Origin of the sequence: Massilia sp. Root351, from assembly GCF_001425045.1 — a bacterium.
Taxonomy (GTDB): domain Bacteria; phylum Pseudomonadota; class Gammaproteobacteria; order Burkholderiales; family Burkholderiaceae_D; genus Rugamonas.
The window spans coordinates 284,594-338,428 of record NZ_LMDJ01000035.1; the positions used below are offsets into that span (position 1 = coordinate 284,594).

Sequence of the window (53,835 nt, forward strand, 5' to 3'; positions counted from 1 at the left end):
CGGCGGGCAGGAAACCCATGGCGCCACCTGGATGCGGCGCGCCGTCACCATCTTCCAGATGACCTGCGCCATGGGCCTGGTGGCCACCACGCTGGCGGTGGCATGGCAGACGCGCTTTGCCAGCAACGCCAATCCGGGCTTCGACCCGCGTCCGCTGCTGGTGCTGGAGCTGCCCTCGCTGATGTGGGAAGGGGACGCGCCGCGCCAGCTGCACGAGGCCCTGCTCAGGGTGCCCGGCGTGCAAGGCGTCACCTACTCGCCGGTACCTGCGGGGCGCTACTACCTGGGCCTGAACAACCCGGTGCGCACCGCCGCCGGCGTCTCCGCCACCCTGCAGCAGCGCGCCGTGTCGCCCACTTTCTTCCAGGTGTACGGCGTGGCGCCGCTGGCCGGGCGCGGTTTTGATCCGCAGCGCGAGCAGGAAGGCAACGACAAGGCCGTGGTGCTGAACGCGGCCGCCGCAAAGGCGCTGGGCTTCGCCTCGCCGCAGGCGGCCGTGGGCCAAACCGTCACGCTGGAAGGCCGCAAGGGCGATATCCAGCCGGTGGTGATCGGCGTGGTACCGGACCTGCGCTACCAGTCGCTGCGCGAAGCGCCGGCCCCGGTGCTGTACATGAACAACCGCAACGCCTCCGTGCTGACGGTGCGCTACAGCGGCAGCATGGCGGAGCTGGAACGCGCGGCCGACGCGCTGTGGCGGCAGTACTTCCCGGACGCCATTCCCGACATGCACCGCGCCGCAAGCTACTTCGCCGACAACTACGACGACGACGCGCGCCTGGCGGCCATGCTGGCGGCGGGCAGCGCGATGGCCCTGCTGCTGTCGGCCTTCGGCATCTACGTGCTGGCGGCCTACAACGTGCAGCGGCGCGCCAGAGAGATCGTGCTGCGCAAGCTGTACGGCGCGCCGCGCGGCGCCGTGGCGCGCCTGCTGGGCAGGGAGTTTGCCTGGATGGCGGGCTGCTCCGCCTTGCTCGGCCTGCCGCTGGCCGCCCTGGCGATCCAGCGCTACCTGTCCGAGTTCGCCGAGCAGGCGCCCATCGGCGCCTGGACGCTGCTGGCGGCGCTCGGCGCGGTGCTGGCCGTCGCGCTGGGCGCCACCATCCGCCACACGCTGGCCGCGCTGCGCATGTCGCCGGCGCTGGCCCTGCGTACTTGAAGCCCAAGGAGCAAGCATGCAACTACAAGACTTCCGTATCGGCTGGCGCCTGCTGCTGCAGGAACGCGCCTATTCCGCCGTCTCCATCCTCGGCCTGGCGGTCGGCTTCGCGGCCTGCTTCCTGCTGCTCGGCTTCGTGCACTACTGCCTGAGCTACAACAGCCAGGTGCCGGACGCGCAGCGCGTGTACTCGGTAAAGCAGCGCATCAACGTGTTCCCGCGCCCGGACTGGGCCGAATACGCCGGCCTGCCGCTGCAGGCCGCTGCCACCGCCAGCGGCATGGTGGAAGCGTCCAGCATCGCCAAGCAGCTGGAACTGCCGCTGTGGCTCGGCGCCCAGCGCCACGAGACCGAGCTGCGCGTGGTCAACCCCGCCTTCGAGGCGCTGTTCGGCCTGCGCGCATTAGAGGGCGACCTGCAGGCGGCGTTGACGCAGCCGGACGGCATCGCGCTGACCGCCAGCAAGGCGCGCGCCATCTTCGGTTCGGAACAGGCGCTGGGCCAGCATCTGCGCCTGCGGCGCGAGACGCTGCAGGTGCGGGCGGTGCTGCCCGATCCGCCGGCCAATTCCACCTTGCGCTACGAGGCGCTGGTCGGCAGCGCCAGCACCGGCTGGTCCGAGAAAGAGCGCGGCGACCACACCACCAATTTCCAGCGGCGCGGCGGCATTTACCTGAAGCTCAAGCCGGGCGCCGCCCCGGCGCAGCTGCAGCGCCAGTTGCAAAACGCCGTCAACGCCAGCCCGCTCGACACCACCTGGCGCACCGGCCCGATGGGCAAGAAGCTGGACGGGCGCAACGTGACCGACGTGGCCATCGTGGCCATGCCCGAGGTGTACTTCGACGAAGGGCTGGCCTCGGGCCGCAGCGGCGGCGACTACGGCCAGCGCGGCAGCGTGTTCGCGCTGGCCGGCATCGCGCTGCTGATCCTGCTGCTGGCGGCCAGCAACTACGTCAACCTGGCAACGGTGCGCACCCTGCGCCGCCAGCGCGAAATCGGCATGCGCAAGCTGCTCGGCGCCAGCCACGCGCGCCTGGCGCTGCAGTTCCTCTCCGAGTCCTCGGTGGTGGCGCTGCTGGCCACCGTGCTGGGCCTGGGCATGGCCTGGCTGTGCCTGCCCATGTTCAGCGGCCTGGTGGCGCGCCAGCTGGACAGCCTGTTTTCGCCTGCCAGCTGCGCGCTGGCCTTGCTGGGCGGCTTGCTGACCGGCCTGTGCGCCGGCGTCTACCCGGCCATGCTGGCCATGCGCGTGCGCCCGGCTGCGGCGCTGGCCGGACGCGGCGACCAGGAAACGGCCGGCGGCCTGTGGCTGCGCCGCGTGCTGACCGTGCTGCAGTTCGCCACCGCCATGGCGCTCAGCGGCGCCACGCTGGCCATCGCCTGGCAGGCCGACTACGCCAGCAAGGCGGACCGCGGCTTCGATCCGGCCGGCATGCTGATCCTGGACTTGCCGCAGGAGACCGGCAAGCCGGCCACGGACGGCTTCGTGCAGGCACTGGCGCGCATGCCGCACGTGCAAGGCGTGGCCGCCATGTCGGAGGCGCCGGGCCGCGACCGCTCGAAGAGCATTTCCGCCATCCCCAGCCGCAACGGCGACACGGTCAGCCTGGAGTACCGCACCATCAGCCCGGAATTCTTCCAGGTCTATGGCCTGAAGGCGCTGCACGGCCGCCTGTTCGACCCGGCGCGCGACGACGACAAGACGCCGGCGCGCGTGATCAATGCGGCGGCCGCCCTGGCGCTGGGCTTTGCCACGCCGGAAGCGGCGGTGGGCCAGTTCCTCACCAGCGGCGAACGCTCGATCCAGATCATCGGCATCGCGCCGGAGGTGCGTTACCAGAGCCTCAAGCAGATGACGCAGCCGATGGTGTACCGCCTGGCCCCGGCACAGGTGCTGGCGGTGCGCACCAGCGACAGCCTGGCAGCCGCGCATGCCGCCATCGCGCCGCTGTTCAAGCAGTACTTTCCGGACAGCGTGCTGGAGCTGCAGACCGCCAGCAGCCTGTTCGGCCTGGCCTATGCGGACGACGTGCGGCTGGCGCGCATGCTGGCCTCCTCCAGCCTGATCGCGGTGGCGCTGGCGGCATGCGGCATCTATGTGCTGTCGGCCTACAGCGTGCAGCGCAGCCGCAAGGAAATCGTGCTGCGCAAGCTGCACGGGGCCGGACGCGGCGCCATCGCGCGACTGGTGGGCAGGGAGTTCGCGGTGCTGATCGCGGCCGGCGCCGCGCTGGGCCTGCCGCTGGCGGCGCTATCCATCCAGCGCTACCTGGCCGGCTACGTGGAGCGGGCCCCGATGGGGGCCTGGCCGCTGCTGGCGGCGCTGGGCCTGGCTGCGCTGGTGGCGCTGCTGGCCACCGCCCGCCACACGCTGGCGGCGCTGCGCATGTCGCCGGCCCTGGCGCTGCGCAGCTAGCGGCGCTGCCGTGTAAATGATATAACTTGCAATCCGCTATGTGCGACAACGCACGTAGCGGCCTCTGCTGCAGGCTGATAATGGCCAGATAGCGAGCTCCTCGCTATCGAAGCCGAAGACCGCCACCGACAGAGAGGTCCACCATGAAGACACTTGCATATTCCCCCCTACTGCGCACCGGCGCACTGGCTGCGGCCAGCGCCCTGGGCCTCACCCTGGCCGCCTGCGGCGGCGGCGGCGGTGGCGGCACCACGCCGCCGCCGGTCACCCTGGGCACGCTGGGCGTGTCGCTGACCGACGCCCCGGCCTGCGGCTTCGACGCCGTCAACGTCACCGTCAGCAAGGTGCGCGTGCACCAGAGCGCCACCGCCGGCGACACCGACAGCGGCTGGAGCGAAATCGTGCTGTCCCCGGCCCGCAAGATCAATCTGTTGAACCTGGCCAACGGCACGCTCGACGCGCTGGGCCAGACTTCGCTGGCGGCCGGCCGCTACACCCAGCTGCGCCTGGTGCTGGACGCCAACACCGGCAGCGGCCTGGCCAACTCCGTGGTGCCGTCCGGCGGCACCGCCGTAGTCTCGCTGGAAACCCCCAGCGCGGTGCAGAGCGGCATCAAGCTGACCAGTGAATTCGACGTGGCCGCCGGCCAGCGCGTGGACCTGGTGCTGGACTTCGACGCCTGCAAATCAGTGGTCACCCGGGGCAACGGCAAGTACGCGCTGAAACCGGTGGTCAAGGTGGTCCCGACCGCGCTGAACGGCATCAGCGGCTACGTCGCCACCAGCCTGCTGGGCAGCCGGGTGATGGTGAGCGCGCAGCAGAACGGCGCCATCGTCAGCGCCACCGTGCCCAACCCCGCCACCGGCGAGTTCGCGCTGACGCGCCTGCCGCTCGGCAATTACGACGTGGTGGTGACGGCCGACAGCCGCGCCGCCGCCGTGATCGGCGCGGTGCCGGTGACCAGCACCAGCGCCATGGTGCCGGTCAGCCAGGCCGCCACGCCAATCGGGCTGCCGGCCTCGCTGACCGGCAGCATCGCCGGCACCGTGACGCTGGCGCCGGCCAGCGCCACCGAGGCCGCCTACGTGGCCGCCAAGCAGACCTTTGCCGCCGGTCCGGTGGTAACCATCAAGTACCAGGGCGCGGACTTGGCGAGCGGCGCCTACACGCTGGCCGGCCTGCCGCTGGCCGCGCCGCTGTACGCGCCGTACAGCGCCACGCTGCCGCTGACCTTCGCCAGCGCCGCCACGGTGCTGCCGGGCGTGGGTAAATACCAGGTGGACGCCACCGCCGCCGGCTACGCGCGCCAGAGCGCCGCCTCGGTCGACATCACGGCGGCCAACCAGGCCGGCGTCAACTTCACGCTGGCGCCGTAAGCCGGCGCCATGCAAAAAGGGCGGCTTGTCGGCCGCCCTTTTTCATGGGTCGCGTTGCAGACCCGGGATTACTTGACCGCCAGCAGTTCGATATCGAAGATCAGCGTGGAACCGGCCGGGATCGAGGTCTGCGCGGTGAAGCCGTAGCCCAGTTCAGGCGGGATGATCAGGGTGCGCTTGCCGCCCACTTTCATGCCCACCACGCCGCGCTTCCAGCCTTCGATGACACTGCTGCTCAGCGTGAATTCGAACGGCGTGCCCTTGTCGACCGAGCTGTCGAACTTGGCGCCGTGCTGGTCGGCGGCGGTCTTGTCGTAGATCCAGCCGGTGTAGTGCACGCTCAGGGTCTTGGTGGCAGCGACTTCGGCGCCGGTGCCGATCACCTTGTCGATGATGGTGACCTGGGCCGACGGCGACGGCTTGGAAATGCCCAGTACCGTGATTTCCATGACCACCGGGGTGTTGGCAGCGACCTTGTTCGGCGTGTAGGTCTTGTTTTCGAAGGTGTACACGCCGTAGGCCAGGTTGGTCGGCAGCACCAGCTGCACGGTGCCGCCCTTGCGCATGCCGATCACGCCCTGGTCGGCACCCGGCAACCAGCGGCCGGTGCCGATCGCGTACACCGCCGAAGGCGAACCGTCCACCTGGGCGCCGCGCGAATTGGGCTTGGTCGAGTCGTACAGGAAGGTCGAATAGCTCACTTGCACCAGGTCGTTGGCCACTACCGGATCGCCGCTGCCGGCTGCCAGTTCGGTTTTGGCGTAGGCCGGCTGGGGCGGCAGCTCCTCGGTCTTGGTGGTGCTGGCAGGCGAGCCGCACGCGGTCAGTGCCGCTACGCAGGCGAGCGACGCGATCAGTTGGAACATCGATTTCATGATTACCTTTGTATTGTTGAACATGTAACTTGCACTGCGCTGGCACTCCATCCGTGCGCCGTCGGAGCAGAAGTGTATCAGACTGCAACGGCGCCTTTTCAGGCAGAACATTCAGTTACAAATTGCCTGTCTCAAATTTCCACCTGCGTACCCAGTTCGATCACCCGGTTGGGTGGAATCTGGTAATAATCCGCCGCCGCGCGCGCGTTGCGCGACATGGCCACGAACAGGCTCTCGCGCCACGACGCCATGCCGGCGCCCGGAGTGGAAATGACGGTCTGGCGCGCGATGAAGAAGGAGGTTTCCATCATCTCGAACTCCAGGCCGTGCTTGCCGCACAGCGCCAGCACATTCGGAATGTCCGGTTCGTCCTTGAACCCGTACTGCACGTTGACCTGGTAGCACTGGTGGCCCAGGTCGATGATCTTGACCTGCTCCTCCGGCGCCACCCACGGCTCCTCGACGATGTGCACGGTGATGAACACCACGCGCTCGTGCAGCACCTTGTTGTGCGACAGGTTGTGCAGCAGCGCGTGCGGCACGCCGTCGCTTTCGCCGCGCAGGAAGATCGCGGTGCCGAACACGCGCACCGGCGGCGCCATGAACAGCGAGGACAGGAAGGCTTCCAGCGGAATGGCGTGCTTTTCCAGGTTCTTGAACACCAGGTCGCGGCCTTCGCGCCAGGTCAGCATGATGGTCAGCAGCACGCCGCCCAACAGCAGCGGGAAGAAGCCGCCGTGCAGCAGCTTCAGCGTGGAGGCCGAGAACAGCATGATGTCGATGGCGATGAAAAAGCCGGTGGCGGCGAAGCTCAGCACCAGCGGCAAGTGCCAGCGGTAGCGGATCACGAAGAAGGTGAGGATGGTGGTGCACAGCATGGTGGCGGTAACGGCAATGCCGTAGGCGCCGGCCAGCTTGTCGGACGAACCGAAGCCCACCACGGCGATCAGCACCACCACCAGTTGCAGCCAGTTCACGGCCGGGATGTAGATCTGGCCGATCTGGCTTTCCGAGGTGTGCATGACGCGCATGCGCGGCAGCAGGCCCAGGGCGATGGCCTGCTTGGTCATGGAGAAGGTGCCGGAAATGGTGGCTTGCGAGGCGATCACCGCCGCCATGGTCGACAGCACCACCAGCGGGTACACGCTCCAGCTGCCCAGTTGCTGGAAGAAGGGATTGGAGATGGCTTCGGGGCGGGTGATCAGCAGCGCGCCCTGGCCCAGGTAGTTCAGCGCCAGCGCCGGCATGGCGACCAGAAACCAGGCCATGCGGATCGGCTGCTTGCCGAAGTGGCCCATGTCGGCGTACAGCGCCTCGGCGCCGGTGAAGGCCAGCACCACGGCGCCCAGCGCCACAAAGCCGCTGTATTTATTCTCCAGCATGAAGCGGAAGGCGTGCAGCGGATTGAGCGCGGCCAGGATTTCCGGCGCCGCCACGATATTGACCACGCCCATCGCCGCCAGCGCGGCAAACCACACCACCATGATGGGGCCGAAGAAGCGGCCGATGCCGGCAGTGCCGTGCCGCTGCACCGCGTACAGCGACACCAGCACGATGATGGTCAGCGGCACCACGTACTGCTCCAGCGCCGGCGCAGCCACTTCCAGGCCTTCAATCGCGCCCAGCACCGAAATGGCGGGGGTGACCACGCTGTCGCCGTAGAACATGGTGGCGCCGAACACGCCCAGCAGCAGCAGCGGGCCGTGCCAGCCGGAGCGCTTGCTGACCGAATTCAGGGCCAGCGCCATTAGCGCCATGATGCCGCCCTCGCCGCGGTTGTCCGCGCGCAGCACCAGGCTGACGTATTTGAGCGAAACGATCATGGTCAGCCCCCAGAAGATCAGGGAGATGATGCCCAGCAGGTTGGGGGTACTCAGCGCGAGCCCGTGTTCGGGGTCGAAGATGGTTTTGAGGGTGTACAGGGGACTGGTGCCGATATCGCCATAGACGATGCCGACGGCAGCTAGCGTCAGTGCGACGAGGCTGCTTTTCTTATGTTCCGACGTCAAGATTGCACCTGAGTTTGTTCTGGTGCGTTGCACAATAGGCCAACTATGGTCAATTTGCAAGTGCATTCTGGCATGGCCGGACTCCGCTGTTTTTGGCGTCCATTCTACCGCCGCCAGCGCCGGATGGCGTTTTCCCGGATAATGGCAGACCCGCCGCCCCATATCCAGTCAACCCATGAACACCGGCATCCTGTACGCCACACTCGCGTTTTTCTGCTGGGGCCTGTTCCCCCTGTATTTCCATGCCCTCGGCGAGGTGCCGCCGATCGAAATCCTGGCCCACCGCATGTTGTGGTCGCTGCTGTTCCTGGCACTGGTGCTGACCGCGCGCGGCCAGTGGCGCTGGCTGCCGGACGTGCTGCGCAAGCCGCGCGTGGTGGCCAGTTTTGTTGCAAGTGCGGTATTGCTCACGGCGAACTGGTTCGTCTATATCTGGGCCGTCAACAATGGCCACGTGATCGACGCCAGCCTGGGCTATTTCATCAATCCGCTCGTCAACGTACTGCTGGGCCTGCTGGTCTTGAAGGAAAAGATGCGGCGCGGGCAGTGGATCGCCGTCGGCATCGCGGCCTGCGGCGTGGCCTGGCTGACCTGGCAGGCCGGCCAGCCGCCGTACATCGCGCTGATCCTGGGCATCACCTTCGGCGGCTACGGCTTGCTGCGCAAGACGGCGGCGCTGGCGGCGCTGGAAGGCCTGTCCTTCGAGACCATCATCCTGTTCCCGCTGGCGCTGGCCTATGTCATCTGGCTGTCGCTGCACGGCCAGAACACCTTCATCAACGCGCCGCACGACAGCACCCGCTGGCTGCTGGCGGCGGCCGGCCCGATCACCGCCATTCCGCTGCTGATGTTCGCCGCCGGCGCGCGCCGCATTCCGATGGGCGTGCTGGGCATGCTGCAATACCTGTCGCCCACCATGCAGATGCTGCTGGGCGTGTGGATCTTCCACGAAGCGTTCTCCGCTGAGCGGCTGGCCGGCTTCATCGTGATCTGGAGCGCGCTGGGCATCTATATGGCCGAGGGGCTGTGGGCCTCGCGGCGGGCCACCGCGGCGGCCGGCGCCAAGGCCGCCGGCTAGCGCAACCGGCGGCAGAATGCCGCCGTCCGCGCGTCGGCCGGAAAGCAGGACTCGATGTGCAACTCGGCCAGCGTGACGTCGCGCGGGGTACCGAAGGTGGTGATGGTGGAGAAAAAGCCCAGCTGCTCGCCATGGCGGTCGAACGAAGTGGTCAGCACCGGCGCCGGCGCGCTGTCCGGTGTGCGGTGGCGCCAGTGGCGGGGCACACCGGGATAGGCCAGCATTTCATCCAGCAGCGCCTGCGCCTTGCCGTCCGCCGGCGCGGCCGCTGCCTCGTTTTGCAGATGGCGCAGCAGGTTGCCGGCCAGTTCCTCCCAGTTGGCGAAGGCGGGGCGCAGGTCGTCCGGATCGAAGATCTGCCGCAGCATATTGCCGTGCTTGCTGTCCCGTCCGCCCAGCATGAAGCGGTTGAGCTTTTTCGCCGCCTCGTTGGCCATGAGCACGTCCCAATGCTTGTTGAGCAGAAAGGCAGGATAAGGCTCCTGTTGCGCCAGCATGGCTTCCACGGCGTAGCGCATTTGCGCCAGCTTGGGCGCGTCCAGCCCGGTTTCGGGATAGACCGGGGCGAAGCCGCCGGCCACCAGCAGCGCATTCCGTTGCCGCAAAGGCACTTCCAGGGTATCGGACAGGCGCGCGATCATGTCGCGGCTGGGCTGGGCCTTGCCGGTTTCCACATAGCTCAGGTGGCGCGCAGAGATATCGGCCTGCAGTGCCAGGTCGAGCTGGCTCAGGCGCCGCACGATGCGCCACTCGCGCAACATGGCGCCGACTGCTGCTGGGGTTTTGTTTTCCATGCAAGCATTGTAATGAAGCGCGTGGCCAGCTTCCATAACCTCCGAAGTCATGTTTTCATGACGCCGCGCGGCATTGCGGCCCGCCGGCGCGCGCGCGAAGATGCAGCCCTGACCATACGAGGAGCTGACCATGCAACGCAGAGACTTCATCGGACTTACCCTGGCTGCCATGTCGATCACGGCGCCGCACCAGGCAGCGGCGACGGCCACCGCGTCAAGCACCGCCGCAGCGCTCAGCCTGCCGCAGGCGGCGCAGCCAGCCGGACCGCACGCTCCGCTATCGGCCGCCGGGTTTCATGCGGCACGCCGCTTCGCAGAGACGCGTTTCGGCCGCATCGCCTACGTGGAGCGCGGCAGCGGCGAGGCGGCGTTGTTCCTGCACGGCTTTCCCCTCAACAGCTTCCAGTGGCGCGGCGTGCTTGCCCCGCTGTCCACGGCCCGCCGTTGCATCGCCCCCGATTTCCTCGGCCTGGGCTACACCGAACCCGCCCCCGGCCAGGAGGTGGGGCCGGACGCGCAGGTGGCGATGCTGATCGCCCTGCTCGACCAGTTGGCGGTCGGCAAGGTGGACCTGGTGGCCAACGACAGCGGCGGCGCCGTCGCACAGCTGTTCATGACGCGCCACCCGGACCGGGTGCGCACCCTGCTGCTGACCAATTGCGACAGCGAAATCGATTGCCCTCCCGAAGCCCTGAAGCCGGTTATCCAGATGGCGCACGCGGGCACTTTCGCCGACGCCTGGCTGGCCGCCTGGGTGGCCGACAAGGAACTGGCCCGTTCCCCGCAGGGCCTGGGCGGCCAGTGCTACCAGGATCCGCGCCAGCCCAGCGACGAAGCCATCGACACCTATCTGCGTCCGCTGGTCGCGTCGCCGCAGCGCAAACAGCTGGTGCACGCTTACGCCATCGCACTGGAACGCAACGTGCTGGCCGGCGTCGAGGCGGGGCTGAAAGCGTCCGCCATCCCCACCCGCATCCTGTGGGGCAGCAGCGACACCATCTTCTCCCCGGCCGGCGCCAACTACCTGGACCGCACGCTGGGCAGGTCGCAAGGCGTGCTGCGCCTGGCGGGCAGCAAGCTGTTCTGGCCAGAGGAACGGCCGGAGGTGATCGTCGCCGAGGCACGCGCACTGTGGAGCGGCGCCCGGCCGCCATATAATACATAGCCCGACAGTCCCCATGCAGAAAGCCCATGACCAGCACTCCGCCGTTTGACCCGCCATACAAGACCAGCATCGTCCTCGCAGACGGCAGCGTGAAATGGATGGACGTCCGCGCCGACGGCTCCATGGTGGAGACCAGCGCGCCGGCGGCGATGCCGCCCGCCGGCATGGCCGGCGCCGATGCGCCGGCCCAGCGCGCCGGCCAGCCCGGCCAGTCCGCGCGCGCGGTCACGGTGCTGAACGTGCCGTTTGCCGAAAAGGACGAGGCCAAGCAGCTCGGCGCCCGCTGGGACCCCAAGCGCCGCAAATGGTACGTCCCGCCGGGCGTGGACGCGGCCCTGTTCGCCCGCTGGACCGCCTGATCGCAGCCGGAACGCCAGCCAAACGCGCTGAAACCAGCTGAAACTAGCTGGATGGCGGCGTTTGGCGTATCCTTGTTGACCTTCGTAACATATCGAGAATTTCCTAATGGCAAACTACGTCTATACCATGAACCGCGTGGGCAAAATCGTCCCGCCCAAGCGCCAGATCCTCAAAGATATTTCGCTGTCCTTCTTCCCGGGCGCAAAGATCGGCGTGCTGGGCCTGAACGGCTCCGGTAAATCGACCTTGCTGAAAATTATGGCCGGCATCGACACTGACATCCAGGGCGAAGCGCGCCCGATGCCGGGTCTGAACATTGGCTACCTGCCGCAGGAACCGCAGCTGGACCCGAACAAGACCGTGCGCCAGGAAGTGGAATCCGGCCTGGGCGAAGCGTTCGAAGCGCAAGCCAAGCTGGACGCCGTGTACGCCGCCTACGCCGAGGAAGACGCGGACTTCGACGCGCTGGCCGCCGAGCAGGCGCGCCTGGAAGCGATCATTTCATCGTCCGACGGCGGCAACCTGAACCTGCAGCTGGAAATGGCCGCCGACGCGCTGCGCCTGCCGCCTTGGGACCAGCAGATCAGCGTGCTGTCCGGCGGCGAAAAGCGCCGCGTGGCGCTGTGCAAGCTGCTGCTGTCCAAGCCGGACATGCTGCTGCTCGACGAGCCGACCAACCACCTGGACGCGGAATCGGTCGAATGGCTGGAGCAGTTCCTGGTGCGCTTCCCCGGCACCGTGGTCGGCATCACCCACGATCGCTACTTCCTGGACAATGCGGCCGAGTGGATCCTGGAACTGGACCGCGGCAGCGGCATTCCATGGAAAGGCAACTACAGCTCCTGGCTGGACCAGAAGCAGGCCCGCCTGAAGCAGGAAGAAGCCACCGAATCGGCCCGCCAGAAGGCGCTGCAGAAGGAACTGGAGTGGTCGCGCCAGAATCCGAAAGCGCGCCAGGCCAAGTCCAAGGCCCGCATGGCCCGCTTCAACGAGCTGAGCGAGCACGAATACCAGAAGCGCAACGAGACCCAGGAGATCTTCATCCCTGTGGCCGAGCGCCTGGGCAATGAAGTGATCGAGTTCAAGAACGTGTCGAAGTCCTTCGGCGACCGCATGCTGATCGACAACCTGAGCTTTACGATTCCTGCCGGCGCGATTGTCGGCATTATCGGTCCGAACGGCGCCGGTAAATCCACGCTCTTCAAGATGATCACCGGCAAAGAAGTGCCGGACAGCGGCGAAGTGATCATCGGCAAAACGGCCAAGGTTTCCATCGTCGACCAGCACCGCGACGCCCTGTCCGATGCCAAGACCGTGTTCGAAGACGTGACCGGCGGCGCCGACATGCTGAGCGTGGGCCGCTTTGAAATGCCGTCGCGCGCCTACCTGGGCCGCTTCAACTTCAAGGGCGGCGACCAGCAGAAGATTGTCGGCAACCTGTCCGGCGGTGAGCGCGGCCGTCTGCACCTGGCCAAGACCCTGCTGATGGGCGGCAACGTCCTGCTGCTGGATGAACCGTCGAACGACCTGGACGTGGAAACCCTGCGTGCGCTGGAAGATGCGCTGCTGGAATTCGCCGGCTCCGTGATGGTGATTTCGCACGATCGCTGGTTCCTGGACCGTATCGCGACCCATATCCTGGCCTTTGAAGGCAACTCGCAAGTGACCTTCTTCGACGGTAACTACCAGGAATACGAAGCCGACAAGAAGAAGCGCCTGGGTGAAGAAGGCGCCAAGCCGAAGCGTATCCGCTACAAGCCCCTGACGACTTAATCAGGTGTAACATCGAAAGGCACGGTTACTACCGTGCCTTTTTTTATTCCCGGGAGAAAAAAATGAAGACAGCCCTCGCCGCCGCTGCGGCAGCAGTCCTGGCCGCCGGCGGCGCCGCCGCCGCGCCGCTCAACGCCGACGCCATCGGCCAGCTCGGCTGGCTCGCCGGCTGCTGGGCCGCGCCCGGCGCCGAAGCCGGCTCCGGCGAGCAGTGGATGGCGCCGGCCGGCGGCACCTTGCTCGGCATGAGCCGCACGGTGAAGAACGGCAAGACCACCGCCTGGGAATTCCTGCAGATCCGCGAAGTCGACGGCCAGCTGGCCTATGTGGCCAAACCGCACAGCCAGCCGGAGGCCTCATTCAAACTGGTCAGCGTGGAAGGCAGCAGCGCGGTATTCGAGAACCCCCAGCATGACTTCCCGCAGCGCATCATCTACAAGCGCGAAGGCGACAAGCTGCAGGCCCGTATCGAGGGCACCATGAACGGCAAGGCAAGGGGAAAAGATTTCCCCTTGCAGCGCGTCAGCTGCGAGGGGAAGTAAAAGGGGAGGAGAAAACAGTTGAAGCAGTTGAAACAGGTTTGAAGCAGTGTGAAGCTGGTTTAAAACTGGGAGGCGGGCACAAGGACATAAGCATCGCAAGGATGCCGCTGTCGCGCCCGGCCTCGATCGGCAACCGCGCTAAGCGTTCGGCTTAGAAGTTGTAGCGCGCGCCCAGGGTGACTGCGCCTTTCTTGCGGCCCTGGTCGATATCGTTCTTGCCGTAGTGCTCATACTCGAGCGACAGCGACACTTTCTGGTTGATCGCATACTCGGCGCCCACCGACGCGTACAGGTTGGTGCGGTTGCTGTCGCCCAGCGCGTACGGCGCGGCCAGGCCGGTGCCGTGCACCTCATTCTTGTTGTAGGCCACGCCCAGCTTGCCGAACGCGGACAACTGCTCGTTGATCGGGTAGCTGCCCTTGCCTGCTACGTAGAAGGAGTGCGACTTGCTGTCGATGGCGCCGTTGTTGTTGCCGACGGAGTACTTGTAGTTGGAGCTGCCGAAATCGGTGTAGCCGCCTTCAACCGCCCAGGTCTTGTCGATCTGGTAGCCGCCATAAATCTTGCCGGACCATTCATCGCTCTTGCGGTCGCCGGTGCTGGTGTCGTTGGACAGGTTGTACTTGTGCTGGCTTGCCACGACGCCGGCGCCAACGTAAGCCGTGCCTGGTTCGGCAGCCTGGGCTGCGGAAATACCGCCCAGGGCGGTAGCGGAGGTAATCAGTGCGAACAGAATCTTTTTCATGTTAGTGATCTTTCAGCAAAAAGTAAGGGACTTGCTTGGGATCGCAGTTCGTTTGGAAGCGCGATGTAAGGACGATAGCATTGGCAAAGCCACTCCGTCCCACCGGATTCCGTAATAATTGTTAGAAGTTGTAATCGCTATTGAAACGGCGAAGATCGCCACAAAATGGCAGAACTTAGCTTAAGAAGGACTTAAGGAAGGGTTTAAGCGAGGATATTGCGGAAGGTGAGGTTGACGCGCGGCCCGGCAGCGGACTTTTCCTTGTTGATGCCGTGCCGCCAATGATGCTGCAGCGCGCCAGCCATCACCAGCAGGCTGCCGTTGCCCAGCGCCAGCTTGACCGTCCGGGGCTGCCGCTTGTGCTTGAGGATGAAGGTGCGCGGCGCGCCGAAGCTGACCGAGGCGATGACGGGATTGCGGCCCAGTTCCTTTTCGTCGTCGCTGTGGAAGCCCATGCTGTCCCGGCCGTCTCGGTAATAGTTAAGCAGCACGCTGTTGAAGCGCTGGCCGCTGGCCTGCTCGACGGCCTGCTTGATCTCCAGCTGCAGCGGCGTGAACGGCTGCGGCTGCAGCGTCATGCCGGAATAGCTATAGCGCGCCTCGCCGTGCCAGGCGGTCAGGCGCGGCTGCAGCAGCTGCTTGCCCCACAGCGTGATCGACTCGGCGCGCCAGTCCGTCTCTGCCAGCAGCCGCGCCAGCACGGCGGCGCTGTCCCGAGACAGCGGCAGGCAGGGCATGAAGTACAGCTCGCCGTCGTCTATGGGGATGGCGTCCAGCACGCCGGAATGCTCGGAAAAAAGGTCCATAACCGCTATCATACCTGCATGAAAAAACGACTCTTCCTCGGCACGCTGGCCACGGCGGCCACCCTGCCCGCCCTGCAATCTGCCCACGCAGCCGTCCCGGCGCGCGGCCCCGCCCTGCTCACCGTCACCGGCGCCATCGCCAGGCCCAACCGCGGCCCCTTCGAGCCGGTGCGCGACCAGATGATGCACAAGCAAAAGCTGAGCTTCGACAAGGCGCACGCCTTCGACTTCGCCGCACTGTCGGCGCTGCCGGCCATCGCCATCCAGCCGACGCTGGAATACGACGGCAAGGTGCACGCGCTGCGCGGCCCGCTGCTGCTGGACGTGTTGAAGGCGGCCGGCGCCACGCTGGCGGACAGCAGCAAGATCGTGCTGCGCGCAGTAGATGGCTACGCGGCCGGCATCACGGTGGCGCAGGCGCGCGCGCACCGCTACATTGTCGCCACGCAAATGGACGGAGCCCCGATGGCGCTGGGCGGCCTGGGCCCGCTATGGGCGGTGTACGAGGCGGACAAGGTGCCGGAAATGGCAAGCAAGCCCGTGCAGGACCGCTTCGGTTCCTGCCCATGGGCCTTGTACCACATTGAAGTGCAGGCCTGACCGGCCTGCCGGGATCAGCGCAGGGAGTTAGGCGTAGGCTTCGGCCAGCGACATGACGCGCGGCGCGATGGCAATGCCGACATCGCTGAAGATCTTGGTGATCTGGGCCATGTTGGCTTCGTTCTCTTCAGGCTTCCAGCCTTTGAACAGGTCGGTGCCATCTTTCTGGAAATGCAGGTCCAGCACCTTGCCGCGGTCTTTATGGGTGTAGCCGGAGCTGTGGGTGTTCTGGAAACCGGCCGCTGCCAGCGCCGCCAGCACGTCGGCGGGCGGATTGTCCGGGTCCGTGGCCAGGTAGACGCCGTAAGTCTTGCCTGGCGGTTTGGCGGCGATATCTACTTCGTAGATGCCTGGCGCCTTGGTCACGGACGTACTTTTCAGAAATAACATGGTCTTGCCCCTATCGCTTTGGCCGCCGCGCCATTGGGGCCGGCATGCTCTTGTTTTCCAGTAATTAAGCTTATTGCTTCTGCCGAGGTTTTACAAGGAAATCGGAAGTGTAGAGGAGCAACTCTCTCTATTTGTTGTGCTTTCGGCGCGCCAAGTTCACAGTTGGCGCCACCAGGGCCTGGTAAAGCTCGCCCGTGGCCGCGTCCCAGTGCGATACGGCTTGCTGCTGGCGGGCCACGGTGGCCATGTCGCCCCGCGCGATGGGACCGCTCAACGCGGGCGCGGCGCCGAGGCGGAACACGTTGGCCACGGTCTCCGTCACCAACGGCTGGGCCAGCTCGCGCGCAATGGCTTCGGGAATGCCGGCGGCCTGGTAGGCGCGCAAGGCGGCGTCCAGCACGGTGGTCAGGTAGTTGCTCGCGAACACGGCGGCGGCGTGGTAGACCGTCTTGGCGGCGGCGTCGATGGCGACCGGGCGCGCGCCGATGGCCAGCAGCGCGGGCGCCAGCACCGCCAGCGCCGGCGGATCGCCCTCGATGCCGCAGAAGGTGTCGGCAAACGAAGCGGCCACGGCTTCGGGATCGGCAAAGCTGCGGATGGGATGGACGCTGGCTACAACAGCGCCCGCGTCGCGCGCCACCTGCAGGCGGTCGGAGGCCAGCGCGCCGCTGCAATGGAACACGATGGCGCCTTTCAGCGGCAGCGCGGCCGCCAGCGCGGCGCAAGCCGCAACGATCTGGTCGTCGCCCACCGACAGCATGTAGACGTCGGCCGGGCGCAGCGCAGCATAACCGTCAACCGCCGTGCCGGCGCCGATGAAGTCCGCCGCGCGCTGCGCCGTTGCGGGCGAGCGCGCCAGCACGTCCTGCAGCGCGAACGGCGCAGCAGCGCCGCCCGGCCCGCCGGCTTGCGCGAACAGGCGCCCCAGCGCGCGGCCCACGTGGCCGCCGCCGATCACGCTCAGGCTGCGCATCAGAATCCCGATCCCGGCTGCTTGAGAAACTCGGTCTCTTCCGCCGTCGATGCGCGGCCCAGGATGGCGTTGCGGTGAGGGAAACGGCCGAAGCGGCGAATAATTTCGTGATGCCGTTTGGCGTAGTCGTAGGTGCTCTCAAAGCCGGTGGCCGAGGCGCGCAGCATGTCGAACAGATCCAGCGAACGCAGCTGCATGGACAGGCTTTCCGCATGCTCGAACGGCAAGTAGGCGAACATGCGCTGCACCGGCGGCAAGGTCTGGTTGGCGCCGGAATTGTCCAGCGCCAGCGCCGCTTCGAGCGCCAGGCTATCTCCCGCAAAGGCCAGCGGCGTGTCGCGGTGGATGTTGCGCGTGAACTGGTCCAGCACCACGATGCGCGCCAGCGTGCCTTGCGTGCCCTCGTCGTCCCAGTGGCGCAGGCCGCCCTGCAGGGCCTGTTCGACCAGCTCGCCGAACCGGGCGCGGATCTGCGCGTCGAAGGCCGCGTCCTTGCGGAACCATTCCGGGCGCTGCGTGTTGTGGCCCTTGACGCCGATCGGCAGGAACCAGAAATCCAGTACGTCTTGTGCTGTCGCTGACACCATAAAGTCCCCTCAATTGCGCGCGTGGGAAACCTGGAAACCCTCCAGGCCGTCGAACTGCGCCATCTCCGCCGCCAGTTCCGACATCGAAGCGCCGGACCGCTTGCTCAGCGCAATGGCGACAAAGCGCCACTCCTGCATGCCCTTGTCGCTGGCGATCATCATCGATCCCCCGGCAATTTCATAGCCGCGCTTGAGCGCTATGTCGCGCAGCGCTGCTTCGTTGGGCACGTAACCCGCCTTGAAGCGCATGGTCATCGCCACCGCGTGCCGCGATGGCAGCCAGGCTTCCAGCTTGGACAGGTAAATCATCGACATGGAACACAGGAAGGCCAGTCCCATGGCGCCCATATAGAAGCCGACGCCTATCATCACGCCGATGGCCGACGAGGCCCAGATCGACGCCGCCGTGGTCAGGCCGCTGATGTTGAAGCCTTCGCGCATGATGACGCCCGCGCCGAGGAAGCCGATGCCGGTGACGATGCCCTGGATGACACGGGTGGGGTCGGTGCCGATCAGGCCGCCGACCTGCGCCATATGGCCGCCGTACCAGAACGAAGGATAGCCGGAGATCACGGTCAGCGCGCACGACGCCATGCACACCAGGCCGTACGTGCGCATGCCGGCCGCGCGCCCGTGGTAGGAGCGCTCATAGCCGACCAGCAGCCCCAGCAACAAAGCGCCGAAGATGTTCAGCAGCACGATGCCGTTGGTGGCGAGTTCGCTGGCGGACCAGTAGGCTTCCAGTAATGCGTTGGTAGGCATGGCCGTCCCCAGGTTATTTTTCGGGTGTTTTTTTGGTCAGCTGCTTTTCAAACGCCACGTCCAGCTTGCTCACGCGGCGCACCTGCTGCGGTCCTTGCGCGTTGACGAAGGCGACGAACTCGTCCAGTTCCATTGGCGGGCACAGCGGCGGCTGGCCAGGACCGGCGGTCAGGAAGAAATGGCCGCTGCCGGTGCGCGACATGGTGTACAGCTTGTTGCCGCTGCGCTCTTTCAACCGGTCGAGCGCGTTGCTGGCGCGAGTGGAACGGGCTGAACTCATACTGCCTCCGTGCGGGTGTGCAGCCAGGCCAGCGCGTCGCCGGACAGGTGCGGGGCCAGGCGCTGGCGCACCGTGGCGTGATAGTCGTTGAGCCAGGCGCGCTCGTCGTCGCGCAGCAGCGCGTGCTCCAGGCAGCGCGTGTCGATCGGGCACAGTGTCAGCGTTTCGAAGCGCAGGAAGGCGCCGAATTCGCCGCCGGACTCTCCCATCTCCACCGGCTGGTTCAGCACCAGGTTTTCGATGCGGATGCCCCAGCGGCCGGGCCGGTAGATGCCCGGTTCGATCGAGGTGATCATGCCCTCTTCCATGGCGGTGTGCGGTTCCGGCATGGCCGACGGCGAGATCGACTGCGGCCCCTCATGCACGTTCAGGAAAAAGCCCACGCCGTGGCCGGTGCCGTGGCCGAAATCGATGCCCGCCGCCCAGATCGGCGCGCGCGCGATGGCGTCCAGCATCGGCGACTTGGTGCCCTTCGGAAACTTGGTGGCGGACAGGGCGATCATGCCTTTCAGCACCAGCGTGAAGTCGCGCCTGTGCTCGGCGGTGATGCTGCCCACCGGCACCACGCGCGTGATGTCGGTGGTGCCGCCCGTGTACTGGCCGCCGGAATCGATCAGCAGCAGGCCATCGCCCGCGATCACCGCGTGGTTGGCCTCGGTGGCGCGGTAGTGCATGATGGCGCCGTTCGACTGGAAGCCGGCGATGGTGCCGAAGCTAGGGCTCACAAAGCGCGGACGGCGCGCGCGGGCGGCCGTGATGCGGGTGTTGATGTCCAGCTCGGTCAACGGTGCCCGCTGCGGGTCGGCCAGGGTCTGTTCCAGCCAGCAGAAGAATTCGCACAGCGCGGCGCCGTCCTGCTCCATCGTAGCGCGCACGTGCGCGGCCTCGGCAGCGGATTTCCTGGACTTGGCCAAGGTGGTCGGGTTGACCGTTTCCACCACTTTCACGCCGGCCGGCAGCGCCTGGCGCGTGCCGTAGGTGACGCGGCGCGGGTCCAGCAGCACCGGCTGGTCCAGCGGCAGCGCCGCCAGGGCGGCGGTGAAGCCGGCATACGGCGCGAGGTCGACGCCCTGCTCCGCCAAAGCGGCGCGCAGCGCGGCCGGCACCTTGCCTTCGGCCACGAATAATGTCGCGCGTACCGGATCGATGAGGGCGTGTGCCAGGAAAACCGGGTTGTAATTGACGTCCGCGCCGCGCAGGTTGAACAGCCAGGCGATATCGTCCAGCGTGGAAATCACGTGGCGGCCGGCGCCGTGGCTGGCCATCGCCGCGCGCAGGTCGGCCAGTTTTTCGGTGCGGCTGGTGGTGGCGTAAGGCGGCAGCAGTTCGTAGACTTCCGCAGCTGGCAGGCTGGGGCGTTCCTGCCAGATGTCGTTCAGCAGATCGCGCTCCGTGCGCAGGGTGACGCTCTTGGCCGCCAGCGCCTGCTGCAGCAGGCGCGCCACGGCCAGGCCCAGCACCGCGCCGTCGACCGCCACGGTCTGGCCGGGCTGCATATGCTCGGCCAGCCAGTCCACATACTGCACGCTGGCGCCGGATGAAATCTTCATCAGCTGTATCGTGCTGCCGGCCAGCTCGGACTCGGCCTGGGTCCAGTAGCGCCCGTCGGTCCACACGCCCGCAAAATCGGCCGTGATGATGAAGGTGCCGACCGAGCCGGTGAAGCCCGACAGCCATTCGCGGCCCTGCCAGTGCTGCGGCAAATATTCGGACAGGTGCGGATCGGCGGACGGCACCATGCAGGCGTCGATCTGGTGGTCCCGCATGGCCGCCCGCAATGCGGCGAGGCGGCCGGCGATGGAAGAAAGTTCTAAGTTAGGCATGAGCAAAGTGATGCAGTCGACTTGGCTCTATCATACCTTGCAGCAAACTTTGATGTAGACCTCAATGCAGGGTGCGCCGCTCACCAGGATAGGTCATGCCAGGTTCCAGTTCCGGGGCGCGGCGGCGGTCTTCGCCGGGCCAGCCGCTCGAAGCGCTGCGTTCGCCGGCATCGGGCGCCGGTAGCAGGCGCTGCTGCTGCTCGTCTTTCTTGTGGGAGAACAGGTAGTAGCCGGCCAGCGCCGCCAGGCCGGCCACGCCGACCACGCGCATCAACCCCCACCGTGCCACGGCCGACGCCGCGCCGCGCAACACCAACATTTCGCCGATCCGGCGTGCCAGGGTATCCATGCTGTGCCCTCCTGCAACAGGTGAGTGATACCCCACAGCTTATACCAACTGCTCACCGCGCAGTGTTATGCCACTAACACTGCCAGCGGCCCGGACAGCGCACGCCTTGCGCTTTCCCAGTACGCGCTTTGCGCCCGGTGCTGTAGTCAAGGCCCAGCTTGTCCAGCCATGCGCGCGCCGCTACTGGTTGCGCTCGACGCGGCTCAGGCTCCGACGCAGATGAACAAACCGGGCTTCCCCTTCCACCCGCTGAGCAACACCCCCCAACAATGTTGTCAGATGATAAAATTGCTGCATGCAAAGAAAATACGCCCCCTGGATTGCCGGCCTGTTCCTGATTGCCGCGATTTCCGATCTGCTTGCCGGAATTTCCGAAGGGAAGAAGTACGAATTGCTCGCCAGTCTGGGATACTTTGCGTTCGCGCTGGCCTACCTGCTCGAATGGCTGCGGCTGCGAGTTGACGGGCAAACGCCGCTTATGATGCAAAGCAAGCGCGCCGCCGTCCTGTCCCTGGCCGGCGCCGCATTGCTGGGGATCGCCTTCGGCCTCAGGCGCAACTGGTTCTAAGGCTCGGACGTCTCGAAGCGGCGCAAGCCTTCCAGGTCGAGGATGCGGATGCCGCCGTAGTCCAGGCGCAGCAGGCCTTGCTTCTCCAGCACCTGCAAGGCCTGGTTGGCGCGCTGGCGCGAGGCGCCCGACAGCAGGCCGATTTCTTCCTGCGAAATCTGCACCAGCTTCTCGATCCCCGGATACAGCAGCGAGTTGAACAGCCCGGCGAGGCAGCGCGCCACGCGTGTGTCGATGTCGAGCAGGCGGTCGTTTTCCACCATGCCGATGAACTGCCCCAGCCGCTCATTGAGCTGCATCAATAAAAAGCGGGTAAACGGTAGACTCGTTTCCAGCAGCCAGTTAAAAGTGTCGGCCGGCATGCGCGCGATGCGGCTGTCGCGCAGCGCCATGGCGTCGTACTTGCGCGGTTCATTCTTCAGCAGGGAGCCTTCGCCGAACCAGCCGCCGGGCGGCACGCCGGTGAAGGTGACGCTCTTGCCGGACGGGGAGAAATTGTTCATCTTCACCATGCCGGCAATGATGCCCACCCAGTTGTCGACCTCTTCGCCTTTACGGCACACAAAGCCGCCTTTCGGCACGAACGTCTCGTAAGTGTCGGCTTCTACCCGGGCCATTTGCTCGGGCGTGAGCGCCTGCGCCCAGATGGCGGAGCGCAGCGCTTCTTTAAGTGTCGGTTGGTTGTTTGTCATTGTTGCATAGCAACGTCAAAATATGAGTGAATTGTCACCGAAAAGACAACGCGCCGGCAAATCGCGAGCTACTATCATCACACAAAAAAGCACTGAACCAGACATTAGTATACCCCTCGCTCTCACGGGCCACGAAGGAGACAACGGTGCAGAAAGATCTGGAGACATTCCCCCGCCGCTTATTGCAGCACGGGAAAGTGAGAGCGCACAAGCCTGCGTTCCGCGAGAAGTATTTGGGCATCTGGCAGACCTGGACCTGGGGCCAGGTGAACGAGGAAGTGCGCGCCCTGGCTTGCGGCCTGGCCGCGCTCGGCTTCGAGCGCGGCATGAACCTGGCCATCATCGGCGACAACCGTCCGCGCCTGTACTGGTCCATGCTGGCCGCGCAATGCCTGGGCGGCGTGCCGGTGCCGCTGTACCAGGACGCGCCCGCCGCCGACATGGCCTACGTGCTGGAGAACGCGGAAATCCGCTACGCCATCGTGGAAGACCAGGAACAGGTCGACAAGCTGCACGAGCTGGCCGAACTCTATCCGCACATCGAGCACATCGCCTACGACGATGAGCGGGGCATGCGCCACTACACGCACAAGGAGCTGATCTCCTTTGCCAGGCTGCAGGAACTGGGCCGCGCCTACGACAAGGCCAACCCCGGCTTCTTCGACGCCGCCGTGCAGGCCGGCCAGGCCGGCGACACCGCCATCATCCTGTACACCTCGGGCACCACCGGCCGCCCGAAAGGCGTGTGCCAGACCCACGCCGCCTTTATCGAGGCCGGCGAGGGCGGCGTGACCTTCGAGAAGCTGACCGACGACGAGAACGTGCTGTCCTACCTGCCGATGGCCTGGGTGGGCGACTGCCTGTTCTCGATGGCGCAAGCCATGGTGGCCGGCTTCACCGTGAACTGCCCGGAGTCCGGCGACACCGTCATGACGGACATGCGCGAAATCGGTCCCACCTTCTACTTCGCCCCGCCGCGCGTGTTCGAGAACATGCTGACCACGGTGATGATACGGATGGAAGACGCCGGCGCCATCAAGCAGCGCATGTTCCACTACTTCATGGACGTGGCGCGCCGCAGCGGCGCCGACATCCTGGACGGCAAGCCGGTTCCCATGGGCGACCGCATCAAGTACGCGCTGGGCCGCTTCTTCGTCTACGGCCCGCTGAAAAACGTGCTGGGCATGTCGCGCGTGCGCGTCGCCTACACGGCGGGCGCCGCCATCGGCCCGGACCTGTTCCGCTTCTACCGCTCCATCGGCGTGAACCTGAAGCAGTTCTACGGCTCCACCGAAACCTGCGCCTACATCTGCCTGCAGCCGGACCGCAACATCAAGTTCGACAGCGTGGGCCTGCCTGCGCCGGGCGTGGAAGTGAAGCTGGCGTCCAATGGCGAAGTGCTGGTGAAGTCCGCCTCCACCATGCACTGCTACTACAAGCGACCCGACGCCACCGCCGAGGCAGTGGACGAGCAAGGCTACTTCCACACCGGCGACGCGGGCGTGTTCGACAGCGAAGGCCATCTGAAGATCATCGACCGCGCGGCCGACGTGGGCAAGATGAAGTGCGGCACCATCTTCGCGCCGAACTACATCGAAAACAAGCTCAAGTTCTTCCCCTTCATCAAGGAGGCGGTGGCCTTCGGTCATGAGCGCGACCAGGTGTGCGCCTTCATCAACATCGACATCGAAGCGGTGGGCAACTGGGCCGAGCGGCGCGGCATCGCCTACTCGGGCTACACCGACCTGGCCGGCCTGCCGCAAACCTATGAGCTGGTGCAGGAATGCATCGAGAAGGTCAACGCCGACCTGGCTTCGGAAGCGCTGATGGGCAACACGCAGATCTCGCGCTTCCTGGTGCTGCACAAGGAGCTGGACCCGGACGACGATGAACTGACCCGCACCCGCAAGGTGCGCCGCAAGTTCGTGGCCGAAAAGTACGCGGTGCTGATCGATGCGCTCTACAGCGGCAAGCCATCGCAGTACATCGAGACGCAGGTGAAATTCGAGGATGGCCGCGTGGGCACGGCCGCCGCCGACCTGCGCATCCAGGACAGCAAAACCTATCCCATCGTCGGGAAAGCCGCGTGAGCGCGATCGAGGAGACTTCCATGCAAATGAACGAACCCGACGCGCTGCTGCGCGCCACGCGGCGCGTTGGCCCCGTGATCCTGGACCTGAAGAACATCTCGCTGTCCTTCGGCGGCGTGAAGGCGCTGACCGACATTTCCTTCGACGTGCGCCAGCATGAGATCCGCGCCATCATCGGCCCCAACGGCGCCGGCAAAAGCTCGATGCTGAACGTGATCAACGGCGTGTACCGCCCGCAGCAGGGCGCCATCATCCACAAGGGCCAGCAGCGCAAGGGCATGGACTGCTACGCGGCGGCCAAGTCCGGCATCGCGCGCACGTTCCAGAACATCGCGCTGTTCAAGGGCATGACGGTGCTGGACAACATCATGACCGGCCGCAACCTGAAGATGAAATCCAACTTCCTGATGCAGGCCCTGTACTGGGGACCGGCGCGGCGCGAGGAAATCGAACATCGCGTGAAGGCCGAGGAGATCATCGATTTCCTGGAAATCCAGGCCATCCGGAAGACGCCGGTGGGCCGCCTGCCCTACGGCCTGCAAAAGCGCGTGGAGCTGGGCCGGGCGCTGGCCGCCGAGCCGGAAATCCTGCTGCTGGACGAGCCGATGGCCGGCATGAATGTGGAGGAGAAGCAGGACATGTGCCGCTTCATCCTCGATGTGAACGACCAGTTCGGCACCACCATCGTGCTGATCGAGCACGACATGGGCGTGGTGATGGATATCTCGGACCGCGTGGTGGTGCTGGACTACGGCAAGAAGATCGGCGACGGCACGCCGGACGAAGTGCGCAGCAACCAGGACGTGATCAACGCTTATCTCGGCACGCATTAAGGGGCGCCACATGAATATCAGTTTTTTCTTTGAAGTGCTGATCGGCGGCCTGCTGTCCGGCGTGATGTATGCGCTGGTGGCAATCGGCTTCGTGCTGATCTACAAGGCGTCCGGCGTGTTCAACTTCGCCCAGGGCGCGATGGTGTTCTTCGCCGCCCTGACCTGCGTCGGCCTGATGGACAAGTTCGGCTTTTCGCTGTGGCTGGCGATACCGGCCACGGTGGTGGCCATGATCATCCTCGGCCTGGCGATCGAACGCGTCGTGCTGCGGCCGCTGGTAAACCAGCCTGAAATCACGCTGTTCATGGCCACCATCGGCCTGGCCTTCTTCATCGAAGGCCTGGCGCAGCTGATGTGGGGCTCGCAAGTGCACCGCCTGGAGCTGCCCATCGAGGACGTGCCGCTGCAGATCCTGATGGACAAGTTCAACATCATCGTCTCCCAATTCGACGTGATGGCGGCGGCGGTGTGCGGCGTCATGGTACTGATCCTCTCCCTGGTGTTCTCCAAGACCAAGGTAGGCCGCGCGCTGCGCGCCGTGGCCGACGACCACCAGGCCGCGCTGGCGGTGGGCATTCCGCTGCAGCGCATCTGGGGCATCCTGTGGGCGGTGGCCGGCATGGTGGCCCTGGTGGCCGGCCTGCTTTGGGGTGCGCGCAACGGCGTGCAGTTCGCGCTCACCTTCATCGCGCTGAAAGCCTTGCCGGTGCTGATCCTGGGCGGCTTCACCTCGGTGCCCGGTGCGATTGTCGGCGGCCTGATCATCGGCGCTTCCGAGAAGCTGGCGGAAGTCTACATCGGCCCCATGGTGGGCGGAGGCATCGAGGGCTGGTTCCCTTACGTGCTGGCACTGCTGTTCCTGCTGGTACGGCCCGAAGGCCTGTTCGGCGAAAAAATCATCCGCAGGATTTGAGAGGACTCCACCATGTTCTACCGTGAAGCAGGACAATTCAAAACCCGCTACGAAACCGATGGCCAGATCTTTCCGATCCGCCAGGACCGCATCGCCGTCACCGTCACCATGGTGGTGGCCGTGCTGGTGCTGCCGCTGTTGGCGTCGCCCTACATGCTGTCGGCCATCCTGATCCCCTTCCTGATCTTTGCGCTGGCCGCACTGGGACTGAACATCCTCACCGGCTATGCCGGCCAGCTGTCGCTCGGCACCGCCGCCTTCATGGCGGTGGGCGCCTTCGCCTCCTACAACTTCATCCTGCGCATTCCCGGCATTCCGGTGCTGCTGGCCTTCGTGCTGGGCGGCCTGTGCGCGGCCATGGTGGGCATCGCCTTCGGCCTGCCGTCGCTGCGCATCCGCGGCTTCTACCTGGCCGCGTCCACGCTGGCCACGCAGTTCTTCGTGGTGTGGTGCCTGACCAAGATAGGCTGGCTGACCAATTACAGCTCGTCCGGCGTGATCACCGCGCAGAAAATGGAAATCCTTGGCTACGCCTTCGACACTCCAGCCCGCAAGTACCTGCTGGTGCTGCTGGTGGTGTCGGTGATGGCGCTGCTGGCCAAGAACATGGTGCGCTCCAACGTGGGCCGCTCCTGGATGGCGATCCGCGACATGGACGTGGCGGCCGAAGTGATCGGCTTTCGCCCGCTGCGCACCAAGCTGATGGCCTTCGCGGTGAGCTCCTTCTACTGCGGCGTGGCAGGAGCGCTGTACGCCTTCGCCTACCTCGGCACGGTGGAACCGGAAGCATACAACCTGGACCTGTCGTTCCGCATCCTGTTCATGATCATCATCGGCGGCGTGGGCTCCATCCTGGGCTCCTTCCTGGGCGCGGCATTCATCGTGCTGCTGCCGGTGTTCCTCAACATTCTGGCGCACGGCCTGGGGCTGCCGACCAGCGTGGCATCGAATCTCGAGTTGATGGTGTTTGGCGCCCTCATCATCTTTTTCCTGATCGTGGAACCCCACGGTCTGGCGCGTTTGTGGCAAATCGGCAAAGAGAAATTGCGCCTGTGGCCTTTCCCGCACTGAGCGCGACCTACAACAACGAAGGAGACAAAAATGAAATCGATCAAATCCCTGGTGATAGGCGCAACGCTGCTGGCATCCGTGGGCGGCGCCTTCGCCCAGTCCGAACAGTTCATCGCGCTGCCTTCCTACCGCGTCGGCCCTTACGCAGCCGGCGGCTCCGGCTTCTACGGCGGCATCATCGACTACTTTAACCTGGTGAACGCCAATGGCGGCATCAACGGCACCAAGATCTCGTGGGAGGAATGCGAGACCGAATACAACCCGTCGCGCGGCATCGAATGCTATGAGCGCATGAAGACCAAGAACGGCGGCGCCACCCTGGTCGAACCGCTGTCGACCGGCATCGCCTACGGCATCCTGGACCGCGTGGCCAAGGACAAAGTGCCGATGACCACCCTGGGCTACGGCCGCTCGGACGCCGCCAACGGCAAGGTCTTCCCGTATGTGTTCCCGCTGATTACCAGCTACTGGAACCAGGCAGCCGCCATGATCAAATACCTGGGCGACAAAAACGGCGGCATGGCCAAGCTGAAGGGCAAAAAGATCGTGCACCTGTACCACGACTCGGCATTCGGCAAGGAACCCTTGCCTGTGCTGGAGGAGCTGGCCAAGCAGCACGGCTTTGAGCTGATCAAGATCGCCGTGGCGCCGCCGGGCAGCGAGCAGCAGTCGCAGTGGCTGCAGATCCGCCAGGCCAACCCGGACCACGTGATCCTGTGGGGCTGGGGCGTGATGAACTCGGTCGCCATCAAGACCGCGCAGCGCAACGGCTTCCCGCGCGAGAAGATGCTGGGCGTGTGGTGGGCCGGCTCGGAGGAGGACACCATCGCCTCGGGCGACGCCGCCAAAGGCTACACCTCGATGACCTTCAACACCCCCGGCAACTACCCCTTGCTCGATGATTTGCGCAAGAAGGTTTATGCGGCCGGCAAAGGCAACCTGGCGGACCAGGGCCGCATCGGTTCGGTGTACCACATGCGCGGCGTAACGGCCGGCGTGCTGTACGGCGAGGCGATCCGCACCGCGCAGGAAAAATTCGGCAAGGGCAAGGTCATGACCGGCGACCAGATCCGCTGGGGCCTGGAGAACCTGAACATCGACGAAGCGCGCCAGAAAGCGCTGGGCGCACTGGGCATGTTCCCGCCGGTGAAAACCACCTGCGACGACCACGAAGGTTCGGGTGCGGTGAAAGTGCAGCAATGGGATGGCAAGAAGTGGGTCGCCATCACGCCGAACTGGGTGGTGGGCGACAAGGCACTGACCCGCAAGCTGGTGGAGGAATCGTCCGCCAAGTACGCGGCCGAGAAAGGCATTACGCCGGCCTGCGCCAAGTAAGCCGGCCTGCCGCGCTGGCGGGTGACGCACTGGCGTGCCCACCCGCCCTACCAAACCTGATCGAGAACGCATATGAACACTGCCGCCATCGCCGCTCCGCCTCCCTACCTCTCGGTGAACAACATCGAGGTCATCTACGACCACGTGATCCTGGTGCTCAAAGGCGTCTCGCTGCAAGTCCCGCAAGGGAAAATCGTGGCGCTGCTGGGCGCCAACGGGGCTGGCAAATCCACCACGCTCAAGACCGTGTCCACGCTGCTGCGCGGAGAACGGGGCGACGTCACCAAGGGCGAAGTCCAGTTCAAGGGCGAGCGCGTGGACCAGCTGACGCCGAACGAACTGGTGAAGCGCGGCCTGTCGCAAGTGATGGAAGGGCGCCACTGTTTCGGCCACCTCACCATCGAGGAAAACCTGCTGACCGGCGCCTATACGCGCAGCCTGAGCCGCGCAGAACTGAAGGAATCGCTGGACAAGGTGTACCACTATTTCCCGCGCCTGAGGGAGCGCCGCGCCAGCCAGGCCGGCTACACTTCGGGCGGCGAGCAGCAGATGTGCGCCATCGGGCGTGCCTTGATGGCCAAGCCTTCCATGATTTTGCTCGACGAGCCGTCGATGGGCATCGCGCCGCAGATCGTCGACGAGATTTTCGGCATCGTGAAGGACTTGAACCAGAAGGAGAATGTGTCCTTCCTGCTGGCCGAGCAGAACACCAACGTGGCCCTGCGCTACGCGGACTTCGGCTACATCCTGGAGAACGGCCGCGTGGTGATGGAAGGCGAAGCGTCCGAACTGGCCAACAACGAGGACGTCAAAGAGTTCTACCTCGGCATGTCCGGCGCCGGCCGCAAGAGCTTCCGCGACATGAAGTTTTACCGCCGCCGCAAGCGCTGGCTGGCATGAGGCGAGCATGAATATCGAGAAGGCGAAAGCCGTGTGCCGTGCCCTGCCCGGCGCCACTGAAGACATCAAATGGGGCGCCGACCTGGTGTTCTCGGTGGGGGAGAAAATGTTCGCGGTCACCGGCAGCGAAGCGGCCGACGGCATCAGTTTCAAAGTGGACGATGACCGCTTCCTCGAGCTGACCGACCGTCCGGGCATCGTCCCCGCGCCCTACCTGGCGCGCGCCAAGTGGGTAAAGATTGAAGACCTGAAAGCGGTGAGCGATGCCGAAGCGGCCGCGCTGCTGAAACGTTCTTACGAAATCATTTTCGGCAAACTGACCAAGAAACTGCAGCGCGAAATCGGAGACACGCCGTCATGAACGAAATCCTGAGCGACACCCTGGACAGTCTGGAAACGCGCGCGCCCGAGCAGCGCGAACGCGAACTGCTGGCACGCCTTCCCGGCCTGATAGCGCGCGCGCAAAGTGCGCCGGGCTGGGGCCGCATCCTGGCCGGCGTGGACCCCAACACCATCAACAGCCGCGCAGCGCTGGCCGCGCTGCCGGTTACGCGCAAGTCCGAACTGAAGGGGTTGCAGCAGGAGATCAAGCCGTTCGGCGGCCTGAACGCCACGCCGCTGGGCCAGCTGGGACGCGTGTTCATGTCGCCCGGCCCCATCTTCGATCCCGAGGGACGCGGCGCCGACTGGTGGCGCTTCTCGCGGCCGATGTACGCTGCCGGCGTGCGCGCCGGCGGCCTGCTGCAAAACTGCTTCGCCTACCACTTCACGCCAGCCGCCTTCATGGTGGAAGGCGGCGCGGCCCGCATCGGCTGCGCGGTGATCCCGGCCGGCAGCGGCCAGACCGAGATGCAGGTGCAGGCCATGGAATCGCTCAAGCCGGACACGTATATCGGCACGCCGTCCTTCCTCAAGATCATCATCGAGAAGGCGCGCGAAATGGGCGCCGACATCAGCAGCGTGAAGCAGGCCATGATGGGCGCCGAAGCGCTGCCCGAATCATTGCGCCGCTGGTTCGCCGAGAACGGCGTGCCGCACGTGCTGCAAACCTACGCCTCGGCCGACATCGGCAGCATCGCCTACGAAACCCGCAGCGGCGGCACGGTCCATCCCGGCATGGTGCTGGACGAGGACGTGCTGCTGGAAATCGTGCGCCCCGGCAGCGGCGAACCGGTGCCGCCGGGCGAAGTGGGCGAAGTGCTGGTAACCCTGTTCAACCCCGACTATCCGCTAATCCGCTTCGCCACCGGCGACCTGTCGGCGATCCTGACCGACGCCCCGCCCTCGCCGTGCGGGCGCACCAACTTGCGCATCCGGGGCTGGATGGGCCGCGCCGACCAGACCACCAAGGTGCGCGCCATGTTCGTCCACCCTTCGCAAGTGCATGAAATCGCGCGCCGGCACCCGGAAATCCTGAAGGCGCGGCTGGTGGTGTCGGGCAAGATGGCCAACGACGTGATGACCTTGCATTGCGAAGTCGACAATCCCGGCGTTGTACAGGCCAATTCCATCATAGAAACTATTCGCGACCTGACCAAGCTGCGGGGCGAGGTGGCGTTTGCGGTTAAAGGCAGTTTGCCGAACGATGGCAAGGTGATCGACGACGTACGCGATTATTCCTGACATCTGTAGCAGGAATCCAACGCCGGAGCGGGCGCGCGGGATATGGCGGATAATAAAGACCATTCCTACCGATGTCAGAATAAGACCAGATCATGCAAGACTTTCATCACAACCGCGCCCGTGACCTGCTGAAGAACGCAGAAGAAATTTTCGACCAAGAAGCCGTGCAGACAGCCGTCAGCCGCATGGCCGGCGAGCTGAACGAACGCTTCGACCGGCCGGAAGACCAAGCCTTCCCGCTGGTGCTGGGCGTGATGGGCGGCGCGGTGGTATTCACCGGCAACCTGCTGCCGCAGCTGACCTTCCCGCTTGAATTCGACTATATCCATGTGAGCCGCTATGGCGACGAGGACAAGGGTGGCGCCGTGGTGTGGAAAGTGATCCCGCGCTCCAACGTGGTGGGCCGCACCGTGATCGTGCTGGACGACATCCTGGACGAAGGCGAAACCCTGGCCCACGTGAAACAGCGCCTGCTGGACATGGGCGCGGCCGAAGTGATCCTGGCCGTGTTCTGCGACAAGGCCATCGGCAAGGTCAAGCCGGTGACGGCCGACATCGTCGGCATCACCATCCCGAACCGCTTCGTGGTCGGCTACGGCATGGACGCCTATGGCTACTGGCGCAACCTGCCGGGGCTGTGGGCCATCAACACCGACGACCTGAACGTCTAGACACGCTTCTGGACGTTCGTGCCGGGGCGAACTAAGATACCCAATATGGGTATCTTCGCCGACGTACTATTCACCAAGACGCAGCAACGGGTGCTGGCCGTGCTCTATGGCCAGCCCAACCGGTCTTTTTACGCCAACGAAATCATCGCGCTGGCCGCCTGCGGTTCCGGCGCGGTGCAGCGCGAGCTGGCCAGCCTGGAAGAATCCGGCCTGGTGCACAGCTGGCGCGCCGGCAACCAGAAGCACTACCAGGTCGACCGCGACGCCACCATCTTCGAGGAACTGCACAGCATCGTCGTGAAAACCTTCGGCGCGGGGGATTTGATCCGCGCCGCGCTGCAAGCCCAGCTGCCACAGCTGGACGCCGTTTTCATCCACGGCGACGCGGTGGCGGGCACGGTGCACGCCAGCAGCGGCATCGATCTGATGGTGGTTGCGCCCCAGATCCGGCAGCTTGCACTGCGCCAGGCGCTGGGAGCGCTGACGGGCGAGCTGGGCCGCGAAGTGCGGCCGGCCTTCCACACGGCCGGGCAATTCGGCCAGCTATGGCGCAGCGGCGACGCGGCGCTGCGCGCCGTGCTGGAACAGCCCAAGATTTTCATCCAGGGCACGGAGGCCGAACTGATCAGGCTGGCCCAGCATCCCTGACGGCGTCCGTTCAGTGCGCGGCGATCTCGGGCGCGTCGTACCAGATGCCGAGCTTGTCGCCCTGCCATATCAGCAGATGAAACAGGTAGGCGTTCGCCAGCATCAGCAAGCCGCCGGCCAGCGCAGCCTCGTTGATGAGGCCGAGCAGGCAAAACACGAAACCGCTGACATGGGAAATGATTTCGATCCTGCGGGCGGCCTTCCGGGCTGGCTGGACAGCGAGCAAGTTCAGGGAGAAACAGCATTTGAGCCACAACGGCAGGCTCTCCCAGTTATGCGTATGTTTGTCGATCACGAATTTCTCCTGGTTCAAAGTTGATATCTCCACTTCGAGCGCCGCAGCCAGGCATTTCAGAGACTCGACACTGGCCTTGTGGCCGCTTTCGATCCGCTGGATGGTCCGGACGTTCAGGCCGGACATCTGAGCCAACTGCTCTTGGGATAGATTGCGGCTGAGGCGTAGTTGCTTGAGTATCATTCATGCGCTCCGGTGCTTGTGAACCTTGAGTATCCAGCGTGACCTGCCCTGTCGGTGACGAAATCTACCTGACTTTTACCCGACAGCGGGAGTTTTAGGCCAGAAACGACAACGCCAACCTGCAGGGGTTGGCGTTGCATGAGAAACTCTTGGCGGCCTGGGCGACAGCAACTGCGGATCAATCCCACGGGTTAATGACAACGATTTTGGCTGCCTCATAGGGCGCCACATCGCGCGAAGCCACCATGAACCGCCGGGAGGCAGCGATCGCGGCTATGTAACCATCTGCCGTCGGAAATGCGCGTCCGGCACCTCTGGCCGCTACCGCAAGCTCAGCATAAAACTTGGCAGCATCGGTATCGAATGGAAGTACCCGATCCCTAAACAACGCCATCAGACGGTCAAGGGCCTGGACCAATATGTCTTTACGCTTGCCTGACGGCAGTAGCCGTATTCCAAACAACAATTCAGCCAATGTCACGCTCGTCAGATACAGCGTTTCTGCGGCTTGATTGTTCAGCCAGGCACGCACGTGCGGATTGGGAGCCGGCTTCATCGCTTCAGAAACAACGTTGGTATCAAGGACGATCATTCAAACCTCGGTGGCTCAGCCGGGGATTTGTCCCTGATCTCGTTGAAAACTTCAAAATCCTCGTCGGCAAGGCCAAGCTCGCGCCCTAATGCGGCGAGAGCGTCGCCCATATGGACGCGCGTCTGCGGCTGCACTGCACTGGCCAGTATTTCGCGCACTTCAGCCTCCGTGCTACGCCCATGTTGTGCAGCCCGCATCCGCAAGGCGCGGTGCACCTCGTCGGGCAAGTTGCGTATTGTTAGCATAGCCATGTCATCACCCCGGAAGCGCCTTCAATGCATTCATCGTATGCAATTGCATGCAGTACCGCAAGGAGCACTCAAGCCGAGTGATAAGACCGAAGGCAACTTACTGCTGAATGCGAAGGCTTGCTGAAAGCAGCGCAGCCAAGCGGCACAATCGTGGCGCGCACTTTCTTTGACCGCTACGCCAGCAGCAATCGTTACAGGCTGAGGCGGGCGCGGGCTGCCGCGTATTCAGCCTTCAGGCGCTCCATCATCTCGGCCACGCTCGGCACGTCGTCCATCAGGCCCACGCCCTGGCCGGCGCCCCAGATGTCGCGCCAGGCCTTGGCGCTGCCGGAGCCGAAACTCATCTTGCTCTTGTCCGATTCCGGCAACGCGTCCGGGTCCAGGCCGGCATTGACGATGGATTTCTTCAGGTAGTTGCCGTGCACGCCGGTGAACAGGTTGGTGTAGACGATGTCCGCCGCCGCCGACTCGACGATGGCGTCGCGGTATGCGTCGGTCACGTTCGATTCCTGCGTGGCCAGCCAGCGCGAGCCGATGTAGGCGAAATCGGCGCCCATGGCTTGCGCGGCCAGGATGGCGTCGCCGGTGGCGATCGAGCCGGACAGGGCGATCGGGCCTTTGAAGAACTTGCGCACCTCGCCCACCAGCGCGAACGGGGACAGGGTGCCTGCGTGGCCGCCGGCGCCGCTGGCCACCAGGATCAGGCCGTCCACGCCCGCTTCCAGCGCCTTTTGCGCGTGGCGGATCGACACCACATCGTGCAGCACGATGCCGCCGTAGCTGTGGATGGCGTCCATCATCTCCTTCGGCGGCGCGCGCAGCGAGGAGATGATGATGGGTACCTGGTGCTGCACGCATACTTCCACGTCATGCGCCAGGCGGTCGTTCGACTGGTGCACGATCTGGTTGACGGCAATCGGGCCGACGCGCTTGCCCGGATTGGCGGCCTGGAACTCGGCCAGCTCGGCTTGCAGCTCGGTCAGCCAGGTGTCCAGCAGCTCGGCCGGACGGGCGTTGAGCGCCGGGAAGGAGCCGACGATGCCGGCCTTGCACTGCGCCGCCACCAGTTTCGGGCCGCTGGCGATGAACATCGGCGAGGCGATGACGGGAAGGGTCAGGTTTTGCAGCACGGTAGGCAAGGCCATGTCGGACTCCGAATGATATGGTTGAAAACGATCAATCCATTATAAAACGAAAAAAGTACGATCGTGCGATAACTTCGCCTCTAGCCGTCGTTGAGTAAGTACCCACTCTCGATGCGAGCGCTGCAGGCCCGCACCAGCTGCCTGATAGTCCACTCGGCCGTTTCTTCCGGCGTCTTGTCCAGGTAGCGCCGGGAGGCGGCCTGGATGATGGGCAGCGAGGCGAACAGCGCAGGCAGCTCGTCCAGCGCCATGCGCTGGCGCTCCAGCAGCAGGAACTTGAGCAGCACCTTGACGGCGTATTCGGCGTTGCGTACCGGGTTGCCGGACAGGAAATCGAGGCGGGTGCGGGCGCGTTTCAGCGCCGCCGCCACGTCGGTGAACACGGCCCCGTGGCCCGGGATGACGGTGCGCACGTCCAGCGAGGCGATCAAGTCCAGCGTGGCACGTTCCTCGATGAAGCCGGACTCGCCGTCCAGCTCGGGGAAAATCACGCCGAAGCCGTTCTGCCACAGCGCGTCGGCCGAGATCAGGATGGCTTCCTGGGGGCAGTACAGCAGCAGCGAGTGCGCATCGTGGCCGGGCGCGCCCATCACCTGCCATTCCAGGTCGGCCATGGTGAGCTTGTCGCCCGGTGTGAGCACGCCGTCCGCGTTGAAGCGCTGGCATTGCTGGCCGGTGGCTTTGAAGCTGAGCTTTTCCTCGTCCCAGTGCCGCACATTGTCCAGCTCGGAAACCGGCACCAGGGTTTCGCTGCCATAGTGCGCCTGCAGGACGGCGTTGCCGCCGCAATGGTCGGAATGCAGGTGGGTGTTGACGATGCGGTCCAGGCGGCGGCCCTTGAGGGCGTGGCGCACCAGATCCAGCGTTTGCGGCGCGTGGATCAGGTAGCCGCTGTCGACCAGCGTGGTCTCGTGGCGGCCCAGCATGAGCACGTTGTTGGACGAGAGCCAGCCACGTTCGAAGACGTGGACATTATCGGGCAATGCTTTCATTGTTACGTCTACTCAAAATCGATCAGCTGCTCGCGGCGGCGGATTTCGGCCCACACGGTGCGCTTGAAATCGTCGTCGGCGCGCGACCACTGGACGATCTCATCGATGGTGCGCATGCAGCCTTCGCAATAACCGGTGTCGCGGTTCATTTTGCACAGGCTGACGCAGGGGGATGGCACCGGGGAGGCCAGTTCGGGCGTGCCGGTGGGATTTTCAGTGCTCATTGCGCAGTTTTACGGGAAGAATGTGCGCATTTTACCGCGCCAGGCGTTCGACCAGTTCAATCCGGTTGCCAAAGGGGTCGAAGATGGTGGCGCGCAGTGCGCCCGGCACCGGCTCGTCGAAGCCGCCGTCCAGGCCGCGCTGCTTCAATTCCGCGAGATAGCCGGCCAGGTCGTCCACCAGCAGGGCGGGGTGGGCTTTCTTTGCCGGCAGGAAGTTGCTTTCTCCGCCCAGATGGATCTGCTGCTTGCCGGCGGCGAACCAGCAGCCGCCGCGCACGGCCAGGTTGGCCGGCTTTTCCAGCTCCTGCATGCCCAGAACATTGCCATAAAAATCACGCGCTGCATCTTCCGCGCCGACCGGGAGGGCCACCTGCACGTGGTCGAGTCCAATTATTTTTGCCATGGTTTTGCCGAGGTTTACCTATGTGAACATCCCTCAACCATACTCCAAGCCCGGAAAAGGCGCTTGCAATTAGAAGGTTCGGCCCTATACTACCATCCAGGTGGATGGCACACAGATGCCATCCGGAAGGAACAGGAGACTATGGCAACGCAAGAACTGAGATTGAAAACAAGCGATTCGGAAAAGATCACGATCAACCTGGGGCCGATCGACCTCGGGCAAATCGATTTGCTGGTGCAGGAAGGGTTCTACGCCAACCGCACCGATCTGATCCGCACCGCGATCCGCAACCAGCTGGCGCAGCATGCCGACGTGGTGAAGCAGACCGTCGCGCGCAAGAGCCTGGTACTGGGTATGCAGCACTACAGCCGGCAGGACCTGGAGCAGTTGCAGGCGGCCGGCGAGCGCTTGCGCATCCATGTGCTGGGACTGGCCAGCATTGCCAACGACGTGTCGGTGGAACTGGCACTGGCGACCATAGAATCGATATTCGTGCTGGGTGCATTGCACGCCAGCGCCGTATTGAAAACCGCGCTTGCAGGGCGCATTCATTAGCGCCGATTTGGCGCTTGAGGGGCAGGACATGAAATTGAATCATCAACTATTCAGCCAGATGCGAGCGGCCACGCAGCAATTGTTCGGTAAAGGACCAGGCAAGGGGGCGGCGGCGGCCACCGCCGCGATCCAGCAGGCGCTGGCCGGTCTGAACCTGGGCAGCCGCCGGCCCCAATCCGCGCCGGGAGCAGCGCCCGAAGCGCCGCCGATGCGCGACATCAATCCCCCCCCCGGCGCCGCGCGCGCCGACGCCACGCACGGCAGCGGCGCGGCGCCGCATGCCGATGCAGCAAGCTTTGCGCAGCCTTCGCGCAGTGGAGGCCAGCACGCTGGCCCGCGCGGCGCTCACGCGGAAACCGAAGCAGCAGCGGGCCAGGCCTGGACGCCGCCGGCCATGCCGCAGATGCCGCCCAATGCGCAAGCTTTCGTCGAAGACTTGCTGGGCCAGCTGGGCGTCAATGGCGGCAAGCTGCCGCAAGGACTGGACCTCGGCAATTTCGAGATGCCGGATTTCGACCTGCCCGGCATGAAGGGCGGCAAACCGGCGCCGCTGCCGGAAGGGGCGCAATTCATCAGCGGCAGCTACACCAACCATGCCGGCACGCGCGGCTACAAGCTGTACATCCCCAGCACCTATCATGGCCAGGCCATGCCGCTGCTGGTGATGCTGCACGGCTGTACCCAGGATCCTGACGATTTCGCGGCCGGCACCCAGATGAACGCCGTGGCGGAGGAGAAGCAGTGCTTCGTGGTGTATCCCGCGCAGTCGCAGCAAGCCAACAACCACAAGTGCTGGAATTGGTTCAATGCGCTCGACCAGCAGCGCGGCCAGGGCGAACCGTCCATCATTGCCGGCATTGCGCAACAGGTGATCGCCGACTATCCGGTCGATGAACGCCAGGTATACGTGGCCGGCCTGTCGGCGGGCGGCGCGATGGCCGTGATCGCCGGCACGCTGTACCCGGACCTGTTCGCGGCCGTGGGTGTGCATTCGGGCCTGCCGTACGCGTCGGCGCAGGATCTGCCTTCGGCGCTGAGCGCCATGAAGCGCGGCGCATCGGGCAATGTAAACAAGGCGGCGCACACCGAGGGCGCCAGCCCGCCCATCATCGTGTTCCATGGCGACCAGGACCACACGGTCCATCCGCGCAACGGCGAGCAGGTGATGGAGCAGAAGCTGCGCGCGCACGGCCTGGCGCAGGCCAGGGCGGAAGCCGATGCGGGCAGCGTGCCGAATGGGCACCGCTACACCGTGACCACGCACCGTCACGAGGACGGCACGCCGCTGGGCGAGCATTGGGTGGTGCATGGCGCGGGCCATGCGTGGTCGGGCGGCAGTGCGGCGGGCAGCTATACCGACGGCAAAGGGCCGGACGCGAGCAGGGAGATGATGCGGTTTTTCCGTACCGTGGCAGGATAGGCGTTTGCCGCGGCGCTGGCGGGTTACGCTCCGCTAAGCCGCCCTGCGGTGGCGGCGCGGGCTTCACGCTCGGCGATGTGCTGCTTCAGGCACGCGGGGCACCAGCATGTGAGGTCCGTGCCGACGTCGGGCACGGGTACGGCCGGCGGCATGGCGGTGCACCAGCATGGGCCGCCATCGTTGCCGTCCACCATGGCGCAGCTGAAGGCAGCGCCGCAGCGCTTGCATACGCTCAAGGCTCGTCCCCGGGAAACACGCGCATGGCTTTGCGCAGGGTATCCATCTGGTTGTTGAAGCGGGTGCAGGCGCCGCACACCATCAGGTGCAGGCGCATGCGCGTGCGCTCGACCAGCGACAGTTCCCGGTCCATGCCTTCGGATACCAGGCGGTGCACTTCCCTGCAAGTTGGCTTCAGGCCGTCCTGACTCATCATCTCTCCGCTTTATCCCCGTGCGCCGAACCAGTTCAAGTCCAGGCATTCGCGCAGGCGCAAACGCGCCCGGTACAGCAGCACCCAGGCATTAGCCGAAGTAATCGTCAATTCCTTACAAATTTCTTCCGTCTCCAGTTCCAGCCACTCGCGCATCATGAATATGCGCGCATTCTTGGCGGGCAGCTTTTCCAGGCACACCTCCAACACCTTGAAAAAGTCCTTCTGCTCCAGTGTGCGGTCGGGATCGCCCCACTGGCGCGGCATGTCCACCGTATGGCCGTCGGCGGCGAACAGCGCGTCGATGGCATCGTCCTCGGACTGGTCCTCGGCAGTGTCGATCTGGCGTTCGCGGGTGGAAGCGCGCAGGTTGTCGATGATTTTGTACTTCAGGATGCCGGTGACATAGGTGCGCAGAGACGACTGGCCCTGAAAGCGTTCGGGCTGTTCCAGCACCGCGATCAGCGTGTCCTGCACCGCGTCTTCCGCCAGCGCCTGATTCCGCAATTGCAACAGTGCGAAGCGGACGAGCTGGGGCCGCATAGCCTCGAGCTGGCTATGGAGTGGTTGGGTGGTTGGCACGGTAGGATCCATTTTGGCCCAGCCTAGCGGAACGTCCCGGAAATTACAACAGCAAAAGGCCCTATAATGCGTGCTGGAAGCCAGCTTTTGACTTAAAATCGCTCACCTTTTTACCGGATTCGCCATGACCCAACTCACCAACCTGAACCTGGCCGTACCCCCTGACGACCTGACTGCGGTCTCGCCCGCAATCAAGGCACAGATCCTGGCCGAGGCGCTGCCCTACATCCGTAATTTCCATGGCAAGACCATCGTCATCAAATACGGCGGCAACGCGATGACCGACGAGCGCCTGAAACACGGCTTCGCGCGCGATGTGATCCTGTTGAAACTGGTGGGCATGAATCCGGTGGTGGTGCACGGCGGCGGTCCGCAGATCGACAACGCGCTCAAGAAAATCGGCAAGCAAGGCACCTTCGTGCAGGGCATGCGCATCACCGACGAAGAAACCATGGAAGTGGTGGAGTGGGTGCTGGGCGGCGAAGTGCAGCAGGACATCGTGATGCTGATTAACCACTACGGTGGCCAGGCAGTGGGCCTGACCGGCAAGGACGGCGGCTTGATCCGCGCGCGCAAGATGGCCATGCCCGACCGCGAGAATCCGGGCCAGTTCCTGGACATCGGCTTCGTCGGCGAGATCGACGCGATCAACCCGGCGGTGGTGAAAGCGCTGCAGGACGACGCCTTCATTCCAATTATTTCGCCGATCGGCTTCGGCCAGGATGGCCAGGCTTACAACATCAACGCCGACGTGGTGGCGGGCAAGATCGCGGAAATCCTGAAAGCCGAAAAGCTGATCATGATGACCAATATCGCCGGCGTGCAGGACAAGAACGGCAACCTGGTGACCGACCTGTCGGCGCGCGAGATCGACGAGATGTTCGCCGACGGCACCATCTCCGGCGGCATGCTGCCTAAAATTTCGTCAGCGCTGGACGCGGCGAAGTCCGGCGTGAACACGGTGCACATCATCGATGGCCGCATCGAGCATTCTTTGTTGCTCGAAGTCTTGACGGAACAGGCTTTTGGCACTATGATCCGGTCTCACTAAAGTTTTGGCGGTGCTGAAGACCACTTGCACCGCCGATGTGTATGCCCTTGTAGCTCAGTGGTAGAGCACTCCCTTGGTAAGGGAGAGGCCACGTGTTCAATCCACGTCAAGGGCACCATCCTTTCCTGCAGCACCCTCCCGTAGCACATCTCCTGCAGTACATCTCCTGCAGTACATCTCCCTTAGTAAATCCGCTCCACCGCAACGCCGCGCTGCTTCAGCAATTCCGGAACGCTGCCCGTGCCCACCAGGTGCAGGATGCCGATCGCCACCAGACTGTTCTTTTCGCGCGCCATCAGTTTCACCACATTGTCCGCCAGCGCGGGATTGCGCCCGTCCAGCAGCACCTTCTGCACGAAGCGGCCCGAGAAACTGTCGTCGCCGGCAGCCTTGCGCGCCAGCGCGTCCAGCGCGGCGACGTCGGCGTTGCGCCAGGCATTGGCGATCTCGCGCGCCTGCGCGGCCTGCTCCTGGTCCTCGATGGCGGCGATGCCTTCCTGCAGGAACAGCGACTGTTCGGCCATGGTCATGCGGTTGAACAGCGCCATCTGGCCCGCCACCGACTCCAGTTCCACCACGCGCAGCTTGCGCGCGCGCGCCTGCTGCGACAGCCAGGCGTCCACCGCCAGGCCGGCCTCATAACCCTGCGCGGCGAATTCGCTGACGGTGAGCAGGCTGGCCAGCATCCAGGGCTTCATCGCCGCCACCGCCTCGTCGGCGATGGCGTAGCGGCGCAGCAGGCGCTCCAGGCGCGGCCGGTACGGCGCGGGCAGCTCGGCGGCGGCCGGGCCGCGGCCGCGCTGGTAGAGCCCGTGCTCGCGCACCGCGTGGCCGATCTTGGCAGGGTCGCCCAGCGGATCGACTTCCAGCGCCAGCACCGTGGCCTGCTGCAAAGCCTGCATCACGCGCGGCTCGAGCGGATAGAAATCGGCCGCACCGACATGGATGGTGCCAAACAGGTAAGCTGTATGTCCGCCCTGCTCCAGCTTGAACAGCGCGCCGCGGTTGGGGACGGCGATTTGCGGCGCCGGCGCCTCCGCCTGGGCAAGCCCAAAGGCCAGCAGGAAGAGGCTGCAAAACATCACTATAATCTGGCGTCGCATGTTTACCTTTTGTACTGAGCTTAGCTGTGAATAATAAACCTTCCACCAGGGCACCTGTGTGGCTGTTTGATCTGGACAATACGCTGCACAACGCGTCGCATGCCATTTTCCCGGCCATTACCGCCAACATGAACGCCTACATCGCGCGCGTGCTGGGCAAGGAAGGCACGCCGGCCGGCGCGGATGAGGTCAACGCGGCGCGCAAGCTGTACTGGCAGCGCTACGGCGCTACCCTGCTGGGCCTGGTGAAGCACCACGGCGTACGCTCCGAGCACTTCCTGCACGAGACCCACAACATGCCCGGTCTGGCGCACATGATACGGGCCGAGAAGGGCCTGGGCCGTTTGCTGCGCGCCCTGCCCGGCCGCAAGGTCTTGCTGACCAACGCGCCGCACCGCTATTCCGCCATGGTGCTGCGGCACATGGGGCTGCACCGCCACTTCTCGCACCACATCGCGATCGAATCGATGCGCGTGCACCGCCAGCTGCGGCCCAAGCCATCGCGCCTGATGCTGCGCAAGCTGATGCGTAAACAGGGCCTGACGCCGGGCCGCTGCATCCTGGTGGAGGACACGCTGGCCAACTTGCGTACCGCGCACGGCATGGGCATGCGCACCGCGTGGGTGACGCAATACCTGAAAATGGCCGACCCTATCGGCGCGGCCCACGTGCCGAAAAGACTTATTCGCCCCGCTTGGGTCGATGTCAAAGTAAAATCCGTAAGGCATCTGCCTGCGCGCCTGTCCCGGTTGCGCTGACTCTTTTTCATCCCGCTTTCTTACCAACCGTCGAGATCCCATGGCAAGCACACCGCCAGGCCAACGCAGGCAACAAATTCTGGAAGCTCTGGCCGAGATGCTGGAGCAGCCCAAAGGCGACAAGATCACCACCGCCGCGCTGGCCCGTAAACTGGAATTTTCAGAAGCGGCCCTGTACCGCCATTTCGCCAGCAAGGCGCAAATGTTCGAAGGGCTGATCGAGTTTATCGAGGCCACCGTGTTCGGCCTGATCAACCAGATCGCGGAACGCGAGGAGGACGGCATGGCGCAGGCACGCGGCATCGTCGGCATGCTGCTGCAGTTCGCCAGCAGCAATCCGGGCATGACGCGGGTGCTGATCGGCGACGCGCTGGTGAACGAGGACGAGCGCCTGCAGCAGCGCATGAACCAGTTTTATGACCGCGTGGAGCTGGCGTTCAAGCAGGCCTTGCGCCTGGCAGCCAGCACCGGCCATGGCCACGAGGCCGACGTCGCCGCACGCGCGGCCATGCTGGTAAGCTATGTGGCGGGCCGCTGGCACCGCTACGCCAAGAGCGGCTTCAGGCTGAATCCGGCGCAGGACGCGGCGTTGCAGATCTCCCTGCTGCTGAACTGAGTAAGGGAACGGGCAAGAACATGCGTATTGAACCGAGTGTGCAGTGCTTCGCATTGCTGGACGATGCCAGCCCGGACGGCATGGCCACGGCGCGCTCGCGCCTGTACACCAGCCATGCTGCCACCTTGCGCTGCCACGACCTGGCCGGCTGGCACCGCATCCTCGAGCAGATGGAGACCGCGCTGGGCAACGGCCAGCATGCAGTCACCTTGTGCGCCTACGAGCTGGGCGCGCATATCGCCGGCATGCCGGCGCAGCAGCAGCAGCAGCAGCAGCCCGGCGCGCCGCTGGCGCAGATCCTGATCTTCAACCGTTGCGACCTGCTGTCGCAAGCCGAAGTGGCGGCCTGGCTGGCCGCCTGCTCGGAAGCCGACGAAACGCCGGCCGGCATCGCCGGCGTGCGCGCCAATGTCGGCCAGGACCAATTTACCGATGCCATCAACCGCATCCGCGAGTACATTGCGGCGGGCGACACCTACCAGGTGAACTACACCTACCGCCTGCGCTTCGACACCTTCGGCTCCATCTTCGGCCTGTACGAACGCCTGCGCGCGCGCCAGCCGGTGCCCTACGGCGCATTGGTGGCGCTGGAGGACGGCACGGCGGTGCTGTCGCTGTCGCCCGAACTGTTCGTGCGCCACGCCGACGGCGAACTGACCGCACGCCCGATGAAGGGCACGGCCCCCGCAGCGGCGGGCAACGACGAGGCCGAGAACGCGCAGCGCGCGGCGGCGCTGGCGGCGGACGCCAAGAACCGCGCGGAAAACCTGATGATCGTGGACCTGCTGCGCAACGACATAGGCCGCATCGCGCAGACCGGCACGGTGGAAGTGCCGGCGCTGTTCGAAGTGCGGCGCTACAGCAGCGTGCTGCAGATGACCTCCACCGTGCGCGCCAGGCTGCGCGACGGCGTGGACATGGCCGGCATCTTCCACGCGCTCTATCCCTGCGGCTCCATCACGGGCGCCCCCAAGCGCCGCACCATGGAGATCATCGCGGAACTGGAGCCGGCGCCGCGCGGCCTGTACACCGGCGCCATAGGCTGGTTCCAGCCGTCCGACCACGGCGTGGGCGACTTTTGCCTGTCGGTGCCGATCCGCACCCTGGCGCTGCAAGCGCCGGTGAATGGCGTCCGGGCCGGAGAAATGGGCGTTGGCGCCGGCATCGTCTACGACAGCGAAGCGAACGACGAATTCGCAGAGTGCCAGCTGAAGGCGCGCTTCCTGACCGGCCTGACCAACGATTTCGAACTGTTCGAAACCATGTATGCCACGCGCGAACAAGGTGCGCGCAATCTTGAGCGGCATTTGCAGCGCCTGTCCGCATCCGCGCGCTACTTCAGCTTCGCCTACAACGACGGCGCCGCGCGCGCCTACGTCGCCATGGCCTGCAATATGATGGCGCCCGCCACGCCAACGCGCTTGCGCCTGGCGCTGAACCAGGCCGGCGCTTTCGCCGTGCAGCAAGGCGTGCTGGCGCCGCTGGCCGAGCCGGTGCGCGTGCTGCTGTCCGACGACGCCACCGACAGCGGCGACCTGTTCCTGCGCCACAAGACCAACCTGCGCGCCCGCTACGACGCCGCCTGGCGCGCGGCCGAGGCGCAGGGCGCATTCGACATGCTGTTCTTCAATGAGCGCGGCGAGCTGGCCGAAGGCGGCCGCAGCAGCGTGTTCGTCAAGCTGGATGGCCGCTGGTACACGCCACCGCTGGCAAGCGGCCTGCTGCCCGGCGTGATGCGCGCGGCCATGCTGGACGATCCGGCCTGGAACGCCAGCGAACGCGTAATCACGCGCGCCATGCTGGCGCAGGCCGAAGACATCATGATCTGCAACGCCCTGCGCGGCGCGGTGCGCGCGGTCCTGTAAGCGCTCCCTGTAAGCATTCCTCGTTTCGCCGCAGCCCGAAGCGAGGCTGCAGCCGCCGCCGTACAGTGAGCGCCATCGATCACTGCGCGGAACAAACATGGAACTGATACGCTACCTGGAAGCAAATTATCTCAGCGAGGAACAGCTGCTCTCGACAAGCGGCCTGGACGCGGCCGGACTGATGGACCTGCAAGCGCGCAAGCTGATGCCGCGGCCTTCTTACACGCTGCAACTGGGTGTCGCCTGCGATTCCTGTTTCGGCGCGCATACGGAACAAAGCGGCGCGCGCTACTACGCGCAAGGCTGCGTAGCGTGGATCGGCGCGGTGCGCGCGCTGGCGCACGAAGAGGATGGCTTCAGGCTGTTTGCCGGGCGCTATCTGGCACGGCTGGAAGCGCTGGGCGGCGCGGCGCACCGGCCGGACCTGCGCGACGAATGGCGCCACTTCCTGAACGGCACCTACGGGCTGTGCACGCGCTCCGGACTGCCGGAGGACATCGCGGCCAAGGAGCTGGCCGCCGCCACCATCCGCAGCCTGTCGGCGGACGGCGTGGCCGAGCTGACAGGTGCGCAGCACGAGCGGCTGGTGGCGGCCATAGCCCTGCTGGACCTGGCCAGCTCGCCATTCGCCCCGCATGAACGCGCGCGCAGCTCGCGACACACACTAATCGACACGCTGCGTGCGCAGCTGGCCGCTACAAATCGATGATCATCTCGAAGCCGCCCCAGAACATGCGCTTGCCGTCGAACGGCAAGCTCTCCGGCTTCATCCAGTCGGCCAGGCGGGGGTCCTTCATCACCTTCTCGTTGACCTCGTCCCGCTTGGCGCGGGACTCATAAATAATCCACGAGAACACCACCGTTTCGCCCTCCTCCAGCTTCACGGCTTGCGGGAACGAAGTGTGCTCGCCCGGCTTCACATCGTCGCCCACGCACTCGCGATATTCGAGCGCGCCATACTCGCGCCAGATGGCGCCGCAAGCGTTGGACATCTTCTTGTACGCGTCCATATTGTTCAACGGTACCGGCAAAACAAATCCATCGACATAAGGCATGGCTGTCTCCTTCGGGGGTTGTGAACTTCCCAGATTAGGCCAAGCCCGCGTGCAACACAAGGCGCGCACGATAGCGCGGGATCAAAGGCGGTGCGGCTAAACGATGGCAGCGAAGCGGCGGCGGTAGGCGCCGGGGCTGGTGGCGGCAAGGCGGCGGAAGTGGTGGCGCAGCGACTCTTCGGAACCGAAGCCGGCGCGCTCGGCCACTTGCGCCAAGGGCACATCGGCCGCTTCCAGCAGGTCCTTGGCGATGGCGATGCGTTCGCGCGTGAGCCATTCGGCCGGCCCCATGCCGGTTGCATCCTGGAACTGGCGTTGCAGGGTGCGCGCGCTCATGGCCGCTTGCGCGGCCATCGATTTGACGGTGTGCGGCTGGGCCGGGTTGGCGCGCAGCCAGTCCATCAGGCGCGACAGGCGGCCCTGCTCGTCGTGCGCCATGGGGCGCGGCAGGAACTGGGCCTGGCCCCCCTCCCGGTGCGGCGCCACCACCAGGCGCTGCGCCACCAGGTTGCCGACGCGCGCGCCGTGGTCGCGCCGCACCAGGTGCAGCAGCATATCGATGCCGGCGGCGGAGCCGGCCGAGGTGATGATTTGGCCCTGGTCGACGTACAGGTCGTCCGGCCGCACCACCACGCGCGGGTGGCGGCGCGCCAGGCGCTCGGTATAGCGCCAGTGGGTGGTGGCGCGCAGGCCGTCCAGCACCCCGGCGGCGGCCAGCACAAACACGCCGGAGCAGATCGAGCACAGGCGCGCGCCGCGCGCATGGGCGGCGCGGATGGCGTCCAGCAGCGCTGGCGGCGGCGCTTCGTCGGCATCGCGCCAGCCGGGGATGACGATGGTGTCGGCCAGCGCCAGCAGTTCCGGCTGGTAAGGCGCCTGCACGGTGATGCCGCCCGCTGCGCGGATGGGGCCGGGCTCCACTGCGCACACCTTGAAGTCGTACCAGTCCACGCCCAGTTCAGGGCGCTCCAGCGCGAACAGTTCGACCACGCAGCCGAACTCGAAGGTGCACAGCCGGTCATAGGCCAGCGCGACGACAAGATGCTTTCTCATGGCGCAATCTTACTGCATATTGGCATATGCGCCACTGCCGGGCGCCGCCGGCAACTTCGATAATGGCCTCACCGCAACCAACAAGGAGTCCGTTATGTCGTTCGTCACCGAAACCGCCGCCGCCCCCAGCCGGCTCGCCCTGGCGCATTTTGAAGCGCAATTCAGATTCGAAACCGACTGCTGGGACGTGCACGACGCGCTCAGTACCGGGAAGCAGGATTTCGTACTGCTGGACGTGCGCGGCAGCGAAAAATACGCAGCCGGCCATGTGCCGGGCGCGGTGGACCTGGCGCACCGCAAGATCATCGGCTCGAAGATGGCGGCCTACCCGGACGGCACCTTGTTCGTGGTCTATTGCGCCGGGCCGCACTGCAACGGCGCCGCGCGGGCCGCCATCCGCCTGGCCAGGCTGGGCCTGCCCGTCAAACTGATGACAGGCGGCATCACCGGATGGCTGGATGAAGGTTTTTCGCTGGAGCGCTCCGCCCTCCCCGCCGCCGCGTAATTCCATGCGGGCCGCAGGGAGCCCACAACAAGACTACAGCCAGGCCAGCAGATGCATGGCGACTTGCGGGGCGTCCAGCAGTTCCATGTGGTTGACGCCGTACACGGTCGCCTGCCGTTCGGCGGGGATGTCGAGGCTGCGCTGCGGGTCAGGGTGCCGGCCGAGGGCGCTGGCCAGGGGGACCAGGCCGTCGCCCGCCAGCCGGCCGCTGAGCTGGTCCGCATCCTTGCCGATGGTGGCGGCGACGGCGTAGCAGGCCACGCCGGCTGGCAGCGGCACCGGTGCCGGCGGCGCGCCGCCGTGGGCAAAACGGTCGCGGCCGGCCCAGTCATCATCCAGCAAGCTGCCGTGGCGCAGGTCGGTGATGCCGGCGCTGCGCAGCTTGGCCAAGCGGGTGAAGGGCGCGGTGTAGGGCGTGAGTTCGGTCAGCAGGTGCACCCAGTTGCCGCCGCGCTCCAGCGGCGCGCCGTGGTGCGGCGAACCGAGGAAGACCAGCTTGCTCAGCCGCGCCAGCCAGCGGTGGCCGGCCTGCGCGCCGTAGTGACAGGCGCTGCGCGCCACCAGGCCGCCCATGCTGTGGCCGACGATCACCAGTTCTGCCACCGGCACTGGCCATTGCGCCAGCAGCGCTTCCAGCTTGTGGGCGAATTCGTCGCCGTTTTCGGAGATGTGGCGGCCGGTGTTGTAATGCAAATAGACCGGCGTATAGCCCCGTTCGCGCTCCAGCAGGGCGCCGTGGTCGTGGCTGTTGCGCCGCCATTGCAAGTCGTTCATGCACAGGCCGTGCGCCAGCACCAGGACACGGCTGCTCCACGCAGTTGCAGCCGCGCCCGGAGCGTCCGGCAAGGCCAGGAGCACGCCGGCGCGGCGCAACTGCATGGGGATGGCGAGAGGATTGTTGTCGCGCGCAAGCTGGTCGCCCAGCACGCCGTTCAGCGCGGCCAGGACGGCTTCCCGCCCGGACCAGCCGCTACGCTCGCCCAGCAGGGGCTGCAGGCGCGCCAGGGTGCGCTCCAGGCCGCCGCCGGCCAGTCCGGCCACGCCGCGCACGCTGCGGTAGACCAGCGCGCTTGCCCGCGCCAGCGGCCGGCCCACAGGCGCGGCGATATTGCCCAGCACGGCCATGTGCAGCGTCTCCGCCAGCTCGGCCACGCCGCCTACCGCGCTTGCCGCCAGGCGGGTTGCGCCGATCAGGTCGGCCACGCGGGACGATCCGGACGGCGCCACGGGCCGGACACGCGCCGCCGGGGCTGCCTTGGCCGGCTTGGCTGGCTTGGCGGCCATGGCGCGGGCCGCTTAGCCGCCCAGCGCCTTTTCCACCGCGCCGACCAGCTGCTTGTCTTCCGGCGTGACCTTGCTCGGGAAGCTCTCCACCACTTTGCCGTTGCGATCGATCAGGTACTTGTGGAAGTTCCAGGCCGGGCTCTTGCCGGTGGCTTTGATCAGGCTGGCGTACAAGGGATTGGCGGCCGTGCCGGACACCACTGTCTTGGCGAACATCGGGAACTTCACGCCATAGGTGTTGTAGCACAGGTCGGCAATTTCCTTGGCCGAACCCGGTTCCTGCTTGCCGAAGTCGTTCGACGGGAAGCCCAGCACCACCAGGCCCTTGCCGCTGTATTTGCCGTACAGCGCTTCCAGCCCCTCGTACTGCTTGGTGTAGCCGCAATAGCTGGCGGTATTGACCACCAGAATCACTTTGCCGGCGTACTGGCACAGGTCCTGCGGCGCCTCGTCCTGCAGGCGGTTGAACGACTGTTTCAGGATGGCCGGGCAGCTGGCGGCCGGTGCTGCAGCCGGCGCGGCGGCGGGAGCCGCCGGTTGCGCAGCGGCGGCAACGCATGCGAGCAGTCCCAGCGAGGACACAAAGGCGAAGGCGGCAGGTTTCTTGGACATGGTGGGTGCGCAATCTGATAAAAAAATCCATTCTATGCCAAAGCCATAAGCGCCGCACTATTGATGCAGATTAAACCCATGCCTGCGCCGCGCCAGCAAAATGGCCGTCTACTTTGCCATCGACGAGCTTTCCCATGCATCGCCTCCCCCGCTCACGCCGCGTATTGCACGTGGCGGTCCTGCTGGCACTGATCGGCATCGCGCTGCTACTGCTGCCGCTGCGCGCCCAGTTGCCCGGACTGCCGGCCATGCAGGCCTCCGACGTGTCGGTGTCGGGCCTGTCCTCCGGCGGCTACATGGCGGTCCAGTATGGCGTAGCCTATTCCACCAGCGTGAAGGGGGCGGGCGTGGTGGCGGGCGGTCCCTACAGCTGCTCGCGCGGCAGCGTGGACACCGCCACCACCCTGTGCAGCTGCACCGGCCTCGGCATGTGCCGGGTCAGCCCCGGCGGCACCAATGTGGCCGCGCTGGCCGCCCTCACCGAGCAATATGCCGCCGCCCGCAGCATCGATCCGGTTTCCAACCTTGCCGGCCAGCGCATCTGGCTGTTTTCCGGCACCGCCGACACCGTCGTGCCGCAAGCGGTCATGAACGACCTGCACGGCTACTACCGGCGCTTCATGGGGGCCGACAACATCAGCTACCGCAAGGACGTTGCCGCCCAGCATGCCATGCCCACCGACAGCGCCGGCAACGCCTGCGCCAGCCTGGGCTCGCCCTACATCAACAACTGCGGCGTCGACGCCGCCGGCCAGCTGCTGCAGTGGATTTACCCCGGCCTGGCGCCGCGCAGCGCCAGCGCCCCGGCCGGCCGCTTGCTGGAATTCGACCAGGGCCAATACCTGGCCGACCCCACCGCGCACGGCATGGCCGCCAGCGGCTTCCTGTACATCCCGCCCGCCTGCGACGGCGGCGGCAGCCAGGGCTGCAAGCTGCACGTGGCTTTCCACGGCTGCAAGCAGGACGCGCGCAGCATCGGCGATAAATTCATCCGCGACACCGGCTACCTGCGCTGGGCCGACAGCAACCGCATCCTGGTGCTGTTCCCGCAAGCGGCGCCGGTATTTCCGCTGGCCAACCCGAACGCCTGCTGGGACTGGTTCAACTACGACGACGCCAATTTCGCCCGCAAGAACGGCCGCCAGATGGCTGCCGTGAAGGCCATGGCGGACCGGCTGACCGGCGGCGGCGCCGCGCCGCCGCCGCCCGGCGACGCGGTCTGCTTCACCGCCAGCAATCCCGACCATGTGCTCGCCGGCCGCGCCTACGAGCGTTTCTTCTTCGCGTATGCGCAGGGATCAGGCCAGAGCATGGGCCTGAACAGCCTGTTCGTGCGCACCACGCTGCGGCGCACCGCGCCCAGCCATTTCGTCGTAGGCAGTTGCCCATAGGAGATCGCCATGTTTCCCCTGTTCTGGAATCTATCGCCGCAGTTTTTCCTGCCGTGGAGCGGCAGTGTAAGGCAGGACATCGAGCTGGACCGGTTTTTCAACGCGATCCCGCGCTCGGCCGGCGATGGCGACATCGAGGAAGCGGCGTTCAAGCGCGCGTCCTATGGCAGCCAGCTGGGCTGGATCACGGAAGTGCTGCTGGAAACCATGAAGGATGTGCCGGCGGACGAGAAAAGTCCGCTCGGCAAGCTGCGCCTGGCCAACGCCGACATCCAGCGCATGAAGCTGCAGCGACGCTACCTGGCGCCGGGAGAGCTGAGCGGCGAACTGATCGCCGACTATCTGCGCACGCTGCGCACCCAGGACCGCGCGCGCTATGAAGCGGTAAGCCAGCAGTTGCTGCACTTGCTGCAGCCGGCGGCGAGCGCCGCGCCCGCCACCGTCATGCCGGACGCTTAAATGCCGCCCAGGCAGATGTACTTGATGACCAGGTAGTCTTCCATGCCGTACACCGACCCTTCGCGGCCCAGGCCGGATTGCTTGACGCCGCCGAAGGGCGCGATTTCATTGGAAATCAAGCCGGTGTTCACGCCCACCATGCCCGATTCCAGACCTTCCGCCACGCGCCAGATGCGGCCGATGTCGCGCGAGTAGAAATAGCTGGCCAGGCCGAACTCGGTGCTGTTGGCCAGCGCCACGGCTTCGTCGTCGGTGTGGAAACGGAACAGCGGCGCCAGCGGGCCGAAGGTTTCCTCGTCGGACACGCGCATGGCCGGCGTCACGTCGGCGATCACGGTCGGCTCGAAGAAGCTGTGGCCCAGCGCGTGGCGCTTGCCGCCCAACAACAGGCGGCCGCCCTTGGCCAGCGCGTCGGCCACGTGCTCTTCCACCTTCTGCACGGCCTTGCCGTCGATCAGCGGGCCTTGCGTCACGCCCGGCTCGGTGCCCGCGCCCACTTTCAGCTTGGACACGGCCGCCACGAACTTCTCGGCGAAGGCTTCATACACGCCGTCCTGCACGTAGATGCGGTTGGCGCAGACGCAAGTCTGGCCGGCGTTGCGGTACTTGGAGGCGATGGCGCCTTCCACCGCAGCGTCCAGGTCGGCGTCGTCGAACACGATGAAGGGCGCGTTGCCGCCCAGCTCCAGCGACAATTTCTTGATCGTGGGCGCGCACTGCTCCATCAGCAGGCGGCCCACCCCGGTCGAGCCGGTGAAGGTCAGCTTGCGCACGATGGGGTTGCCGGTCATTTCAGCGCCGATTTCACGCGGCGAACCGGTCACCACGCTGAACACCCCCGGCGGCACGCCGGCGCGCTCGGCCAGCACGGCCAGCGCCAGCGCCGAGAACGGCGTCGCTTCGGCCGGCTTCAGCACCATGGGGCAGCCCGCCGCCAGCGCCGGGCCGGCCTTGCGGGTGATCATGGCGGCCGGGAAGTTCCACGGCGTGATGGCGGCGCATACGCCGATCGGCTCCTTGGTGACGATCAGGCGGCGGTCCGGCCATGGCGACGCCAGGGTGTCGCCGGCGACGCGCTTGCCCTCTTCGGCGAACCATTCGATGAAGGAGGCGCCGAAGATCACCTCGCCCTTGGACTCGGCCAGCGGCTTGCCCTGCTCGGTGGTCATCAGCAGTGCCAGGTCGTCCACGTTCTCCACGATCAGGTCGGACCATTTGCGCAGCACGGCGGCGCGCTCCTTGGCGGTTTTCTTGCGCCAGGCCGGCCAGGCGGCGTTGGCCGCTTCGATGGCACGGCGCGTTTCGGCGGCGCCGCAGTCCGGAATGGTGCCGATCTGTTCGCCGTTGGCGGGGTTGGTCACTGCGTGCGTCTTGCCGCTGTCGGCATCGGTCCACTCGCCGTTGATGTAGGCTTGCTGGCGCAGCAGGGTGGGATCTTTCAATTGCATAGCGGGTCTCCGTGCATAGTGAATATCATTGCCTACTATGCCACAGAGCCGGCGCGCGTGCAGGAAGCCGGCGCTTACTTGATCTTCAGCGCCAGCAGGGCCGGATCGGGCTTGGGCCAGGCCAGCTTCAGGCTATCCAGCGTCTCCAGCAGCAGCGAGGCGATGGCCAGGTTGCGGTGCGGCTTGGAGTCGGCCGGAACCACGTACCAGGGCGCGTGATCGGCGTCAGTGGCCCGCATGGCGTCCTCGTAGGCGCGCTGGAACGCGGTCCACTTCTTGCGCTGCTCGAAATCGGCCGGGTCCAGCTTCCACTGCTTGGCAGGGTCGTCCAGGCGCGCCTGCAGCCGCGCGCGCTGCTCGTCCTTGGAGATGTGCAGGAAGACCTTGATGATGGTGGTGCCGGTTTCGGCCAGCATGCGCTCGAAATCGCGGATATGGGCGTAGCGGCGCTTGCATTCCTTGGCGTCTACCATGCCCAGCACGCGGGTGATCAGCACATCCTCGTAGTGGCTGCGGTTGAACACCACCATCTCCCCTTTGGCGGGCGCCTGGCGGTGCACGCGCCACAGGAAGTCGTGGCCGGCCTCGATCTCCGTCGGCGCCTTGAAGGACACGGCACGCAAGCCGACCGGGTTGATGGCGCCGAACAGGCTGCGGATGGCGCCGTCCTTGCCGGAAGTGTCCATGCCCTGCAGCACCAGCAGCACCTTGTGCTTGCCCTGCGCGTGCAGCATGGGCTGCAGTTCGGCGATGCGCTCCAGCAGGCGCTGGGCGGCGTCCTTGGTGTCCTGCTTGTCCGCATTTCCCTTGTCCAGGGGCTGGCGCGCGGCGTCGGCATCGCGCAGCTTCACATCGGTGGCAAGACGAAAAAGTTCGCGGGCTTTCATGGCGAGGCCTCTTTATGCTGAAGCCGCCAGACTAGCAGATCGGCGCTCAGGTCCGCGCCGGATAGCGCAGCGCGGCCACTTCGCGCACGGTGGCCAGCATGGCCTCGGCGCCCGGCGACAGCTGGTGCTGGCGGCGCGTGACGATCCCATACAAATCCATGCGCAGGCCCAGCTCATACGGCAGCACCACCAGCAGCCCCGCGTCCAGATAGGGCCGCACCAGCTCCTCCGGCAAGGCCGCCACCATGCGGCTGCCGCTGAGCAGGTTGGTCACCACCGGCAGCGCCAGCGTCTCCACCGTTTCCGACGGCGGCTCCAGGCCCTGCGACAGGAACAGGGCGGTGAGGCGGTCGCGCAGGATGCTGCCGGCCGGCGGCAGGACCCAGCCTTCGCGCGACAAATCCGCCAGCTGCAGGTCCTTGCGGCCGGCCAGCGGATGGCCCGCGCCGGCGATCACGCTGTGCGGTTCG

General features: G+C 65.5%; 60 protein-coding genes, 1 tRNA gene and 1 pseudogene (2 of these 62 only partly in view). 31 read left to right on the forward strand and 31 right to left on the reverse strand.

Annotated features, from left to right (window positions below):
* From ASD15_RS29595 to ASD15_RS29605, 3 genes are all read left to right on the forward strand, one after another.
* Window positions 1-1,159 carry the final stretch of an ABC transporter permease gene (locus ASD15_RS29595; protein ID WP_057158593.1) on the forward strand. Its footprint begins 1,274 nt before the window's first position, so only the last 1,159 of its 2,433 coding nucleotides appear in the window; the start codon falls outside the window, past its left edge; it ends in the stop codon at window positions 1,157-1,159.
* A 16-nt stretch (window positions 1,160-1,175) separates the two neighbouring features.
* Entirely contained in the window at window positions 1,176-3,575 is a 2,400-nt protein-coding gene (locus ASD15_RS29600; protein ID WP_057158594.1) for an ABC transporter permease, read from the forward strand.
* Between the two features lie 143 nt (window positions 3,576-3,718).
* A complete protein-coding gene (locus ASD15_RS29605; RefSeq protein WP_057158595.1) occupies window positions 3,719-4,951 on the forward strand; it encodes a DUF4382 domain-containing protein in 1,233 nt (410 codons plus the stop codon).
* 68 nt (window positions 4,952-5,019) lie between these two features.
* Here ASD15_RS29605 and ASD15_RS32820 read toward each other — a convergent pair whose 3' ends face one another.
* Both ASD15_RS32820 and ASD15_RS29615 read right to left on the reverse strand, forming a co-directional pair.
* Window positions 5,020-5,826: an FKBP-type peptidyl-prolyl cis-trans isomerase gene (locus ASD15_RS32820; RefSeq protein WP_162249956.1), complete on the reverse strand. Its 807-nt coding sequence runs from the start codon at window positions 5,824-5,826 to the stop codon at window positions 5,020-5,022.
* Window positions 5,827-5,957: 131 nt separating this feature from the next.
* Window positions 5,958-7,835: a potassium transporter Kup gene (locus ASD15_RS29615; RefSeq protein WP_057158597.1), complete on the reverse strand. Its 1,878-nt coding sequence runs from the start codon at window positions 7,833-7,835 to the stop codon at window positions 5,958-5,960.
* Between the two features lie 175 nt (window positions 7,836-8,010).
* Here ASD15_RS29615 and rarD point away from each other — a divergent pair, with 175 nt between their 5' ends.
* Window positions 8,011-8,913, forward strand: a complete 903-nt coding sequence (rarD, locus tag ASD15_RS29620; RefSeq protein WP_057158598.1) for an EamA family transporter RarD — start codon at window positions 8,011-8,013, stop codon at window positions 8,911-8,913.
* Here the strand turns inward: rarD and ASD15_RS29625 are convergent.
* On the reverse strand, window positions 8,910-9,707 hold the full coding sequence (locus tag ASD15_RS29625) for a helix-turn-helix domain-containing protein (RefSeq protein WP_057158732.1): 798 nt from the start codon (window positions 9,705-9,707) through the stop codon (window positions 8,910-8,912). The genes rarD and ASD15_RS29625 overlap by 4 nt on opposite strands.
* Window positions 9,708-9,837: 130 nt before the next feature.
* Here ASD15_RS29625 and ASD15_RS29630 point away from each other — a divergent pair, with 130 nt between their 5' ends.
* From ASD15_RS29630 to ASD15_RS29645, 4 genes and pseudogenes are all read left to right on the forward strand, one after another.
* A complete protein-coding gene (locus ASD15_RS29630; protein WP_057158599.1) occupies window positions 9,838-10,872 on the forward strand; it encodes an alpha/beta fold hydrolase in 1,035 nt (344 codons plus the stop codon).
* Window positions 10,873-11,105: 233 nt separating this feature from the next.
* Window positions 11,106-11,222, forward strand: a pseudogene (locus tag ASD15_RS33930) (DUF5710 domain-containing protein); the annotation flags it as partial.
* A gap of 115 nt (window positions 11,223-11,337) precedes the next feature.
* Window positions 11,338-13,005 carry an energy-dependent translational throttle protein EttA gene (gene ettA, locus ASD15_RS29640; protein WP_057158601.1) on the forward strand — a complete coding sequence of 556 codons (1,668 nt, stop codon included), beginning with the start codon at window positions 11,338-11,340 and terminating at the stop codon, window positions 13,003-13,005.
* Between the two features lie 62 nt (window positions 13,006-13,067).
* Window positions 13,068-13,547: a DUF6265 family protein gene (locus tag ASD15_RS29645; RefSeq protein WP_057158602.1), complete on the forward strand. Its 480-nt coding sequence runs from the start codon at window positions 13,068-13,070 to the stop codon at window positions 13,545-13,547.
* 151 nt (window positions 13,548-13,698) lie between these two features.
* On the opposite strand, the gene ASD15_RS29650 is transcribed toward ASD15_RS29645, so the two are convergent.
* Together ASD15_RS29650 and ASD15_RS29655 are read right to left on the reverse strand one after the other, a co-directional pair.
* A complete protein-coding gene (locus ASD15_RS29650; RefSeq protein WP_057158603.1) occupies window positions 13,699-14,292 on the reverse strand; it encodes an outer membrane beta-barrel protein in 594 nt (197 codons plus the stop codon).
* A 203-nt stretch (window positions 14,293-14,495) separates the two neighbouring features.
* Complete coding sequence (locus ASD15_RS29655) at window positions 14,496-15,098, reverse strand: alpha-ketoglutarate-dependent dioxygenase AlkB (protein WP_057158604.1); 603 nt, start codon at window positions 15,096-15,098, stop codon at window positions 14,496-14,498.
* An 18-nt stretch (window positions 15,099-15,116) separates the two neighbouring features.
* Here ASD15_RS29655 and ASD15_RS29660 point away from each other — a divergent pair, with 18 nt between their 5' ends.
* Window positions 15,117-15,698 carry a molybdopterin-dependent oxidoreductase gene (locus ASD15_RS29660; protein WP_057158605.1) on the forward strand — a complete coding sequence of 194 codons (582 nt, stop codon included), beginning with the start codon at window positions 15,117-15,119 and terminating at the stop codon, window positions 15,696-15,698.
* Between the two features lie 27 nt (window positions 15,699-15,725).
* On the opposite strand, the gene ASD15_RS29665 is transcribed toward ASD15_RS29660, so the two are convergent.
* From ASD15_RS29665 to ASD15_RS29695, 7 genes are all read right to left on the reverse strand, one after another.
* Window positions 15,726-16,088: a hypothetical protein gene (locus ASD15_RS29665; protein ID WP_057158606.1), complete on the reverse strand. Its 363-nt coding sequence runs from the start codon at window positions 16,086-16,088 to the stop codon at window positions 15,726-15,728.
* A gap of 127 nt (window positions 16,089-16,215) precedes the next feature.
* The gene (locus tag ASD15_RS29670) at window positions 16,216-17,061 is read right to left on the reverse strand and encodes a Rossmann-like and DUF2520 domain-containing protein (RefSeq protein ID WP_057158607.1); all 846 of its coding nucleotides are present in this window, start codon (window positions 17,059-17,061) and stop codon (window positions 16,216-16,218) included.
* Window positions 17,061-17,648: a DUF924 family protein gene (locus ASD15_RS29675; protein WP_057158608.1), complete on the reverse strand. Its 588-nt coding sequence runs from the start codon at window positions 17,646-17,648 to the stop codon at window positions 17,061-17,063. The genes ASD15_RS29670 and ASD15_RS29675 overlap by 1 nt, the downstream gene beginning before the upstream one ends.
* A 9-nt stretch (window positions 17,649-17,657) precedes the next feature.
* The gene (locus ASD15_RS29680) at window positions 17,658-18,410 is read right to left on the reverse strand and encodes an MgtC/SapB family protein (protein ID WP_057158609.1); all 753 of its coding nucleotides are present in this window, start codon (window positions 18,408-18,410) and stop codon (window positions 17,658-17,660) included.
* Between the two features lie 13 nt (window positions 18,411-18,423).
* The gene (locus ASD15_RS29685; RefSeq protein WP_056400700.1) at window positions 18,424-18,690 is read right to left on the reverse strand and encodes a hypothetical protein; all 267 of its coding nucleotides are present in this window, start codon (window positions 18,688-18,690) and stop codon (window positions 18,424-18,426) included.
* Window positions 18,687-20,513, reverse strand: a complete 1,827-nt coding sequence (locus tag ASD15_RS29690; protein WP_057158610.1) for an aminopeptidase P family protein — start codon at window positions 20,511-20,513, stop codon at window positions 18,687-18,689. Before ASD15_RS29690 ends, ASD15_RS29685 begins: the two co-directional genes overlap by 4 nt.
* A 61-nt stretch (window positions 20,514-20,574) precedes the next feature.
* Entirely contained in the window at window positions 20,575-20,862 is a 288-nt protein-coding gene (locus ASD15_RS29695) for a hypothetical protein (protein ID WP_057158611.1), read from the reverse strand.
* A 295-nt stretch (window positions 20,863-21,157) separates the two neighbouring features.
* Between ASD15_RS29695 and ASD15_RS29700 the strand changes: the two genes are divergently transcribed.
* Entirely contained in the window at window positions 21,158-21,430 is a 273-nt protein-coding gene (locus ASD15_RS29700) for a hypothetical protein (RefSeq protein ID WP_057158612.1), read from the forward strand.
* On the opposite strand, the gene ASD15_RS29705 is transcribed toward ASD15_RS29700, so the two are convergent.
* Entirely contained in the window at window positions 21,427-22,122 is a 696-nt protein-coding gene (locus ASD15_RS29705; RefSeq protein WP_057158613.1) for a Crp/Fnr family transcriptional regulator, read from the reverse strand. The two genes, ASD15_RS29700 and ASD15_RS29705, sit on opposite strands and share 4 nt — an antisense overlap.
* A 158-nt stretch (window positions 22,123-22,280) precedes the next feature.
* Between ASD15_RS29705 and ASD15_RS29710 the strand changes: the two genes are divergently transcribed.
* The 10 genes from ASD15_RS29710 (at window position 22,281) to ASD15_RS29755 (ending at window position 32,206) form a co-directional block, all read left to right on the forward strand.
* On the forward strand, window positions 22,281-24,212 hold the full coding sequence (locus ASD15_RS29710) for an AMP-binding protein (RefSeq protein ID WP_082552246.1): 1,932 nt from the start codon (window positions 22,281-22,283) through the stop codon (window positions 24,210-24,212).
* A gap of 20 nt (window positions 24,213-24,232) precedes the next feature.
* The gene (locus ASD15_RS29715; protein WP_057158615.1) at window positions 24,233-25,045 is read left to right on the forward strand and encodes an ABC transporter ATP-binding protein; all 813 of its coding nucleotides are present in this window, start codon (window positions 24,233-24,235) and stop codon (window positions 25,043-25,045) included.
* A 16-nt stretch (window positions 25,046-25,061) separates the two neighbouring features.
* Window positions 25,062-25,958 carry a branched-chain amino acid ABC transporter permease gene (locus ASD15_RS29720; protein ID WP_200954126.1) on the forward strand — a complete coding sequence of 299 codons (897 nt, stop codon included), beginning with the start codon at window positions 25,062-25,064 and terminating at the stop codon, window positions 25,956-25,958.
* 12 nt (window positions 25,959-25,970) lie between these two features.
* Complete coding sequence (locus ASD15_RS29725) at window positions 25,971-27,029, forward strand: branched-chain amino acid ABC transporter permease (protein WP_057158617.1); 1,059 nt, start codon at window positions 25,971-25,973, stop codon at window positions 27,027-27,029.
* Window positions 27,030-27,059: 30 nt separating this feature from the next.
* Window positions 27,060-28,364 carry an ABC transporter substrate-binding protein gene (locus ASD15_RS29730; RefSeq protein ID WP_057158618.1) on the forward strand — a complete coding sequence of 435 codons (1,305 nt, stop codon included), beginning with the start codon at window positions 27,060-27,062 and terminating at the stop codon, window positions 28,362-28,364.
* A gap of 72 nt (window positions 28,365-28,436) precedes the next feature.
* Window positions 28,437-29,264 (forward strand): ABC transporter ATP-binding protein, encoded by an 828-nt coding sequence (locus tag ASD15_RS29735; protein WP_057158619.1) that lies wholly within the window; start codon window positions 28,437-28,439, stop codon window positions 29,262-29,264.
* Between the two features lie 7 nt (window positions 29,265-29,271).
* Window positions 29,272-29,625 (forward strand): MmcQ/YjbR family DNA-binding protein, encoded by a 354-nt coding sequence (locus ASD15_RS29740; protein WP_057158620.1) that lies wholly within the window; start codon window positions 29,272-29,274, stop codon window positions 29,623-29,625.
* Entirely contained in the window at window positions 29,622-30,887 is a 1,266-nt protein-coding gene (locus ASD15_RS29745; protein WP_057158621.1) for a phenylacetate--CoA ligase family protein, read from the forward strand. The genes ASD15_RS29740 and ASD15_RS29745 overlap by 4 nt, the downstream gene beginning before the upstream one ends.
* Before the next feature lie 92 nt (window positions 30,888-30,979).
* A complete protein-coding gene (locus tag ASD15_RS29750; RefSeq protein WP_057158622.1) occupies window positions 30,980-31,558 on the forward strand; it encodes a hypoxanthine-guanine phosphoribosyltransferase in 579 nt (192 codons plus the stop codon).
* Window positions 31,559-31,603: 45 nt separating this feature from the next.
* Window positions 31,604-32,206, forward strand: a complete 603-nt coding sequence (locus ASD15_RS29755) for a hypothetical protein (RefSeq protein WP_057158624.1) — start codon at window positions 31,604-31,606, stop codon at window positions 32,204-32,206.
* 10 nt (window positions 32,207-32,216) lie between these two features.
* On the opposite strand, the gene ASD15_RS29760 is transcribed toward ASD15_RS29755, so the two are convergent.
* From ASD15_RS29760 to ASD15_RS29790, 7 genes are all read right to left on the reverse strand, one after another.
* The gene (locus ASD15_RS29760) at window positions 32,217-32,684 is read right to left on the reverse strand and encodes a helix-turn-helix domain-containing protein (RefSeq protein ID WP_057158626.1); all 468 of its coding nucleotides are present in this window, start codon (window positions 32,682-32,684) and stop codon (window positions 32,217-32,219) included.
* A gap of 178 nt (window positions 32,685-32,862) precedes the next feature.
* Window positions 32,863-33,276 (reverse strand): type II toxin-antitoxin system VapC family toxin, encoded by a 414-nt coding sequence (locus ASD15_RS29765; protein WP_057158627.1) that lies wholly within the window; start codon window positions 33,274-33,276, stop codon window positions 32,863-32,865.
* Window positions 33,273-33,527: a hypothetical protein gene (locus tag ASD15_RS29770; RefSeq protein ID WP_057158629.1), complete on the reverse strand. Its 255-nt coding sequence runs from the start codon at window positions 33,525-33,527 to the stop codon at window positions 33,273-33,275. The genes ASD15_RS29765 and ASD15_RS29770 overlap by 4 nt, the downstream gene beginning before the upstream one ends.
* A 191-nt stretch (window positions 33,528-33,718) precedes the next feature.
* Complete coding sequence (locus ASD15_RS29775; protein WP_057158631.1) at window positions 33,719-34,672, reverse strand: nitronate monooxygenase family protein; 954 nt, start codon at window positions 34,670-34,672, stop codon at window positions 33,719-33,721.
* Between the two features lie 80 nt (window positions 34,673-34,752).
* Window positions 34,753-35,664 carry an MBL fold metallo-hydrolase gene (locus tag ASD15_RS29780; protein ID WP_057158633.1) on the reverse strand — a complete coding sequence of 304 codons (912 nt, stop codon included), beginning with the start codon at window positions 35,662-35,664 and terminating at the stop codon, window positions 34,753-34,755.
* 8 nt (window positions 35,665-35,672) lie between these two features.
* A complete protein-coding gene (locus ASD15_RS29785) occupies window positions 35,673-35,888 on the reverse strand; it encodes a DUF1289 domain-containing protein (RefSeq protein WP_057158635.1) in 216 nt (71 codons plus the stop codon).
* A gap of 31 nt (window positions 35,889-35,919) precedes the next feature.
* Window positions 35,920-36,291, reverse strand: coding sequence for a VOC family protein (locus tag ASD15_RS29790; RefSeq protein ID WP_057158637.1), 372 nt, complete (start codon window positions 36,289-36,291; stop codon window positions 35,920-35,922).
* A 141-nt stretch (window positions 36,292-36,432) separates the two neighbouring features.
* On the opposite strand from ASD15_RS29790, the gene ASD15_RS29795 reads away from it, so the two are divergent.
* Both ASD15_RS29795 and ASD15_RS29800 read left to right on the forward strand, forming a co-directional pair.
* Window positions 36,433-36,846 carry a hypothetical protein gene (locus ASD15_RS29795; RefSeq protein ID WP_057158639.1) on the forward strand — a complete coding sequence of 138 codons (414 nt, stop codon included), beginning with the start codon at window positions 36,433-36,435 and terminating at the stop codon, window positions 36,844-36,846.
* A gap of 28 nt (window positions 36,847-36,874) precedes the next feature.
* The gene (locus ASD15_RS29800) at window positions 36,875-38,266 is read left to right on the forward strand and encodes a PHB depolymerase family esterase (protein WP_229418385.1); all 1,392 of its coding nucleotides are present in this window, start codon (window positions 36,875-36,877) and stop codon (window positions 38,264-38,266) included.
* Window positions 38,267-38,289: 23 nt separating this feature from the next.
* Here ASD15_RS29800 and ASD15_RS32050 read toward each other — a convergent pair whose 3' ends face one another.
* The 3 genes from ASD15_RS32050 to ASD15_RS29810 are packed head-to-tail and all read right to left on the reverse strand — an operon-like array spanning window position 38,290 to window position 39,290.
* Window positions 38,290-38,502 (reverse strand): cysteine-rich CWC family protein, encoded by a 213-nt coding sequence (locus ASD15_RS32050; RefSeq protein ID WP_082552237.1) that lies wholly within the window; start codon window positions 38,500-38,502, stop codon window positions 38,290-38,292.
* Entirely contained in the window at window positions 38,499-38,699 is a 201-nt protein-coding gene (locus ASD15_RS29805) for a zf-HC2 domain-containing protein (RefSeq protein WP_057158643.1), read from the reverse strand. The genes ASD15_RS32050 and ASD15_RS29805 overlap by 4 nt, the downstream gene beginning before the upstream one ends.
* Before the next feature lie 9 nt (window positions 38,700-38,708).
* Window positions 38,709-39,290 carry a sigma-70 family RNA polymerase sigma factor gene (locus ASD15_RS29810; RefSeq protein WP_057158645.1) on the reverse strand — a complete coding sequence of 194 codons (582 nt, stop codon included), beginning with the start codon at window positions 39,288-39,290 and terminating at the stop codon, window positions 38,709-38,711.
* A gap of 112 nt (window positions 39,291-39,402) precedes the next feature.
* Between ASD15_RS29810 and argB the strand changes: the two genes are divergently transcribed.
* Together argB and ASD15_RS29820 are read left to right on the forward strand one after the other, a co-directional pair.
* Window positions 39,403-40,329 (forward strand): acetylglutamate kinase, encoded by a 927-nt coding sequence (argB, locus tag ASD15_RS29815; RefSeq protein ID WP_057158646.1) that lies wholly within the window; start codon window positions 39,403-39,405, stop codon window positions 40,327-40,329.
* A 43-nt stretch (window positions 40,330-40,372) separates the two neighbouring features.
* Window positions 40,373-40,447 (forward strand) — tRNA-Thr (locus tag ASD15_RS29820).
* A 64-nt stretch (window positions 40,448-40,511) separates the two neighbouring features.
* Here the strand turns inward: ASD15_RS29820 and ASD15_RS29825 are convergent.
* Complete coding sequence (locus ASD15_RS29825; protein ID WP_082552238.1) at window positions 40,512-41,411, reverse strand: TraB/GumN family protein; 900 nt, start codon at window positions 41,409-41,411, stop codon at window positions 40,512-40,514.
* Between the two features lie 77 nt (window positions 41,412-41,488).
* Between ASD15_RS29825 and ASD15_RS29830 the strand changes: the two genes are divergently transcribed.
* The 4 genes from ASD15_RS29830 to ASD15_RS29845 all read left to right on the forward strand — a co-directional run bounded on the left by ASD15_RS29830 (window position 41,489) and on the right by ASD15_RS29845 (window position 45,380).
* Complete coding sequence (locus tag ASD15_RS29830; RefSeq protein WP_082552239.1) at window positions 41,489-42,190, forward strand: HAD-IA family hydrolase; 702 nt, start codon at window positions 41,489-41,491, stop codon at window positions 42,188-42,190.
* A gap of 40 nt (window positions 42,191-42,230) precedes the next feature.
* Window positions 42,231-42,806 (forward strand): nucleoid occlusion factor SlmA, encoded by a 576-nt coding sequence (gene slmA / locus ASD15_RS29835; protein WP_057158652.1) that lies wholly within the window; start codon window positions 42,231-42,233, stop codon window positions 42,804-42,806.
* A gap of 20 nt (window positions 42,807-42,826) precedes the next feature.
* On the forward strand, window positions 42,827-44,671 hold the full coding sequence (gene pabB / locus ASD15_RS29840; protein ID WP_057158653.1) for an aminodeoxychorismate synthase component I: 1,845 nt from the start codon (window positions 42,827-42,829) through the stop codon (window positions 44,669-44,671).
* 97 nt (window positions 44,672-44,768) lie between these two features.
* Window positions 44,769-45,380, forward strand: a complete 612-nt coding sequence (locus ASD15_RS29845) for a DUF6058 family natural product biosynthesis protein (RefSeq protein ID WP_057158655.1) — start codon at window positions 44,769-44,771, stop codon at window positions 45,378-45,380.
* Here the strand turns inward: ASD15_RS29845 and ASD15_RS29850 are convergent.
* Entirely contained in the window at window positions 45,367-45,726 is a 360-nt protein-coding gene (locus ASD15_RS29850; RefSeq protein ID WP_057158656.1) for a DUF1428 domain-containing protein, read from the reverse strand. The genes ASD15_RS29845 and ASD15_RS29850 overlap by 14 nt on opposite strands.
* A 96-nt stretch (window positions 45,727-45,822) precedes the next feature.
* The gene (ftrA, locus tag ASD15_RS29855; RefSeq protein ID WP_057158659.1) at window positions 45,823-46,779 is read right to left on the reverse strand and encodes a transcriptional regulator FtrA; all 957 of its coding nucleotides are present in this window, start codon (window positions 46,777-46,779) and stop codon (window positions 45,823-45,825) included.
* 94 nt (window positions 46,780-46,873) lie between these two features.
* Between ftrA and ASD15_RS29860 the strand changes: the two genes are divergently transcribed.
* On the forward strand, window positions 46,874-47,284 hold the full coding sequence (locus tag ASD15_RS29860; RefSeq protein WP_057158733.1) for a rhodanese-like domain-containing protein: 411 nt from the start codon (window positions 46,874-46,876) through the stop codon (window positions 47,282-47,284).
* A 33-nt stretch (window positions 47,285-47,317) separates the two neighbouring features.
* On the opposite strand, the gene ASD15_RS29865 is transcribed toward ASD15_RS29860, so the two are convergent.
* Both ASD15_RS29865 and ASD15_RS29870 read right to left on the reverse strand, forming a co-directional pair.
* Entirely contained in the window at window positions 47,318-48,568 is a 1,251-nt protein-coding gene (locus tag ASD15_RS29865; protein ID WP_057158660.1) for a triacylglycerol lipase, read from the reverse strand.
* Window positions 48,569-48,580: 12 nt separating this feature from the next.
* Window positions 48,581-49,180 carry a glutathione peroxidase gene (locus tag ASD15_RS29870; protein WP_057158662.1) on the reverse strand — a complete coding sequence of 200 codons (600 nt, stop codon included), beginning with the start codon at window positions 49,178-49,180 and terminating at the stop codon, window positions 48,581-48,583.
* A gap of 134 nt (window positions 49,181-49,314) precedes the next feature.
* Here ASD15_RS29870 and ASD15_RS29875 point away from each other — a divergent pair, with 134 nt between their 5' ends.
* Both ASD15_RS29875 and ASD15_RS29880 read left to right on the forward strand, forming a co-directional pair.
* Entirely contained in the window at window positions 49,315-50,571 is a 1,257-nt protein-coding gene (locus tag ASD15_RS29875) for a PHB depolymerase family esterase (RefSeq protein ID WP_157201194.1), read from the forward strand.
* A gap of 9 nt (window positions 50,572-50,580) precedes the next feature.
* Window positions 50,581-51,030, forward strand: a complete 450-nt coding sequence (locus ASD15_RS29880) for a hypothetical protein (RefSeq protein WP_057158664.1) — start codon at window positions 50,581-50,583, stop codon at window positions 51,028-51,030.
* On the opposite strand, the gene gabD is transcribed toward ASD15_RS29880, so the two are convergent.
* The 3 genes from gabD to ASD15_RS29895 form a co-directional block, all read right to left on the reverse strand.
* Window positions 51,027-52,478: an NADP-dependent succinate-semialdehyde dehydrogenase gene (gabD, locus tag ASD15_RS29885; RefSeq protein WP_057158667.1), complete on the reverse strand. Its 1,452-nt coding sequence runs from the start codon at window positions 52,476-52,478 to the stop codon at window positions 51,027-51,029. The genes ASD15_RS29880 and gabD overlap by 4 nt on opposite strands.
* 74 nt (window positions 52,479-52,552) lie before the next feature.
* Window positions 52,553-53,365 (reverse strand): PPK2 family polyphosphate kinase, encoded by an 813-nt coding sequence (locus ASD15_RS29890; RefSeq protein ID WP_057158669.1) that lies wholly within the window; start codon window positions 53,363-53,365, stop codon window positions 52,553-52,555.
* A 46-nt stretch (window positions 53,366-53,411) separates the two neighbouring features.
* Window positions 53,412-53,835 carry the 3' portion of a LysR substrate-binding domain-containing protein gene (locus tag ASD15_RS29895; protein ID WP_057158671.1) on the reverse strand. Its footprint extends 530 nt past the window's final position, so 424 of the gene's 954 nt are visible here — the last part of the coding sequence; its start codon lies off the right edge, out of view; its stop codon occupies window positions 53,412-53,414.

Bases quoted from the DNA above. Each gene is read 5' to 3' on its own strand.
- ASD15_RS29750 (WP_057158622.1), top strand. From the start codon at position 30,980: ATGCAAGACTTTCATCACAACCGCGCCCGTGACCTGCTGAAGAACGCA.
- ASD15_RS29690 (WP_057158610.1), bottom strand. From the start codon at position 20,513: ATGCCTAACTTAGAACTTTCTTCCATCGCCGGCCGCCTCGCCGCATTG.
- ASD15_RS29875 (WP_157201194.1), top strand. From the start codon at position 49,315: ATGCATCGCCTCCCCCGCTCACGCCGCGTATTGCACGTGGCGGTCCTG.
- argB (WP_057158646.1), top strand. From the start codon at position 39,403: ATGACCCAACTCACCAACCTGAACCTGGCCGTACCCCCTGACGACCTG.
- ASD15_RS29695 (WP_057158611.1), bottom strand. From the start codon at position 20,862: ATGGATACCCTGGCACGCCGGATCGGCGAAATGTTGGTGTTGCGCGGC.
- ASD15_RS29755 (WP_057158624.1), top strand. From the start codon at position 31,604: ATGGGTATCTTCGCCGACGTACTATTCACCAAGACGCAGCAACGGGTG.
- ASD15_RS29675 (WP_057158608.1), bottom strand. From the start codon at position 17,648: ATGGTGTCAGCGACAGCACAAGACGTACTGGATTTCTGGTTCCTGCCG.
- ASD15_RS29605 (WP_057158595.1), top strand. From the start codon at position 3,719: ATGAAGACACTTGCATATTCCCCCCTACTGCGCACCGGCGCACTGGCT.
- ftrA (WP_057158659.1), bottom strand. From the start codon at position 46,779: ATGAGAAAGCATCTTGTCGTCGCGCTGGCCTATGACCGGCTGTGCACC.
- ASD15_RS29805 (WP_057158643.1), bottom strand. From the start codon at position 38,699: ATGATGAGTCAGGACGGCCTGAAGCCAACTTGCAGGGAAGTGCACCGC.
- ASD15_RS29780 (WP_057158633.1), bottom strand. From the start codon at position 35,664: ATGAAAGCATTGCCCGATAATGTCCACGTCTTCGAACGTGGCTGGCTC.
- ASD15_RS29790 (WP_057158637.1), bottom strand. From the start codon at position 36,291: ATGGCAAAAATAATTGGACTCGACCACGTGCAGGTGGCCCTCCCGGTC.
- ASD15_RS29795 (WP_057158639.1), top strand. From the start codon at position 36,433: ATGGCAACGCAAGAACTGAGATTGAAAACAAGCGATTCGGAAAAGATC.
- ASD15_RS29665 (WP_057158606.1), bottom strand. From the start codon at position 16,088: ATGTTATTTCTGAAAAGTACGTCCGTGACCAAGGCGCCAGGCATCTAC.
- ASD15_RS29745 (WP_057158621.1), top strand. From the start codon at position 29,622: ATGAACGAAATCCTGAGCGACACCCTGGACAGTCTGGAAACGCGCGCG.
- ASD15_RS29660 (WP_057158605.1), top strand. From the start codon at position 15,117: ATGAAAAAACGACTCTTCCTCGGCACGCTGGCCACGGCGGCCACCCTG.
- ASD15_RS29775 (WP_057158631.1), bottom strand. From the start codon at position 34,672: ATGGCCTTGCCTACCGTGCTGCAAAACCTGACCCTTCCCGTCATCGCC.
- ASD15_RS29845 (WP_057158655.1), top strand. From the start codon at position 44,769: ATGGAACTGATACGCTACCTGGAAGCAAATTATCTCAGCGAGGAACAG.
- ASD15_RS29730 (WP_057158618.1), top strand. From the start codon at position 27,060: ATGAAATCGATCAAATCCCTGGTGATAGGCGCAACGCTGCTGGCATCC.
- ASD15_RS29740 (WP_057158620.1), top strand. From the start codon at position 29,272: ATGAATATCGAGAAGGCGAAAGCCGTGTGCCGTGCCCTGCCCGGCGCC.
- ettA (WP_057158601.1), top strand. From the start codon at position 11,338: ATGGCAAACTACGTCTATACCATGAACCGCGTGGGCAAAATCGTCCCG.
- ASD15_RS29810 (WP_057158645.1), bottom strand. From the start codon at position 39,290: ATGGATCCTACCGTGCCAACCACCCAACCACTCCATAGCCAGCTCGAG.
- ASD15_RS32820 (WP_162249956.1), bottom strand. From the start codon at position 5,826: ATGAAATCGATGTTCCAACTGATCGCGTCGCTCGCCTGCGTAGCGGCA.
- ASD15_RS29760 (WP_057158626.1), bottom strand. From the start codon at position 32,684: ATGATACTCAAGCAACTACGCCTCAGCCGCAATCTATCCCAAGAGCAG.
- ASD15_RS29890 (WP_057158669.1), bottom strand. From the start codon at position 53,365: ATGAAAGCCCGCGAACTTTTTCGTCTTGCCACCGATGTGAAGCTGCGC.
- ASD15_RS29765 (WP_057158627.1), bottom strand. From the start codon at position 33,276: ATGATCGTCCTTGATACCAACGTTGTTTCTGAAGCGATGAAGCCGGCT.
- ASD15_RS29870 (WP_057158662.1), bottom strand. From the start codon at position 49,180: ATGTCCAAGAAACCTGCCGCCTTCGCCTTTGTGTCCTCGCTGGGACTG.
- ASD15_RS29600 (WP_057158594.1), top strand. From the start codon at position 1,176: ATGCAACTACAAGACTTCCGTATCGGCTGGCGCCTGCTGCTGCAGGAA.
- ASD15_RS29725 (WP_057158617.1), top strand. From the start codon at position 25,971: ATGTTCTACCGTGAAGCAGGACAATTCAAAACCCGCTACGAAACCGAT.
- ASD15_RS29650 (WP_057158603.1), bottom strand. From the start codon at position 14,292: ATGAAAAAGATTCTGTTCGCACTGATTACCTCCGCTACCGCCCTGGGC.
- ASD15_RS29705 (WP_057158613.1), bottom strand. From the start codon at position 22,122: ATGACAAACAACCAACCGACACTTAAAGAAGCGCTGCGCTCCGCCATC.
- pabB (WP_057158653.1), top strand. From the start codon at position 42,827: ATGCGTATTGAACCGAGTGTGCAGTGCTTCGCATTGCTGGACGATGCC.
- ASD15_RS29735 (WP_057158619.1), top strand. From the start codon at position 28,437: ATGAACACTGCCGCCATCGCCGCTCCGCCTCCCTACCTCTCGGTGAAC.
- rarD (WP_057158598.1), top strand. From the start codon at position 8,011: ATGAACACCGGCATCCTGTACGCCACACTCGCGTTTTTCTGCTGGGGC.
- ASD15_RS29630 (WP_057158599.1), top strand. From the start codon at position 9,838: ATGCAACGCAGAGACTTCATCGGACTTACCCTGGCTGCCATGTCGATC.
- ASD15_RS29700 (WP_057158612.1), top strand. From the start codon at position 21,158: ATGCAAAGAAAATACGCCCCCTGGATTGCCGGCCTGTTCCTGATTGCC.
- slmA (WP_057158652.1), top strand. From the start codon at position 42,231: ATGGCAAGCACACCGCCAGGCCAACGCAGGCAACAAATTCTGGAAGCT.
- ASD15_RS29800 (WP_229418385.1), top strand. From the start codon at position 36,875: ATGAAATTGAATCATCAACTATTCAGCCAGATGCGAGCGGCCACGCAG.
- ASD15_RS29850 (WP_057158656.1), bottom strand. From the start codon at position 45,726: ATGCCTTATGTCGATGGATTTGTTTTGCCGGTACCGTTGAACAATATG.
- ASD15_RS29670 (WP_057158607.1), bottom strand. From the start codon at position 17,061: ATGCGCAGCCTGAGCGTGATCGGCGGCGGCCACGTGGGCCGCGCGCTG.
- ASD15_RS29825 (WP_082552238.1), bottom strand. From the start codon at position 41,411: ATGTTTTGCAGCCTCTTCCTGCTGGCCTTTGGGCTTGCCCAGGCGGAG.
- ASD15_RS29655 (WP_057158604.1), bottom strand. From the start codon at position 15,098: ATGGACCTTTTTTCCGAGCATTCCGGCGTGCTGGACGCCATCCCCATA.
- ASD15_RS29685 (WP_056400700.1), bottom strand. From the start codon at position 18,690: ATGAGTTCAGCCCGTTCCACTCGCGCCAGCAACGCGCTCGACCGGTTG.
- ASD15_RS29785 (WP_057158635.1), bottom strand. From the start codon at position 35,888: ATGAGCACTGAAAATCCCACCGGCACGCCCGAACTGGCCTCCCCGGTG.
- ASD15_RS29880 (WP_057158664.1), top strand. From the start codon at position 50,581: ATGTTTCCCCTGTTCTGGAATCTATCGCCGCAGTTTTTCCTGCCGTGG.
- ASD15_RS29770 (WP_057158629.1), bottom strand. From the start codon at position 33,527: ATGGCTATGCTAACAATACGCAACTTGCCCGACGAGGTGCACCGCGCC.
- ASD15_RS29680 (WP_057158609.1), bottom strand. From the start codon at position 18,410: ATGCCTACCAACGCATTACTGGAAGCCTACTGGTCCGCCAGCGAACTC.
- gabD (WP_057158667.1), bottom strand. From the start codon at position 52,478: ATGCAATTGAAAGATCCCACCCTGCTGCGCCAGCAAGCCTACATCAAC.
- ASD15_RS29865 (WP_057158660.1), bottom strand. From the start codon at position 48,568: ATGGCCGCCAAGCCAGCCAAGCCGGCCAAGGCAGCCCCGGCGGCGCGT.
- ASD15_RS29625 (WP_057158732.1), bottom strand. From the start codon at position 9,707: ATGGAAAACAAAACCCCAGCAGCAGTCGGCGCCATGTTGCGCGAGTGG.
- ASD15_RS29860 (WP_057158733.1), top strand. From the start codon at position 46,874: ATGTCGTTCGTCACCGAAACCGCCGCCGCCCCCAGCCGGCTCGCCCTG.
- ASD15_RS29645 (WP_057158602.1), top strand. From the start codon at position 13,068: ATGAAGACAGCCCTCGCCGCCGCTGCGGCAGCAGTCCTGGCCGCCGGC.
- ASD15_RS29715 (WP_057158615.1), top strand. From the start codon at position 24,233: ATGCAAATGAACGAACCCGACGCGCTGCTGCGCGCCACGCGGCGCGTT.